Annotated in this window: 53 protein-coding genes and 1 tRNA gene (1 of these 54 running past the window's edge); 31 read left to right on the plus strand and 23 right to left on the minus strand. The window is 67.9% G+C overall.

Annotation, left to right across the window (positions count from 1 at the left end):
* The 5 genes from QQK43_RS01320 to QQK43_RS01340 all read left to right on the plus strand — a co-directional run.
* The coding region (locus QQK43_RS01320; RefSeq protein WP_284306321.1) for an aminotransferase class I/II-fold pyridoxal phosphate-dependent enzyme at positions 1–514 on the plus strand (514 nt) is incomplete at its 5' end.
* Entirely contained in the window at positions 511–2,073 is a 1,563-nt protein-coding gene (locus QQK43_RS01325) for a cobyric acid synthase (protein ID WP_284306323.1), read from the plus strand. The genes QQK43_RS01320 and QQK43_RS01325, both read left to right, overlap by 4 nt.
* A 4-nt stretch (positions 2,074–2,077) precedes the next feature.
* Positions 2,078–3,145: a nicotinate-nucleotide--dimethylbenzimidazole phosphoribosyltransferase gene (gene cobT / locus QQK43_RS01330; protein WP_284306324.1), complete on the plus strand. Its 1,068-nt coding sequence runs from the start codon at positions 2,078–2,080 to the stop codon at positions 3,143–3,145.
* 7 nt (positions 3,146–3,152) lie between these two features.
* Complete coding sequence (cobS, locus tag QQK43_RS01335; protein ID WP_284306325.1) at positions 3,153–3,974, plus strand: adenosylcobinamide-GDP ribazoletransferase; 822 nt, start codon at positions 3,153–3,155, stop codon at positions 3,972–3,974.
* Positions 3,971–4,534 carry a histidine phosphatase family protein gene (locus QQK43_RS01340; protein ID WP_234264788.1) on the plus strand — a complete coding sequence of 188 codons (564 nt, stop codon included), beginning with the start codon at positions 3,971–3,973 and terminating at the stop codon, positions 4,532–4,534. The genes cobS and QQK43_RS01340 overlap by 4 nt, the downstream gene beginning before the upstream one ends.
* A 6-nt stretch (positions 4,535–4,540) precedes the next feature.
* On the opposite strand, the gene nth is transcribed toward QQK43_RS01340, so the two are convergent.
* The 5 genes from nth to QQK43_RS01365 all read right to left on the minus strand — a co-directional run bounded on the left by nth (position 4,541) and on the right by QQK43_RS01365 (position 9,075).
* Positions 4,541–5,176, minus strand: coding sequence for an endonuclease III (gene nth, locus QQK43_RS01345; RefSeq protein WP_284306518.1), 636 nt, complete (start codon positions 5,174–5,176; stop codon positions 4,541–4,543).
* Between the two features lie 71 nt (positions 5,177–5,247).
* Positions 5,248–6,015: an HpcH/HpaI aldolase family protein gene (locus tag QQK43_RS01350; RefSeq protein WP_234264787.1), complete on the minus strand. Its 768-nt coding sequence runs from the start codon at positions 6,013–6,015 to the stop codon at positions 5,248–5,250.
* Between the two features lie 105 nt (positions 6,016–6,120).
* Positions 6,121–6,933, minus strand: coding sequence for a helix-turn-helix domain-containing protein (locus tag QQK43_RS01355; protein ID WP_284306327.1), 813 nt, complete (start codon positions 6,931–6,933; stop codon positions 6,121–6,123).
* A 116-nt stretch (positions 6,934–7,049) separates the two neighbouring features.
* Positions 7,050–8,018, minus strand: coding sequence for a D-2-hydroxyacid dehydrogenase (locus QQK43_RS01360; RefSeq protein WP_284306328.1), 969 nt, complete (start codon positions 8,016–8,018; stop codon positions 7,050–7,052).
* 43 nt (positions 8,019–8,061) lie between these two features.
* Entirely contained in the window at positions 8,062–9,075 is a 1,014-nt protein-coding gene (locus tag QQK43_RS01365) for a Bug family tripartite tricarboxylate transporter substrate binding protein (protein ID WP_284306329.1), read from the minus strand.
* Positions 9,076–9,322: 247 nt separating this feature from the next.
* Between QQK43_RS01365 and QQK43_RS01370 the strand changes: the two genes are divergently transcribed.
* The 7 genes from QQK43_RS01370 to QQK43_RS01400 all read left to right on the plus strand — a co-directional run bounded on the left by QQK43_RS01370 (position 9,323) and on the right by QQK43_RS01400 (position 15,442).
* Positions 9,323–10,189 (plus strand): cupin domain-containing protein, encoded by an 867-nt coding sequence (locus tag QQK43_RS01370; RefSeq protein WP_284306330.1) that lies wholly within the window; start codon positions 9,323–9,325, stop codon positions 10,187–10,189.
* Between the two features lie 4 nt (positions 10,190–10,193).
* Positions 10,194–11,063: an amidohydrolase family protein gene (locus QQK43_RS01375; RefSeq protein WP_284306331.1), complete on the plus strand. Its 870-nt coding sequence runs from the start codon at positions 10,194–10,196 to the stop codon at positions 11,061–11,063.
* Between the two features lie 14 nt (positions 11,064–11,077).
* Positions 11,078–12,076: a 2-hydroxyacid dehydrogenase gene (locus tag QQK43_RS01380; RefSeq protein ID WP_284306332.1), complete on the plus strand. Its 999-nt coding sequence runs from the start codon at positions 11,078–11,080 to the stop codon at positions 12,074–12,076.
* A 32-nt stretch (positions 12,077–12,108) separates the two neighbouring features.
* The gene (locus tag QQK43_RS01385; protein WP_234264780.1) at positions 12,109–12,732 is read left to right on the plus strand and encodes a flavin reductase family protein; all 624 of its coding nucleotides are present in this window, start codon (positions 12,109–12,111) and stop codon (positions 12,730–12,732) included.
* A gap of 17 nt (positions 12,733–12,749) precedes the next feature.
* A complete protein-coding gene (locus QQK43_RS01390; protein WP_284306333.1) occupies positions 12,750–13,451 on the plus strand; it encodes a 3-oxoacid CoA-transferase subunit A in 702 nt (233 codons plus the stop codon).
* Positions 13,448–14,110 (plus strand): 3-oxoacid CoA-transferase subunit B, encoded by a 663-nt coding sequence (locus QQK43_RS01395; protein WP_284306334.1) that lies wholly within the window; start codon positions 13,448–13,450, stop codon positions 14,108–14,110. The genes QQK43_RS01390 and QQK43_RS01395 overlap by 4 nt, the downstream gene beginning before the upstream one ends.
* 141 nt (positions 14,111–14,251) lie before the next feature.
* Positions 14,252–15,442 (plus strand): aminotransferase-like domain-containing protein, encoded by a 1,191-nt coding sequence (locus QQK43_RS01400; protein WP_284306520.1) that lies wholly within the window; start codon positions 14,252–14,254, stop codon positions 15,440–15,442.
* 81 nt (positions 15,443–15,523) lie between these two features.
* Here the strand turns inward: QQK43_RS01400 and QQK43_RS01405 are convergent, their stop codons facing one another.
* Entirely contained in the window at positions 15,524–16,522 is a 999-nt protein-coding gene (locus tag QQK43_RS01405) for a porin (RefSeq protein WP_284306335.1), read from the minus strand.
* A 230-nt stretch (positions 16,523–16,752) separates the two neighbouring features.
* Here QQK43_RS01405 and QQK43_RS01410 point away from each other — a divergent pair, with 230 nt between their 5' ends.
* Positions 16,753–17,067, plus strand: a complete 315-nt coding sequence (locus QQK43_RS01410) for a hypothetical protein (protein WP_234264776.1) — start codon at positions 16,753–16,755, stop codon at positions 17,065–17,067.
* Positions 17,068–17,074: 7 nt separating this feature from the next.
* On the opposite strand, the gene QQK43_RS01415 is transcribed toward QQK43_RS01410, so the two are convergent.
* On the minus strand, positions 17,075–18,118 hold the full coding sequence (locus QQK43_RS01415) for an AraC family transcriptional regulator (protein ID WP_284306336.1): 1,044 nt from the start codon (positions 18,116–18,118) through the stop codon (positions 17,075–17,077).
* 142 nt (positions 18,119–18,260) lie between these two features.
* On the opposite strand from QQK43_RS01415, the gene QQK43_RS01420 reads away from it, so the two are divergent.
* A complete protein-coding gene (locus QQK43_RS01420) occupies positions 18,261–19,631 on the plus strand; it encodes a TrpB-like pyridoxal phosphate-dependent enzyme (protein ID WP_234264774.1) in 1,371 nt (456 codons plus the stop codon).
* Positions 19,632–19,635: 4 nt separating this feature from the next.
* Here the strand turns inward: QQK43_RS01420 and QQK43_RS01425 are convergent, their stop codons facing one another.
* Both QQK43_RS01425 and serB read right to left on the minus strand, forming a co-directional pair.
* The gene (locus QQK43_RS01425) at positions 19,636–20,211 is read right to left on the minus strand and encodes a thioredoxin domain-containing protein (RefSeq protein ID WP_284306337.1); all 576 of its coding nucleotides are present in this window, start codon (positions 20,209–20,211) and stop codon (positions 19,636–19,638) included.
* Positions 20,208–20,939, minus strand: a complete 732-nt coding sequence (gene serB / locus QQK43_RS01430; RefSeq protein WP_284306339.1) for a phosphoserine phosphatase SerB — start codon at positions 20,937–20,939, stop codon at positions 20,208–20,210. The genes QQK43_RS01425 and serB overlap by 4 nt, the downstream gene beginning before the upstream one ends.
* Positions 20,940–21,042: 103 nt before the next feature.
* Here serB and QQK43_RS01435 point away from each other — a divergent pair, with 103 nt between their 5' ends.
* Positions 21,043–22,014: a Bug family tripartite tricarboxylate transporter substrate binding protein gene (locus QQK43_RS01435; protein WP_284306340.1), complete on the plus strand. Its 972-nt coding sequence runs from the start codon at positions 21,043–21,045 to the stop codon at positions 22,012–22,014.
* A 22-nt stretch (positions 22,015–22,036) separates the two neighbouring features.
* Here QQK43_RS01435 and QQK43_RS01440 read toward each other — a convergent pair whose 3' ends face one another.
* Positions 22,037–22,963, minus strand: coding sequence for a LysR substrate-binding domain-containing protein (locus tag QQK43_RS01440; protein WP_234264770.1), 927 nt, complete (start codon positions 22,961–22,963; stop codon positions 22,037–22,039).
* A 157-nt stretch (positions 22,964–23,120) separates the two neighbouring features.
* On the opposite strand from QQK43_RS01440, the gene QQK43_RS01445 reads away from it, so the two are divergent.
* The 3 genes from QQK43_RS01445 to QQK43_RS01455 all read left to right on the plus strand — a co-directional run bounded on the left by QQK43_RS01445 (position 23,121) and on the right by QQK43_RS01455 (position 24,859).
* On the plus strand, positions 23,121–23,615 hold the full coding sequence (locus QQK43_RS01445) for a hypothetical protein (protein WP_284306342.1): 495 nt from the start codon (positions 23,121–23,123) through the stop codon (positions 23,613–23,615).
* Positions 23,578–24,183, plus strand: coding sequence for a hypothetical protein (locus QQK43_RS01450; RefSeq protein WP_284306343.1), 606 nt, complete (start codon positions 23,578–23,580; stop codon positions 24,181–24,183). Before QQK43_RS01445 ends, QQK43_RS01450 begins: the two co-directional genes overlap by 38 nt.
* Positions 24,184–24,256: 73 nt before the next feature.
* Positions 24,257–24,859 (plus strand): NAD(P)H-dependent oxidoreductase, encoded by a 603-nt coding sequence (locus QQK43_RS01455; protein ID WP_284306344.1) that lies wholly within the window; start codon positions 24,257–24,259, stop codon positions 24,857–24,859.
* Positions 24,860–24,877: 18 nt separating this feature from the next.
* On the opposite strand, the gene QQK43_RS01460 is transcribed toward QQK43_RS01455, so the two are convergent.
* On the minus strand, positions 24,878–25,384 hold the full coding sequence (locus QQK43_RS01460) for a DUF4405 domain-containing protein (RefSeq protein WP_234264767.1): 507 nt from the start codon (positions 25,382–25,384) through the stop codon (positions 24,878–24,880).
* 162 nt (positions 25,385–25,546) lie between these two features.
* Positions 25,547–29,056, minus strand: a complete 3,510-nt coding sequence (gene mfd, locus QQK43_RS01465; RefSeq protein ID WP_284306345.1) for a transcription-repair coupling factor — start codon at positions 29,054–29,056, stop codon at positions 25,547–25,549.
* A 65-nt stretch (positions 29,057–29,121) separates the two neighbouring features.
* On the opposite strand from mfd, the gene ispD reads away from it, so the two are divergent.
* Both ispD and ispF read left to right on the plus strand, forming a co-directional pair.
* Positions 29,122–29,856 carry a 2-C-methyl-D-erythritol 4-phosphate cytidylyltransferase gene (ispD, locus tag QQK43_RS01470; RefSeq protein ID WP_284306346.1) on the plus strand — a complete coding sequence of 245 codons (735 nt, stop codon included), beginning with the start codon at positions 29,122–29,124 and terminating at the stop codon, positions 29,854–29,856.
* Entirely contained in the window at positions 29,853–30,332 is a 480-nt protein-coding gene (ispF, locus tag QQK43_RS01475) for a 2-C-methyl-D-erythritol 2,4-cyclodiphosphate synthase (protein WP_284306347.1), read from the plus strand. Before ispD ends, ispF begins: the two co-directional genes overlap by 4 nt.
* 48 nt (positions 30,333–30,380) lie before the next feature.
* On the opposite strand, the gene QQK43_RS01480 is transcribed toward ispF, so the two are convergent.
* Positions 30,381–31,781 carry a sensor histidine kinase family protein gene (locus QQK43_RS01480; protein ID WP_284306348.1) on the minus strand — a complete coding sequence of 467 codons (1,401 nt, stop codon included), beginning with the start codon at positions 31,779–31,781 and terminating at the stop codon, positions 30,381–30,383.
* Between the two features lie 15 nt (positions 31,782–31,796).
* Positions 31,797–32,528 (minus strand): osmolarity response regulator transcription factor OmpR, encoded by a 732-nt coding sequence (gene ompR, locus QQK43_RS01485; protein WP_234264762.1) that lies wholly within the window; start codon positions 32,526–32,528, stop codon positions 31,797–31,799.
* Between the two features lie 167 nt (positions 32,529–32,695).
* On the opposite strand from ompR, the gene QQK43_RS01490 reads away from it, so the two are divergent.
* Positions 32,696–32,986 (plus strand): hypothetical protein, encoded by a 291-nt coding sequence (locus QQK43_RS01490; RefSeq protein WP_234264761.1) that lies wholly within the window; start codon positions 32,696–32,698, stop codon positions 32,984–32,986.
* 74 nt (positions 32,987–33,060) lie between these two features.
* A complete protein-coding gene (locus tag QQK43_RS01495; RefSeq protein WP_234264760.1) occupies positions 33,061–33,765 on the plus strand; it encodes an SIMPL domain-containing protein in 705 nt (234 codons plus the stop codon).
* A 132-nt stretch (positions 33,766–33,897) separates the two neighbouring features.
* On the opposite strand, the gene ppk2 is transcribed toward QQK43_RS01495, so the two are convergent.
* On the minus strand, positions 33,898–35,139 hold the full coding sequence (gene ppk2 / locus QQK43_RS01500; RefSeq protein ID WP_284306350.1) for a polyphosphate kinase 2: 1,242 nt from the start codon (positions 35,137–35,139) through the stop codon (positions 33,898–33,900).
* A 94-nt stretch (positions 35,140–35,233) separates the two neighbouring features.
* Complete coding sequence (gene argA / locus QQK43_RS01505) at positions 35,234–36,574, minus strand: amino-acid N-acetyltransferase (RefSeq protein WP_284306351.1); 1,341 nt, start codon at positions 36,572–36,574, stop codon at positions 35,234–35,236.
* A gap of 74 nt (positions 36,575–36,648) precedes the next feature.
* Between argA and hrpA the strand changes: the two genes are divergently transcribed.
* Positions 36,649–40,704: an ATP-dependent RNA helicase HrpA gene (gene hrpA / locus QQK43_RS01510; RefSeq protein WP_284306352.1), complete on the plus strand. Its 4,056-nt coding sequence runs from the start codon at positions 36,649–36,651 to the stop codon at positions 40,702–40,704.
* 6 nt (positions 40,705–40,710) lie between these two features.
* Here the strand turns inward: hrpA and QQK43_RS01515 are convergent, their stop codons facing one another.
* The 6 genes from QQK43_RS01515 to lptF all read right to left on the minus strand — a co-directional run bounded on the left by QQK43_RS01515 (position 40,711) and on the right by lptF (position 46,625).
* A complete protein-coding gene (locus tag QQK43_RS01515; protein WP_284306353.1) occupies positions 40,711–41,673 on the minus strand; it encodes a FecR family protein in 963 nt (320 codons plus the stop codon).
* A 210-nt stretch (positions 41,674–41,883) separates the two neighbouring features.
* Positions 41,884–43,062, minus strand: coding sequence for a pyridoxal phosphate-dependent aminotransferase (locus QQK43_RS01520; RefSeq protein WP_234264755.1), 1,179 nt, complete (start codon positions 43,060–43,062; stop codon positions 41,884–41,886).
* 7 nt (positions 43,063–43,069) lie between these two features.
* On the minus strand, positions 43,070–44,014 hold the full coding sequence (locus QQK43_RS01525; RefSeq protein ID WP_234264754.1) for a CysB family HTH-type transcriptional regulator: 945 nt from the start codon (positions 44,012–44,014) through the stop codon (positions 43,070–43,072).
* Positions 44,011–44,376 carry a sirohydrochlorin chelatase gene (locus QQK43_RS01530; protein ID WP_234264753.1) on the minus strand — a complete coding sequence of 122 codons (366 nt, stop codon included), beginning with the start codon at positions 44,374–44,376 and terminating at the stop codon, positions 44,011–44,013. Before QQK43_RS01530 ends, QQK43_RS01525 begins: the two co-directional genes overlap by 4 nt.
* Positions 44,377–44,379: 3 nt before the next feature.
* Positions 44,380–45,498, minus strand: coding sequence for an LPS export ABC transporter permease LptG (gene lptG / locus QQK43_RS01535; RefSeq protein WP_234264752.1), 1,119 nt, complete (start codon positions 45,496–45,498; stop codon positions 44,380–44,382).
* On the minus strand, positions 45,495–46,625 hold the full coding sequence (gene lptF, locus QQK43_RS01540; protein WP_348533522.1) for an LPS export ABC transporter permease LptF: 1,131 nt from the start codon (positions 46,623–46,625) through the stop codon (positions 45,495–45,497). Before lptF ends, lptG begins: the two co-directional genes overlap by 4 nt.
* Position 46,626: 1 nt before the next feature.
* On the opposite strand from lptF, the gene QQK43_RS01545 reads away from it, so the two are divergent.
* The 3 genes from QQK43_RS01545 (at position 46,627) to QQK43_RS01555 (ending at position 50,017) form a co-directional block, all read left to right on the plus strand.
* On the plus strand, positions 46,627–48,138 hold the full coding sequence (locus tag QQK43_RS01545) for a leucyl aminopeptidase (RefSeq protein ID WP_284306354.1): 1,512 nt from the start codon (positions 46,627–46,629) through the stop codon (positions 48,136–48,138).
* 32 nt (positions 48,139–48,170) lie between these two features.
* Entirely contained in the window at positions 48,171–48,608 is a 438-nt protein-coding gene (locus QQK43_RS01550; RefSeq protein ID WP_234264749.1) for a DNA polymerase III subunit chi, read from the plus strand.
* A gap of 224 nt (positions 48,609–48,832) precedes the next feature.
* Positions 48,833–50,017 (plus strand): branched-chain amino acid ABC transporter substrate-binding protein, encoded by a 1,185-nt coding sequence (locus QQK43_RS01555; RefSeq protein WP_234264748.1) that lies wholly within the window; start codon positions 48,833–48,835, stop codon positions 50,015–50,017.
* 136 nt (positions 50,018–50,153) lie between these two features.
* Here the strand turns inward: QQK43_RS01555 and QQK43_RS01560 are convergent, their stop codons facing one another.
* Positions 50,154–50,924, minus strand: coding sequence for a 3-hydroxybutyrate dehydrogenase (locus QQK43_RS01560; RefSeq protein ID WP_284306355.1), 771 nt, complete (start codon positions 50,922–50,924; stop codon positions 50,154–50,156).
* A 70-nt stretch (positions 50,925–50,994) separates the two neighbouring features.
* Here QQK43_RS01560 and QQK43_RS01565 point away from each other — a divergent pair, with 70 nt between their 5' ends.
* The 5 genes from QQK43_RS01565 to rimO form a co-directional block, all read left to right on the plus strand.
* Entirely contained in the window at positions 50,995–51,921 is a 927-nt protein-coding gene (locus QQK43_RS01565) for an alpha/beta fold hydrolase (protein ID WP_284306356.1), read from the plus strand.
* Positions 51,922–51,941: 20 nt separating this feature from the next.
* On the plus strand, positions 51,942–54,263 hold the full coding sequence (locus tag QQK43_RS01570) for a RelA/SpoT family protein (RefSeq protein WP_284306358.1): 2,322 nt from the start codon (positions 51,942–51,944) through the stop codon (positions 54,261–54,263).
* A gap of 58 nt (positions 54,264–54,321) precedes the next feature.
* Positions 54,322–54,398 (plus strand) — tRNA-Val (locus QQK43_RS01575).
* 315 nt (positions 54,399–54,713) lie between these two features.
* Complete coding sequence (gene phaR, locus QQK43_RS01580) at positions 54,714–55,256, plus strand: polyhydroxyalkanoate synthesis repressor PhaR (protein ID WP_234264744.1); 543 nt, start codon at positions 54,714–54,716, stop codon at positions 55,254–55,256.
* Positions 55,257–55,296: 40 nt separating this feature from the next.
* Positions 55,297–55,385 carry the 5' end (the start) of a 30S ribosomal protein S12 methylthiotransferase RimO gene (gene rimO / locus QQK43_RS01585; RefSeq protein ID WP_284306360.1) on the plus strand. The gene runs 1,297 nt beyond the window's last position, so 89 of the gene's 1,386 nt are visible here — the first part of the coding sequence; its start codon is at positions 55,297–55,299; its stop codon lies off the right edge, out of view.

Raw genomic sequence — 55,385 nt, forward strand, 5'->3', positions numbered from 1 at the left:
CCTGCGGCTGCGGGGCGAGAGTGCTCTGAGCGCCGCGCAGCTCGACCGCGTCTGGCAACTCTGGTCGCCCAACAAGGCGCTGGGCCTGACGGGCGTGCGCGCGGCCTACGCCATCGCGCCGCTGGGTGCGCAGGCCGACGTCGCCGCGCTCGACGCACTGGCCGCGTCCTGGCCCATCGGGGCCCATGGCGAGGCCATGCTGTGGGCGTGGGCGCAGCCTGCGGTGCAGGCCTGGGTGGCCCGCAGCCGCGACACGCTGGCCACCTGGGCGCAGGCCCTGCGCGACACGCTGGCCCGCCACGGCTGGACCCTCGCGCCCAGCGACACCGCCTACGGTTGCGCCTGCCCCCCGCAGGCGCTGAACGCGGTGGCCCTGCGTGCGCAAGGCATCAAACTGCGCGACGCCACCTCGTTTGGCCTGCCGGGCTGGTGGCGGCTGAGCGCGCAGCGCCCCGAAGCCCTGGCGGCGCTGGACGCGGCCTTGAACGACCTCAAACTGGAGACATCGCCATGACCGCAGTTTGCGTGATGGTGCTCGGCACCACGAGCGGCGCCGGCAAGAGCTGGCTGACGACGGCGCTGTGCCGGCACTATGCCCGCCAGGGGTTGAAGGTGGCGCCGTTCAAGGCCCAGAACATGAGCAACAACGCCCGGGTGGTGGCTGGCAGACCGAACGAAGAGGATGCTGCGGAGGGCGACGGATTCGGCGCCGGGCCGCCCCAAGCCGAATCAGCCCTCTCGGGGGGCAGCGACCCGCGTCAGCGGCGGAGCGTGGGGGCCGAAATTGGTTCTGCGCAGTACTTCCAGGCCTTGGCCGCCCGAGCCGAGCCCGAGGTTCGCATGAACCCGCTGCTGCTCAAACCCGAGGCCGACACGCGCAGCCAGGTGGTGCTGATGGGCGAGGTGAGTCGCGAACTCAGCGACATGCCCTGGCGCGGTCGCAGCGAAAAAGTCTGGCCGCACATCGTGGCGGCGCTGGACGCGCTGCGCGCCGACAACGACGTGGTGGTGATCGAAGGCGCGGGCTCGCCGGCCGAAATCAACCTGCACGCCAGCGACATCGTGAACATGCGCGTGGCGAGGCATGCGCAGGCGCGCTGCCTGCTGGTCACCGACATTGACCGCGGCGGCGCGTTTGCCCACTTGTACGGCACCTGGGCGCTGCTGCCCGAAGACGAGCGCGCGCTCATTCAGGGCTTCGTGCTCAACAAATTCCGCGGCGACGCCAGCCTGCTCGCGCCCGCGCCGCAGATGTTGCGGGACCTGACCGGCGTGCCGGTGGTCGCCACGCTGCCGATGTGGTGGCAGCACGGCCTGCCGGAAGAAGATGGCGTATTCGACGACAAAACGCGGGCGTCCGGCGCGGTGAAGAAAACCATCGCCGTCATCGCCTGGCCGCGCATCAGCAACCTCGACGAATTCCAGCCGCTCAGGAACGTGCCGGGGGTGCGCCTGGTCTGGGCGCGCACACCGGCCGACTGCGCGGGCGCCGACTGGATCGTGCTGCCCGGCTCCAAGGCCACCGCGGCCGACCTGGCCTGGCTGCGCGCGCAGGGGCTGGACCAGGCGGTGGCCGCGCACGCGGCGCAGGGCGGGGCGGTGCTGGGCATCTGCGGCGGGCTGCAGGTGCTGGGCGAGGCCCTGATCGACACCCATGGCATCGACGGCAACGCCCCTGGCCTGGGCCTGCTGCCGCTGGTGACGGCCTTCGACGCCGACAAGACCGTGCGCCGCAGCCGCATCACCTTCGGCGACGCGGTGGGGGCCTGGGCCGCGCTCAAGGGCGCCAGCGCCGCCGGCTACGAAATCCACCACGGCCAGACCGCGCAGCACCCGGCGATGGCCGCCAAGGGCGACATCGCGCGCGAAATCGTGCCGGGCCTGGCCTGGCAGAACGCGGCCGGCAACGTGTTCGGCTGCTACCTGCACGGGCTGTTTGAAGACCCGGCCGTGCTGCGCGCCCTGTTCGGCGCCACCGTGCCGACCCTGGAGACCGTGTTCGACGGTCTCGCCGACTTTCTCGAACGGCACGCCGAACCCGGCGTGCTCGACCGACTCATCCACACCGACTGACACCATGCCATTCACCCTTCCCGTCATCGACGACATCGCCCAACCCGAACTGGCCGCGCGCCTGCAGCACCGGCTGGACAACAAGACCAAACCTGTCGGCTCCCTGGGCCAGATCGAGCGCCTGGCCCAGCGCATCGGCCTCATCCTCGGCAGCGAACAGCCGGTGCTGCACGACCCGCAGATGGTGGTGTTCGCCGGCGACCACGGCCTCGCGGCGCGGGGGGTCTCGGCCTACCCGAGCGACGTGACCTGGCAGATGGTGGAGAACTTCCTGGCCGGCGGCGCTGCCGTGAGCGTGCTGGCGCGCCAGCACGGCATCGGGCTGACGGTGGTCGACTGCGGGGTGCGGCACGACTTCGCGCCGCGCCCGGGCCTGCTGGTCCGCAAGATCGGTGCCGGCACCGCCGATGCGCTGGAAGGCCCGGCCATGAGCGCGGCGCAGCGCGACCAGGCCCTGGCCAACGGGGCGGCGCTGGTGCAGGGGCTGCCCGGCAACGCGCTGCTGCTGGGCGAAATGGGCATCGGCAACACCTCGGCCGCATCGCTGCTGCTGGCGCGCCTGGTCGGTCTGGACATCGCCGACGCCACCGGTGCCGGCACCGGGCTCGACGCCGAGGCCGTGCAACGCAAGATTGGCATCCTGCGCCAGGTGCTGGCGCGCCATGCCGACGCCACCGAGCCGCTGGCCGCGCTGGCGGCCCTGGGCGGTTTCGAAATCGCCACGCTGGTCGGTGCGGTGCTGCAGGCCGCGCACGAGCGCCGCGTGATCGTGGTCGACGGCTTCATCGCCACCTCGGCCGTGCTGGTGGCCAGCCAGCTCCGGCCCGCCGTGCTGCAGCGCTGCGTGTTCGCGCACCGCTCGGGCGAGCGCGGCCACGCGCTCATGCTCGCCCACCTGAAAGCCGAGCCCTTGCTCGACCTCGGCCTGCGCCTGGGCGAAGGTTCGGGGGCGGCGCTGGCCTGGCCGCTACTGCCAAGCGCCTGCGCCATCCTGCGCGAGATGGCCAGCTTCGAAGCGGCCGGCGTTTCGCGGCAAGACGGCGCCAGTGCCGCCGCGCCGGCCCAGGCTTGAGGTGGGCATGAGCGAGCGCGGCGGCGTGCGCCATTTCCTGCTGGCGTTGCAGTTCTTCACCCGCATTCCCGTGACCGGGCGGCTGGCCGCGTGGGTCGGCTACTCGCCCGCGATGCTGCGCGCCAGCGCGGCCCATTTCCCGGGCGTGGGCTGGGTGGTGGGCGCGCTCGTGGCGCTGGTCTGGCTGGGGGCGGTGCGTGCGCTGCCCGCGCAGCCGGCGGCGCTCTGGGTAGCGGCGGTCTTCAGCACGGCCTTCGGCCTCTGGCTGACCGGCGCCTTCCACGAAGACGGTCTGGCCGACACCGCCGACGGCCTGGGCGGCAGTGTCGACCGCGAGCGCGCCCTGGCCATCATGAAGGACTCGCGCATCGGCACATACGGCGCCGCGACCCTGGTGCTGGCGCTGCTGGCCAAGCTCGCGCTGCTGGTGCTGCTGGCGCAGGCCGGAGGGGCGCTGCGCGTGGCGGTGGCACTGCTGGCGGCGCACGTCACGTCGCGGCTGCTGCCGCTGTTCGTGATCCGCACGCTGGACCATGTGGGCGAGAGCGACGGCTCCAAATCCAAGCCGCTGGCCGACCGCATCGCCAACGGCGCGGTGGTGGTCGGTGTGCTCTGGTGGCTGCCGGTGGTGCCGCTGGCGCTGTCCCTGCTGCCGGACGGGGCCTGGGCGGTGGCGCTGCTGGGCGCCGCGCTGGGCGGGGGCCTGGTCTGGCGGCTGCTGCAGCGGCGTCTGCAAGGCTTTACCGGCGATGGCCTGGGTGCCACCCAGCAGGTGGCCGAAATCGGGTTTTACCTGGGGCTCGTCCTCGGCCTGGGGGCGGCGGCATGAGGCTCTGGCTGCTGCGCCACGGCCCCGTGGACCTGCCGCCTGGCCTGTGCTACGGCGCCAGCGACGTGCCGGCCCTGGCCGAACCCACGCAGGGCGCCGCCATCGCGTTCGCCAGCCTGCCGGCGCCCGGGGTGCCCGTGTGGGTGTCGGCGCTGGGCCGCGCGCGGCAACTGGCTCAGGCACTGCAGGCCCTGCGGCCCGACCTGGGCGATCCGCGGGTCGACGCCCGGCTGAACGAAATGCACTTTGGCGGCTGGGAGCTCCGCCCCTGGGACAGCCTGCCGCGCAGCGAGTTCGAGGACTGGATGGCCGGTTTTGCCCACCACCGTGTCGGTGGCGACCGGTCCGGCGAGAGCACCCAGCAGGTGCTGGACCGGGTGGCCGCCGCGCTCGATGCCGCGCGGGCCACGCAGCAGCCCGAGATGGTGTGGGTGACCCACGCCGGGGTCATCCGCGCGGTGCAGTACCTGATCCAGCCGGGGCGGCGCACCATTGCCGGCGCGCACGAATGGCCCCGGCAGGCGCCGCCGCCCGGTGGCTGGCTCGCGCTGACGGTGTGACGGCCTTCAGGCCGGGGTCTTGGCCGGAAAGCGGCAGCAGGCGGCCACCGCGCACTGCGCGCACAGCGGCTTGCGCGCCTGGCAGACGTAGCGCCCGTGCAGGATCAGCCAGTGGTGGGCATCGACGAGGTACTTCGCGGGAATCCGCTTGAGCAGCTGGTGCTCGACCGCCAGCGGCGTCTTGCCCGGCGCCAGGCCGGTGCGGTTGCCGACGCGGAAGATGTGCGTGTCCACCGCCATGGTCGGTTCGCCGAAGGCCACGTTGAGCACCACATTGGCAGTCTTGCGGCCCACGCCGGGCAGGGCTTCGAGTTCCTCGCGCGTGCGGGGCACCTCGCCACCATGGCGCTCGACCAGGATGCGGCAGGTCGCCATCAGGTGTTTCGCCTTGCTGCGGTACAGCCCGATGGTCTTGATGTGCGACTCGAGCCCTTCGAGCCCGAGTGCCAGGATCTTCTGCGGCGTGTTGGCCACCGGGAACAGCCTGCGCGTGGCCTTGTTGACGCCCACGTCGGTGGCCTGGGCCGACAGCAGCACCGCGGCCAGCAGTTCGAACACGCTGGTGTATTCCAGCTCGGTGACGGGTTGCGGGTTCGCGGCCTGCAGGATGGCAAAGAACTGCTCGATCTGCGCCGGCGTCATGGGCGGGCTCTGGGACATGGGCGTCGGGGATTCGTGGGGACGACCAAGTCTAGGGCCAATCGGGTGCGGCCTCAGTGTTCGGCCGGCGCCTCCCACTGGCTGGGGTGGGCCATCTGCTGCACCGCGCCGCGCAGCAGGGACTGGTCGGACGAGATCACGAAGCAGCGTACGCCGCGGCGCCGGAAGGCCTGCGCGTCTTGCGGATTGGGCACGAACATGGCCGGGGCGATACCGGCCTGGAGCGCGGCTTCGATGATGCGGTCGCAGGCATCGGAGACGATGGGCGCGCGGATGTCCTCCACCCCCAGCGACAGCGCCAGGTCGGCCCGCCCGATGAGCAGGCCGTCGACCCCCGGCGTCGCCGCGATGGCGGCCACCTGCGCCAGCCCTTCGGCGGTTTCGATCTGGCACATCACCAGCGTCCGGTCGGCGGCGTCGATGGCGGCCGTCATGCTCAGGGTGCCATAGCCTGCGAAGCGCGGCGAGATGGAGAAGCCCCGGCTGCCTCCATGGCGGAACTTGGCCTGGGCGACCACCTGGCGGGCCTGCCCGGCGTTGTCCACGCGCGGCACCACCAGACCCGCAGCGCCGAGGTCGAGCGCCGACTGGAAGGTGGCCGGGAGCTTGTCGGGCACGCGCACCCAGACGGGCATGCCGGTGGCGCGGCCGGCCATCATGTGGCGGTCCAGGCTCAGGCGGTCGAACGGGGCGTGTTCGGCGTCCACGACGATGAAGTCGAGGTCGGTGGTGCCCAGGATTTCCGTGATCTGGGCCGAGTCGGTCTTGACGAAGGAGCCGAGGGCCAGGGAGCCCTCGCGGATGTCGGCGCGTTGTTTCATGGCCTGGCAGATAGCGGGTTGAAGGGGAGAAACCACCGATCTTGGCAAGGCCTCGCTGGTGGCGCAACCCGCGCAGCGGCGCTTTCCGGCAGCCAGAAAGGCGGCTCAGGACTGGCCCGAACGCAACTGGCCCAGGCGCTCGGAATAGGCCTGTCCCAGGGCCTGCGCGGCGTCCTTGAGCACGGGCGCAAACTGGGCAATGGTGGCCCCGGTCATCAGCGAGCCGAAGGTGGTCATGCCCATCAGGCCAGCGACCTCGTCGCCGTGCAGCACGGGCACGGCCAGCGTGGCGGTGCGGCGCAGCGCGTTCGGCTGGCGCACGGCATGGCCCGCCGTGCGCACGTTGCGCAGCGTGTGGAGCAGCGCCTCCTCGTCCGTCAGGACGTGGGTGCCGCTCGAAGCGCCCTGCATGCGCAGCATGTCGAACAGGATCTCGCGCTCGACCTCGGGGCAGAACGCCAGATAGGCCTGGCCCATGGCGGTGGTGGTCAGGCCCAGCCGCTGGCCCAGTGTGGTGGCGTGGGCGGCGACGGGGCTGTAGGGCATGCCGCTGTAGCGCACCACGATCGCGTCGCCATCCAGCACGCCGATGGCCACCGGCCATTTGATGGTCTTGGTCAGCTTGAGCGCAGCAGCCGAGCCCATTTCCACCAGCAGCGACTTGTCGGTGTAGCCGCCGCTCATTTCCAGGATCTTGGCCGTCAGCCGGTAGACCCCGGCGCTGCCTTCGACGCTGACGTAGCCATCCTGCTGCAAGGTGTGCAGGATGCGGAAGATGGTGGACTTGGGCAGGCCGGTCTGCAGGTGCAGATCGTGCAGGCTCCATGTGGGCTGCCCGTTCATGACGCGCAGGATCAGCAGGGCGCGCGAGATGGCCCGTATCGATTCGGTCTTGGGGTTGTCGCGCGTCTGGCCCATGAAGCGTTTCCGCGCCCTCGTGGCGGCGGAACGGTCCGACGCAGCCGCGGAGGCGGGTGAGGAGTGGGGGGTCATCATACTGTGCGGGCGGTGTGCCGGGGCCGGGCGTCAGCGCCTCAGAACCAGTTGGCCTTGTCCACGACGTTGATCAGGGGCTGCCCCGCCAGGAAGCGGGCGCAGTTGCCCCTGAGCACGGCGTAGCGGCGTTCGTTGTAGTAAGGCCCCCACATGGCCACGTGGGGGGTGATCAGCACGCCCGGCAGGGTCCACAGCGGGTGCGAGGCGGGCAGGGGTTCCTGCTCGAAAACGTCCAGGCCGGCGCCGCCGACCTGTCCGCTCTCCAGCGCTTCGACCAGGTCGTCCAGCCGGGTGGTCATGCCGCGGCCGATGTTGATGAAGAACGCGCCGCGTTTCATGCGCTGGAACCGCTGGCGGTCGAACAGGCCTTCGGTGGCCGGCGTGTGCGGCACCGTGACGATGACGAAGTCGGCCTGCGGCAGCAGGGCATCGAGCTGTTCGGGCGGGTGGATGGCCGCCATGCCTTCGGGCGCTTCGGTGCGCAGCGCGTCGGTGCCGATCACCGTCACGCCGAACGCCGAGAGCAGCCGCGCGGTCTCGGCCCCGATGCCGCCCACGCCAACGATCAGCGCCGTGGCTTCGGGCAGGTAGACCGTGCCCTCGTAGCGCGGCGGCTGTTTCCATTCGCTGCGTTGCTGCTGGGGGATGTAGCGGTGCAGCGCGCGGGCAAAGGCCAGCACGAAGGACAGGATGTGCGCGCCGATGTGGTCGTTGAAGATGCCCCGCACATTGGTGACGGTGAGCGGGTGCGCCGTCAGCTCCGGGAAGAAGTAGCCCGCTGGCGGCGCCGCCAGGGGCGAGTGCAGCCAGCGCAGCCGGCCCGCCGCGGCCAGCAGGGCCGGGGTGAGCGTGCCCACGGCGGCATCGGCCTGACCGATGGCTGCAGCCGCTTCGGCGTCGCTTTCGGCGACCACCACTTCCAGCTCGGGGTAAGCGGTGCTCAGGCGCTGCGCCCAGTCGCGGGTGGCAGGCAGTTGCGGGGGCAGCAGCAGAAGTCGGGTGGGCATGCTCGTGGGCTCGGTCGGAAAGGTGGTCAGTGGCGGAGGCAGGTCATTGCAGCTTGATGCCGGCCTGCTTGATCACGCGGCCCCATTTTTCATATTCCTGGGTCAGGAACTGGGCGTAGGCCTCGGGCGTGCCGCCCACGGGGGTCACGCCGTTGGCGGCCATGCGCTCGCGCAGCTCTTTGCTCTGCAGGGCCTGGTTGAGCGCGGCGTTGAGCTTGTCGATGCGCTCGCGCGGCGTGCCCTTGGGCACGTGCAGGCCGACCTGGGTGGTGGCTTCGTAGCCCGGAAAACCCGATTCGGCGATGGTCGCGATGGCCGGGTAGTTCGGCAGGCGGTTGGGGCCGGTCAGGGCGAGCACGCGCATCTTGCCGGCCTTCACGTGCGGCTCGGCGAACGACACCGAGGCGATCATGAAGTCGATCTGGCCGCTGAGCAGGTCGACCAGTGCCGGCGCCTCGCCCTTGTAGTGCAGGGGCTCGATGTTCGTGCCCGAAGCCTGTTTGAACAGCTCGCCGGCCAGGTGGTTCGAGGTCCCGATGCCGGGTGTGCCGTAAAGCAGGCCGGTCGGCTTGGTCCGGGCCTGTTCGACCAGCGCGGCCAGCGAGGCCGCGCCCTTGTCGGCATTGACCACGATGGTTTGTTCGATGCGCAGCACGTGGGCCACGGGCAGCAGGTCTTGCGGGACCTTGTAGGGCAGTTTGTTGTCCATCAGCGGCAGGATCACGGTGCTGCCGGTGGCACAGAAGCAGAACGAATAGCCATCGGCGGCCGAGCGGGCCACGTTGTTGCTGCCGATCGAGCCCCCCGCGCCGGTGAGGTTTTCGATCACCACGCTGGTGCCCAGCGCCTTGGCCATTTCGCCCGCAACCAGGCGGCCGAAGGTGTCCATGGTGCCGCCGGCGGAGAAGGGCACGACCATGCGCACGGGCTTGTCAGGGAAAGTGTCCGCCAGTGCCGTGGCGTGCGCGGAGACCGCTACCGCGGTGGCCAGGAGCCATTGGCCGGCGTGCCGGAAAAGTGGTTGCGCAAGGGCGGTTGTGCGGGATTTCGAATGCATGGACATGTCTCCTGGATGGTGGGGTGTCGGCCTGTGGTGCCCGTCGGACAGCTGGCAGCGAACCCCGCGGATGATTTCTGAGCCGCTCTGGCACTGTCAACGAATAGGCGGCGCCTTTCCGGCAAGCGGAACAGAGCCGGGGTTGCCTTCCGGCTGGCAGAAAGCGCTCCGATGCGCATTGCGCCCGGTGAAACATTGCGGCCATGATGACCCCGAGTTGTTTTTTGGCCTTCCGGGCCTGACGTTCATGACCCCGTCCCTTCCCCGACCCGCTGCCGTGCGGCACCGCAGTTTTGCCGCCTTCGATGCCCACGAGCCCCTGCTGTCCGACGGCCATCGGCGCTGGTGCATGCGTGGCCAGAACTTCATCGTGGAACGGATCGTTTCGGGCGGTCAGCCGTTCACCGTGGAGAGCGCCTCGGAGGTGCTGGTGATCCTGCCGGACGCGCCAGCGACCCTTTCCCACGCGCCCTCGGGCACGGTGGTGGCCCGCGCCAACGGCCAGGGCAGTGTGTGCATTCTCGCCGCCGGGGTGCATGCCATCGCCCTGGCCGAGGGCGGCAGCTGTGCCGTGATCGCGTCGAACCGGGGCGACATCGGCGAGGGGGACATCCTCAACGCCGACGCCTACGCCGAGCCGGACCCGCGCATCGTGCCCACGGGGCGCCCGTACCTGCGCCGCCCCGATGCACCCGAAGCCCGGGTGTTCGAGATGGCGTCGGTGCCCGCGCCGCGAGACAACCCGCGCCTGAAAATGCTGCAGACCGAGACGCTGTCCATCAATTGGGTGGATTACCACGGCGAGCGCGACCGCACCGCGCTGAGCCCGCACAGCCACACCGATTTCGAACAGGGCTCGCTGGCGCTGGCGGGCAACTATGTGCACCACCTGCGGGTGCCATGGGGCAAGAACGCCAACCTCTGGCGGCCCGACGAACACCTGCCAGCCCCATCGCCGTCGCTGGCGGTCATTCCCGTGGACCTGGTGCACACCACCGAAGGCATTGGCGGCGGGCACCATCTGCTGATCGACATCTTCAGCCCGCCGCGGGCGGACTTCATTGCCAAGGGCTGGGTCCACAACGCCGGTGACTACGTGCCGGTGCGGGACTGAGGCCATGGCGTCTTGCCTGGACTGGCAGCGCGCCACCCGCCGGCCCGCCACCGCCTTGCCGCCGCGGTCGTGCGACACGGCGCTGCACGTGTTCGACCCGGCGCACGCACACCGGCTGCTGCCGGGGCGCCGCTACGAGCCGGCGTCGGCCACGCTGGCCGAGCTGCAGGCCATGCACCGGCAACTGGGCATCGAACGGGCCGTGCTGGTGCAGCCGTCGGTGTACGGGTTCGACCACACCGTGCTGATCGACGCGCTGCGTGCCGACCCTGATCGCTACCGCGGTGTGGCGCTGCTGGACGACAGCCTCGACGACCAGGCGCAGCGCACCTTGCACGACGCGGGCGTTCGCAGCGCGCGCTTCAACATCCTCTCGCGCTTCGGCCAGCCGTTCGACAAGGCCGCCTTCCGCCGCCAGACGGCGCGCGCCGTGCGCCTGGGCTGGAGCCTTTCCCTGCACGCCACCGCAGCGGAACTGGCGCAGCACGCGGCGCTGCTGCTGAGCCTGGATGCACCGGTGATCGTGGACCACGCCGCCTACCTCGATCCCGAGGGGTTGCACGGGCCTGGCGCCGACTTCCTGCGCGAAGCCCTGGCGCGCGGCCACTGGTGGCTCAAGCTCTCGCGGCTGGACCACCGCAGCCGGCCCCCTTATGACGACGTGGTGACCGTGATGCGGACGCTGGCCGGGCTCGACGCCACGCGCATGCTGTGGGCCACCGATTGGCCCCACCCCCTGTACGACGCCGCCAGCCACACCATGCCCAACGACGCCGATCTGGTCGAACTGCTGGTGCGGGCGCTGCCCGACGCCACGGTCCGCGAGCAGATCCTGGTGCACAACCCCGCCGGCCTGTTCGGTTTTCCTGCCTGATACCTTTTCGATCCATGAACACTGCTTCCTCTGTGCTGGCCCCGGTCCTGATCTGGGAACGCGTGCTGGCCGAAGACCCCAGCGTGCCCTGGCTGCGCGAGCAGGGCTTCGACGTGCGTCTGGGCCGCCCCAACCACGACCCGGCCTACCGCGACCACCGGCCGGCCGACTTCATCGAAGACGCCCAGGGTTGCGCCGCCGCGCTGGTCTCGGGTGGCCTGCGCATCACCGGCGCGGTGATGGACGCGCTGCCCGACCTGAAGGTGCTGAGCAAGATCGGTGTCGGGGTGGACACCATCGACGTCGCCGCCGCCACCGAACGCGGCATCCGCGTGTGCAACACGCCGGGTGGCAACGACTCGGTGTTTGTCGCCGAACACGCCATGGCGCTCATCCTGGCGCTGCGCAAGCAGTTGCATGTGTGGACCCGCGAGCACCTGCAGCAAGGCGGCTGGCGCCGGCCGCAGGTGTTTTCCGCACCCATGGACGGGCAGACGGTGGGCATCGTCGGCTTCGGGCGCATCGGCCGCGCGCTGGCGCAGCGTCTGGCGGGCTGGAACGTGAACGTGCTCGCCCACGACCCGTTCGCCAAAGACCTGCCCGATGGCGTGCGTTCGGTGACGCTGCCCGAGCTGCTGGCGGCCAGCGACGTGGTGTCGCTGCACTGCCCACCGCCTGCCGACGGCCGGCCGCTGCTGGATGCCGCGGCACTGGCCGGCATGCGCCGTGGCGCCGTGCTCGTGAACACCGCGCGGGCCACGCTGGTCGACCGCGACGCCCTGATCCGGTCGCTCGACAGCGGCGCCCTGGCCGCGGCCGCCTACGACGTGTTCGATCCCGAACCGCCGGCGCGCGACGACCCGTTGCTGGCCCATCCGCGCGTGCTGTGTACGCCGCACGTGGCGTCGTGGACGTGGCAGGGCTTCTTCGGCCGCCGCGAGCAGGCGGCGCGGAACATCGCCCTCGTGCTCCAGGGCCAGCCCGGCGCGTCCATCGTCAATCCCCAGGCCTGATCCTCCCCGGTTTCCGTCACCCGTTTCGACCCATGTACATCGATCTTGCCGCCACGCCCGACTTCAAGCGCTCGCTCTTCAACGCCATCGTGGCCCCGCGCCCGATCGGCTGGATCAGCACCGTGTCTGCCAGCGGGCGCGTGAACCTGGCCCCGTTCTCGCACTTCAACCTGGTCTCCACGGCGCCGCCGGTGGTCATGTTCGCCTGCAATGCACCCGACGACCGCCACGAAAAAGACACCATCGTCAACGTGCGCGAAACCGGCCAGTTCGTCACCAACCTGGTCACCTGGGATCTGCGCGAACCGATGAACACCTCGTCGTTCAACGCCCCCTACGGCGTGGACGAGTTCGAACTGGCCGGGCTGGAAAAAGCCGCCAGCGTCAAGGTCCGTCCGCCGCGGGTGGCCGCCTCGCCGGCCAGCATGGAGTGCGAGCTGCTGCAGATCATCGACATCGACCCCGTGGGCCCCGGCGACACGTTCAGCAACGTCGTGCTCGGGCGCGTGGTGGCGCTGCACATGGACGACCGTTTCGTCGATGCCGGCGGCCGCTTCGACGTGGTGCGCACCCGCCCGCTGACCCGCCTGGGTGGCAACCAGTACGCCTCCACCGGCGAGCTGGTGGAGCTGGGCCGTCCCAACCCGCCGCGCTGAGGGGCCGGGCTTTCGTCATGATCGACAAAATCGCTCCCTCCATCGCCGAAGCCCTGGCGGGTGTCCAGGACGGCGCCACCGTGCTGATCGGCGGCTTCGGCACCGCCGGCATCCCCAATGAACTGATCGACGGCCTGATCGCGCAGGGTGCGCGCGGGCTGACCGTGGTTAACAACAACGCCGGCAACGGCGACACCGGCCTGGCCGCGCTGCTGGCGACCGGGCGCGTGCGCAAGATCATCTGCAGCTTCCCGCGCCAGGTCGACTCGCACGTGTTCGACGCGCTCTACCGCAGCGGCCGCATCGAGCTGGAACTGGTGCCCCAGGGCAACCTGGCCGAACGCCTGCGCGCGGCCGGCGCCGGCATCGGCGCCTTCTTCTGCCCCACCGGCTACGGCACCGAACTCGCGGGCGACCGCGAGACGCGGGTCATCGACGGCCGGCCCTACGTGCTCGAATACCCCATCCACGGCGACCTGGCCCTGATCAAGGCCGAGCGCGGCGACCGCTGGGGCAACCTCACCTACCGCAAGGCGGCCCGCAACTTCGGCCCCGTGATGGCCATGGCCGCGAAGAAGACCGTGGCCACGGTGCACGAGATCGCCGAACTGGGTGCGCTGGACCCGGAGGCCATCGTCACCCCGGGTATTTTCGTCAGCCAGATCGTGAAGATCGACCGCGTGGCCACCCAGGCCGGCGGCTTCAGGAAAACCGCATGAACCCTCAGCGCCGAAGCAAGACGGAGCTGGCTGCGCGCGTGGCGCGGGACATCTTCGACGGGGCCGTCGTCAACCTGGGCATCGGCCAGCCGACGCTGGTGGCCAACCACCTGCCGCCGGGCCGCGAGATCATCCTGCACAGCGAGAACGGCATCCTGGGCATGGGCCCCGCGCCGGCCGCAGGCGAGGAGGACTACGACCTCATCAACGCCGGCAAACAGCCGGTGACGCTGCGGCCCGGAGGCGCCTTCTTCCACCACGCCGACAGCTTCGCCATGATGCGTGGCGGGCACCTGGATATCTGCGTGCTGGGTGCCTTTCAGGTGTCGGCCACGGGCGACCTGGCCAACTGGAGCACGGGCGAGGCCGGCAGCATCCCGGCTGTGGGCGGCGCCATGGACCTGGCCATCGGGGCCAAGCAGACCTGGGTCATGATGGATCTGCTGACCCGCGAAGGTCGGAGCAAGGTGGTCGAGCGCTGCAGCTACCCGCTGACCGGTATCGGCTGCGTCAAACGCATCTACACCGATCTGGCCACGCTCGAATGCACGCCGCAGGGTGTACGGCTGGTCGAGACGGTCGACGGGCTGTCCCTCGAAGGGCTCGAACGCCTGCTGCGCCTGCCGGTGTTGCCCGTCTTGCCGGTCACGGGCGCCTGAGCCGGCACGGCCGCGGCGCCACAAGGGTGGGGTGAAGACGCTGTGACCCTGGGGCAAGGGGGCGGGTGGGCTCCTTGGCACAATGGGCAGCCTGGCCCCTGTGTTTTGTCCGACCCTTCCTGCACCACCATGTCTTTTGCCATTCCTTTCGCCGACCGGCTGAACAACGTCGAAACCTCTGCCATCCGGGAGCTGTTCAAGCTGCTGGGCAAGCCCGGCATCATCAGCTTCGCGGGGGGCTTCCCCGACAGCGCCATGTTCGACGTGGAAGGCATCCGCGAAGCCGCGAACGCGGCGCTGAACGAAGAGCCCGGTGCGGCGCTGCAGTACGGCGCCACCGAAGGCTATCTGCCGCTGCGCGAGCAACTGGCGGCCTTCATGGCCAGCAAGGGAGCCGCCGAAGTGGCGCCCGAACAGCTCATCGTGACCACTGGCAGCCAGCAGGCGCTCGACCTGCTGGGCAAGACCCTGATCTCCCCGGGCGACAAGGTCATCGTCGAAGGCCCCACCTTCCTGGCCACCATCCAGTGCTTCAAGCTCTACGGGGCCGAACTGATCAGCGCCCCGGTGGATGGCAACGGTGTGCGCACCGGCGAACTGGAACGTCTGATCGAGCAGCACAAGCCCAAGTTCGTCTACCTCATTCCCACCTTCGGCAACCCCAGCGGCGCCATGCTCAGCCTGGAGCGGCGCCAGAAGGTGCTGGAGATGGCCGTCCGCCACGACACGCTGATCGTCGAAGACGATCCGTACGGCGACCTCTATTTCGGCGATGCGCCGCCGCCCAGCCTGCTGGCGCTGTCGGCCACCGTGCCGGGCAGCCGCGACCGCCTGGTGCACTGCGGCTCGCTGTCCAAGGTGCTGTCGCCCGGGCTGCGCGTGGGCTGGATGGTCGGCCCGGCCGACCTGCTGGCCAAGGCCACCATGTGCAAGCAGTTCAGCGACGCGCACACCAGCACCTTTGCCCAGGCCACCGCGGCGCAGTACCTGAAGGCCGGGCGCATGCCCGCCACGCTGGCGCGGGTGCGCCAGGTTTACGCGGCGCGCGCCGAGGCCATGGTGCAGGCGCTGCGCAGCGAACTGGGCGACGCCATCGATTTCGTGCCGCCCCAGGGCGGGCTGTTCGTGTGGGCGCGCCTGACCGGCGCCGATGGCCGCGTGGCCGATGGCGCCGAACTCGCCCGGCGGGCCATTGACCGCGGCGTGGCCTTTGTGCCGGGTGCGCCGTTTTTTGCCGCCGATCCGGACCACGCGACCCTGCGCCTGTCGTTCGCCACGGCCGACGAAGACCGCATCCGCGAAGGCATCGCCCGGCTCGCCCAGGCCCTCTGAAGGCGCCAAAAAGCCGCCTGTGGCCGCCTGCCCGGTGGGGCGTGGCGGCCACAGGCGGCCCGAAGCTGCCGCAGCAGACGATCAGAACTTGTGGCGGATGCCCAGCGAGTAGCTCTTGCCGGTGCCCAGGTTGTCGATCTTGTCGCTCATGGCCACGGCGTACAGCTCGGTGCGCTTGGACAGGGTGTGCAGGTAGCCCACCGACAGGGTGTTGCGGTCCGAACCGACGTCCGGAGCGATGCGGCTCCACTGCGCGATCGCGGCGCCAGCGCCCAGCGGCACGCGCACGCCCAGACCGGCGATGTCGTAGCCGACGTCCTTGGTCTTGTTGTCGATCGAGCCCAGCTGGGCAAAGGCCTTGGCGGCGCCGAAGTCGTACGACGCGCCCAGTTGCACGGTGCGCGTGTCGTCCAGGGCGGCGACGGCGGAGTCCTTCTTCACGTCCTGGAACACCAGCGAGGCGGCGATCGGGCCGTTGCCGTAGCTGAAGTTCAGGCCCCAGTTCTTGCCGTCGGTGGCGGCATCGCCGGTCTTGAAGGCCGCGATGGCGCCGAAGCGGAAGCCGCTGAAGGTCGGGCTGGCGTACATCACCGACTGGTTCCAGCCCGTGTCACCGGTGACGGTGCCGCTGCTGAAATAGTGGCGGATGCTGGGCGAATAACCGAAGGAATCGCCGAAAGCGTTGAACAGCAGGGTGGAGACGAACAGCGGCGTGCTGTTGCGGCCGAAGGTCACGGTACCCAGGCTGGCGCTGGACAGGCCCACGGAAGAGGTGCGCGAGAACGCGGTGTCACCGTCGAAACGGCCCATGGCGCCGGTATTCATGCGCACGAACTGCTCGAACTTGAACACGGCCGACAGGCCGCCGCCCAGGTCTTCCTTGCCGCCGATGCCCCAGTAGCTGGTGCTCATCTTGCCGCTGTCGACCGAGTTGGTGGACTGGCCACCCGGGGCCTGGGTGCGGCCGACGCTCAAGTCGGCCAGGCCGTACAGGGACACGTTGCTCTGGGCGTGGGCGCCCATGCCCGCCAGGGCCAGCAACGACGCCAGGCCCAGTTGCGAGAGACGGTTCTTCTTCATCTGTGAACTCCAAGGAGATTGAAAATTGATAGCAGAACAACAAGGTCGTTCAAGCTGATTTAGCAACCCATGTGCCACCCCTGGGGCCCGATACCGCGCCGTATTGGTGTCTCGCTGGTACCATGCCGCACCGATTCCGGACGGCCGTTTCACCGGCGTTCCTGACCAGGTGGTCAAATGAACCAGAACGGCGCACGGCCCCTTTTCTGCGATACGTCCCCCGACTCCGCATGACTTACCAACTCAAGCTCTATGTGCCCGAAGGCGCTTCGCCCGCCGACACCGCGCAGGCCGAGGCACGCTTTCGCGCCGCGCTGGAAAGCGTGCTGGGCGATGCGGCGATGGTCTGGCCCGTCTACGCCGCGGTGCAGCGCATCCGCATGACGCATGGCGACCCGCCCGACAGCGAGGCCCTGAGCGTGGACGAGCGCACGGTGGTGGAGCTGTGGGCGCAGGCCGAGACGGCGGCGCTCGAAGCGGTCTGGGGGCCGCACCGCCATCTGGACGAAGGCGGCTACGACATCGCGCCGGCCAGCGGCGCCTGAATCCGCCTCAGCCGCGCTGCTGCCCGCGCGCCAGCGTGGCGCGGGGCGGCTCGCCAAACGCCTGCCGGTATGCGGCGGCAAAACGGCTCGGGTGATCGAAACCCCAGCGCGCAGCGGTCTGCAGCACCTGGGTGTCGGGCCCGGGGTGCATCAGGTCGTGGCGCACACGCTCCAGACGCTGGCGCCGGATGTAGGCGCCGGGCGTGGTGCCGTGCTCGCGCGCGAACACCTGTTGCACCAGCCGCACGCTGGAGCCGGCCGCGCGGGCCAGGTCGGCCACCGTCAGCGGCTGGTCCAGATGGGCCTGGATGTGGTCCTCCAGCAGGCGCAACCGCGGGGTGGCCGGCGGGCGGGGCGGTCCGCCCGCGATGGCGGGTGACCAGGCCGCCCGCAGCAGCATGGCCAGCACGTGGTCTTCCAGCATGGCGGCGTGCAGGCCCGCAGGCAACTGGCCCGACGCCGGGTCCATCAACTGCGCCAGGTAGTGCATGAGCTGCCACCAGTGCGCCCCGGCGCCCTGGCGCAGGTCGATCAGGGGCTGCAGCCGGGGCAGGGTCACCAGATCGCGCCCCGAGAGCGCGGCCGCCACGTGCCGCAGCCGCTGGTGGTCGATGCGCAGCATGAACTGGTCGCACGGGGCCGACCAGGCCATGCGCACGGCCTCCGACGGCGAAATCACCGAGGCCTGGCCCGGCTGGCAGACATGGCGGGTGTCCTGGTGCCAGACCAGGGCTTCCCCGGCCAGCGGCATCTGCACGAGGAAAAAGTCGTCCAGCCGGCCAGGGTCGATGCGCACCGCCGCACCGTGCGCCAGGCGGTTGAGCGACACCGCCGGACCCAGCGCCCGGTGGTGCATGCGCGCGTGCACGCGCTGGCGGGCGCCGACCACGGCCAGCTCGTGCGGTTTGTAGATGCGGGCGATCTGCTCGCGGGTCTGGTCAAGGTCGTGCGAGTCGAGCACGCTCAGCGGCCGCCAGCCGGGGCCGGCGGGCGCGGCCGGGTCCAGCCAGCCCGGCAGGGCGGTGGGAGAGGGGGCTGGGCTCGGGGGCATGGCCGCATATTAGTGATAACCCGGGGTTTTGCGCCTATCGGATACCCGGGTTCGCAAAGCGGCTGCACGCGGGTGCGGGGCGCTTCCAGAATGCGGCCGTTGTTTGTCCGGCCGTCCCTCTTTTCTTTCAGGAGTACCCCGCATGACCCTGCAGACCAAGTACCTGCTCGACGAAAGCCAGATGCCCAAGTTCTGGTACAACATCCAGGCCGACCTGCCCAAGGCGCTGCCGGCCGTGCTGCACCCCGGCACGCTGCAGCCCATCGGCCCCGACGACCTGGCGCCGCTGTTCCCGATGGAACTGATCATGCAGGAGGTCAGCACCGAGCGCGAGATCGAGATTCCCGAACCGGTGCGCGACATCTACAAGCTCTGGCGCCCGGCGCCGCTGTACCGCGCCCACCGGCTGGAGAAAGTGCTCGGCACGCCCGCCAAAATCTTCTACAAGTACGAAGGCGTCAGCCCCGCCGGCAGCCACAAGCCCAACACCGCCATCCCGCAGGCCTTCTACAACCAGCAGGCCGGCGTGAAGCGCCTGACCACCGAGACCGGCGCCGGCCAGTGGGGCACTTCGCTGTCGTTCGCGGGCTCGCTGTTCGATCTGGAGGTGCTGGTGTTCCAGGTGCGCGTGTCCTACGACCAGAAACCCTACCGCCGCGCCGTGATGGAAACCTACGGCGCGCGCTGCCTGCCGTCGCCGTCGAACGAAACGCAGTACGGCCGCAGCGTGCTGGCCCAGCGGCCTGACCACCCGGGCAGCCTGGGCATCGCGATTTCGGAGGCGGTCGAACTCGCGGTGCAGCGCGATGACACCAAGTACGCCCTGGGCTCGGTGCTCAACCACGTGCTGATGCACCAGACCGTCATCGGCCTGGAAGCCATGGAACAGATGCAGATGGCCGACGCCTGGCCCGACGTGGTGATCGGCTGCACCGGTGGCGGCTCCAACTTCGCGGGCATCGCGTTTCCCTTCATCGGCCACGCGCTGCGAGGCGGCAAGCGCTCGCGCATCCTGGCGGCCGAGCCGGCGTCGTGCCCGTCGCTCACGCGCGGCAAGTACGCCTACGACTTCGGCGACACCGGCCACATGACGCCGCTGACCAAGATGCACACCCTGGGCAGCACCTTCACCCCACCCGCGACCCACGCCGGCGGCCTGCGCTACCACGGCATGGCGCCGCTGGTGTCGCACTGCAAGGACCTGGGCCTGATCGAGGCGGCCGCCTTCTCGCAGAAGTCGTGCTTCGAGGCGGGCGTGACCTTCGCGCGCGCCGAAGGCATCGTGCCGGCGCCCGAGGCCAACCACGCGGTCAAGGCCGCCATTGAAGAGGCGTTGCGCTGCAAGCGCGAGGGCAAGAGCGAGACCATCCTGTTCTCGTTGTCGGGCCACGGCCACTTCGACATGGCGGCCTACCAGAAGTACTTCAGCGGCGACCTGGCGGACGACGCCTACGACGAGAAGGAGCTGGCGATGGCGCTGTCGGGCCTGCCCAGCGTGCCGGAACCGGCCTGAGCGGTCAGCCCGCGAACAGCAGACGCAGGCGCAGGCCCCAGCCGCTGGTCAGGCCCACGGTCGGCCAGCGCAGCTCGCCCTGCGGCGTGATCACGGCAAAGGCCGGCACGGCGCCGAAGCCCAGCGCGCCCGGAATGGCCGAACGCGGGTCGACCAGGGTGTGCCAGGCCAGCCCGCGCCCGGCCAGGTAGCCGGCCACTTTCTCGGGCGGGCCGGACTGCATGGCCACGGTGATCACCGGGTGGTCCTGAGTCAGGCCGTTGACCGTGCCCTGGAGGGTGTGGCAGATCGGGCACCAGTCGGCCCACACGTACAGACCGATGTTCCGGCCCGGGTGGGCTTGCTGCACGCGCGCGATCTCCTGCCGCAGCGTGCTGTCGCGGCGTGCGCCGTCCGGCCCGATCACGGGCACGGCCGCGTCGAGCGCCGCAGCCGGCAGCGCACCGCCGGCCACGCTGCGCGTCTGCCAGAGCTGCACCGCCAGCAGCACGCCCGCGAAGAGGGCCAGGGTGCCCAGGTGGCGTTTCCCGTCGCGCCGCAGGCCGCCCGCCCACGTGCGCAGGCGGCTGGCCGCGCTCATGCCGCCTGGAACAGTTCGAGCAGGCGGTCCAGACCGCCCATGTCGATGGCCACCTTGGCCTGGGCCCGCACCTTGGGCTTGGCGCGGTAGGCCACCGACAGGCCGGCCACGCCCATCATCTCCAGGTCGTTGGCACCATCGCCCATGGCGATCGCCTGCGAAGGGGCGCAGCCGATCAGGCTGCAGGTGCGCAGCAGGGTTTCCTTCTTCATGGCGCCGTCGCAGATGTCGCCCCAGCTCTGGTCGAGCAGGCGACCCGTCAGCCGGCCGTCGATGATCTCCAACTGGTTGCTGCGTGCGAAGTCCAGCGCCAGCCGGTCGCGCAGGCGGTCGGCGAAATAGGTGAAGCCGCCGCTGACCAGCAGAACTTTCAGCCCCGCCGCCTTGCAGGCCAGCACCAGTTCGGCGGCGCCCGGGTTCAGGCGCAGGCGTGCGCGGTAGACATGCGCCAGATCGTCTTCGGTCACCCCTTCAAGCAAGGCCACGCGGCGGCGCAGGCTTTCCTTGAAGTCGGCAATCTCGCCGCGCATCGACGCTTCGGTGATGGCCGCCACCTCGGTCTTGCGGCCCACCGCGTCGGCAATCTCGTCCACGCATTCGATGTTGATCAGCGTGGAATCCATGTCGAACGCGATCAGCTTGAAGTCGCGCAGGTTCAGGGGCGGCGTGATGCCCTGGACGATGAGGCCAGGGGCGAATTCGATGGGTGCTGCGGTGGCGGGCGTCATGGGGGAGGATTATCGATGCAGGGCGATGGTGGCCGTCTGGACAGCCCCTGGCCGCTGGGGTAATGTCTCAGCCCTGTTTTTGGCCGGATGGCGGCGCCCGATGATGAACCGACAGCAATTTCTCGCGACCCTGATGGCGCTGCCGTTCGCAGGCCACCAGACGGCCGCCGCCCGTGCTCCGGGCCCGATGCGTCTGGTCGTTGGCTACGTCGCTGGCGCCACCATTGATACGCTGGCGCGCCAGTTGGCCCAGCGATTGGCGCCGGAGTTGGGGCGCAGCGTGATCGTCGAAAACCGGCATGGTGCGGGCGGGCGCATCGCCAACCTGGCCGTCAAGGCCGCGCCGGCCGACGGATCGACACTGCTGCTCACACCGAGCGCGACCATGGCCATTTTTCCGCACAGCCACGCGGGCACGCTGGGCTACGACCCCTTGCGGGATCTCGTGCCCATCGCCCACCTGTGCAGTTTCCAGACCGGCCTGGCGGTTGGCTCTGCGGTGCCGGTGGCGACGCTGGCCGAATACTGCGACTGGGTTCGCACGGACCCGGGCCGGCGCGGTTTCTATGCGTCGGCCGCGACCGGCAGCACTTCGCATTTCGTCGGCATGATGCTCGGGCGCGCCGAGGGACTGGCACTCACGCACGTGCCTTACCCGGGTACAGCGGCCGCGATGCGGGCACTGGTGGCCGGTGAGATATCCGCGCTGGCGACCGGCATGGGCGATCTGCGCACTCTGGCTCGGCAAGGCCAGGCGCGGGTGCTGGCGATCAATGGCCGCGAGCGCGACCCGGTGCTCGACGGTGTACCGACTTTTCAGGAACTGGGCTACGACCTCGATTCCACCTCCTGGTATGCACTGTTCGCGCCCGCCGGCCTGGCCGTCTCCCTGGTCGGGCAACTGGGCAGAGCAGCCGTGTCGGCGATAACCGATCCGGCCTGGCGTCGCGACTTGATTGAGCGCGGTCTTCAGCCTACCGGTCTGGGGCCCGATGCGATGGCGGCGCTTCTGGCCAGTGATCACCAGCGCTGGGGCCAGGTGATTCGCGCCACGGGGTTCACGGCCAGCGGTTGAGGTCGCGGGCGCAAGCGCCGGATCAGGTTAGCCAAGCTGGTGCGTCCACCGGTGCCTGAAGACGCTCGAACGCGTCGGTCAGCCATTCGGCCACGGTCGCCATGCGTGCCGGCGCCCGGCAGTCGGCACGCACCATTAGCCACAGGGATTCCGCCGTCGGCCGTACCGGCCCCACGGCAACGGTGAAACGGCCGCGCCGTACCAGACCATTCATCAGCGGCATCATCCCGCTCATCACGCCCATGCCGGCTTCGACGGCGCGTGCAGCCTCCAGCAGGGTCTCGAACGTGACCACTTGGCGCGGGTAAGCGCCTGTGGCCGGGTGGCGGAAGGTCTCCAGCGTTTCCGCGCGGCGCGAACGGGGGCAATACAGCGTGTGTCGGTGCAGGTCGTCCCAGTCGCGAAGCTGTGGTAGGAGGGCCGGCGCGCACAGCGGAGCCGCCGTGAGGCGGCCGATGAGGTGTGATTCGAATTGCGGCCAGGCGCCGTTGCCGATGCGGATGCCACCATCGATGCCGGCGTCCGAAGCGTCTTCGGCGAAAAAGGTCTTCATGCTGGTGCGCGAACGCACGCAGATATCGAGGTCCGGGTCCCAGCGCTGCAGCAGTGGCAGGTGCGGGATCACCAGTTCGTGCGAGACGATGCTGTTCATGGCGAGGGTGAGCGTGGTCGGTGCGCGCTGCATGGCGCGACTCGACACGCTGGCCAGAGCAGCCAGTGCCTGCCGCACCTCGTGCTGGTAGGTGATGCCGGCGGTGGTCAGGCCAATGCGGCGGTTGCCGCGTTCGAACAAGGGCATCTCCAGCATCTGCTCCAGGCGCACGATGCGTTGACTCAGCGCCGACGGCGTGACCGAGATCTCTTCCGCAGCGCGTTTGAAGCTCATCAACCGCGCTGCTGACTCGAACGCCACGAGCAGGTGCAGAGCGGGGAGCTGGGGGCGTTTCATGGTCGCGATGGGCGAATTCGGTTAAGAAAAACTGGTTCGAAGGCGAATATTAGCCGTTTGTCACCATTGCCTACCCAGGCCAACATGCACACCGGTTCACCACGAAGACAAGGAGACAACGATGGAAAAAACCGCATTGACCACCCGACGGCCATTCATGGCCCGCGCTCTGGGCGCCATCGCGGCCCTGCCGCTGGTGCAGGCCTGCACAACCGCTGCGCCGCGCCAGGCCGCTGCGACGCCCGGCGGCCGATTCGAGTTCGGGGTCGTCGGCGACATTCCCTACACCCGGGCACAGGAGGCCGAATACGTGCGGGTGATGGACGATATCAACGCGCGCGACCTGGCCTTCGTCACCCACATCGGCGACTGCATGTTCGACCCGCGCCCCTACGAGCGCGACCCGTCGCTGGCGCGTATGCCGATGACCGACGACAACTACGCCTACGTGCTGGGCACGTTCCAGGCGTGCCGCCACCCACTGGTACTGACGCCGGGCGACAATGACTGGTCCGACGCGGTGCAATTCAAGAAGATCAAGGTCTCGCCGCTGGAGCGGTTGCAGAAGCTGCGCGCCACCTTCTATCCACGCGAGGGCACTGGGCCAGCGCAGCATGCCTGTGGCCAGCCAGGCTCGGGAGGCCGGCTATGAAGCCTACGTCGAGAACCTGACCTGGCGCATCCAGGGGCTGCGCTTTGCGACGTTGCACATCGTGGGCAGCGACGACAACGCCAAAGAGGACATGGCCGAGCACCAGGCGCGGCAGGCCGCCGCCATCGCCTGGATGCGCAAGGCTTTTGCCACGGCCAAGGCCGAGGACAGCCCGGGGCTGGTGCTGATTTCTCACGCCAATCCGGATTTCGAGAACCGGTGGACACGGTCCTATGCACAACGCTATGCACGCAGCGTGCGGGGTGCGGACGCGCCCAAGACCCCGGAGCCGACACCCTACGACCCTTTCCTGGACGCACTGATCGAGCAGATGCAGGCGTATTCGCGTCCGGTGCTGTACGTGCATGGCGATACCCACATCTTCCGCATCGGCAAACCCCTGCTGAACCCGAAGACGCAACGCTTCTTCGAAAACCTTACGCGGCTGGAAACCTACGGCTGGCCAGACTCGGGCTGGGTGCGTGTGGCGGTCAACCCTGCCAACCCGCACCTGTTCGAAATTCACCCGGAGATGCTGCCCTCGAACTCGGCGAACCACCGAGGTTGAGAGGCTTTCGGGTACCAGCGATCGCGCAACAGCCCCTGTACCATGTCCGTATGGACGGACAAGGAGCGCATGCATGGCCGACGTGCTGGTGATCGACGGACACCCCAACCACACCTCCCTGTGCGCCGCCTTGGCGCAGAGCCACGCCGAAGGCCTGCGGGCAGGCGGCGCCAGTGTCGAGGTGCTGGCGCTGCGGGATCTGGCTTTCGACCCAGTCCTGCACGTGGACTACCACGCGCAGCAGGCGCTGGAACCCGACTTGCAGCGCGCCCAGGCCGCCATCAAGGCGGCGCGCCGGGTGGTGGTGCTCACGCCCTTGTGGTGGGGGTCGATCCCGGCGCTGCTCAAGGGCTTTTTCGACCGCACGCTGGAGCGCGGCTGGGCCTACCGCTACCTGCCCAACGGCATGCCCGAAGGCCTGCTGGCCGGCCGCAGCGCCCGCGTCATCCTGACCACCGACTCGCCGGGTTACTACCTGCGCTTCATCCAGGGCGACCCGACCATCAAGGCGCTGGTGCGCAGCACGCTCAAGTTCTGTGGCTTGCGCCCGGTGGACGTGACCCGCATCGGCCCCGTGCACAAGGCCGACGCACCCCAGCGCGAACGCTGGCTGGCCGAAGTCAAGTCCACCGGCCAGGCCGACGCCGGGCGCTTGCCCGCAGCGTCGCAGGACTGAGACGGCACGGCTTCCGGATCAGCGAGCGGTACCGCTCGGCAGCACCTGGCTGATGGTGCCGATCTGCTTGCGCAGATCGCCGCCCACCAGTTCGGCCACCGTCTGCTGATCGCTGGTCACGGTCAGACCCTGGGCCTGGAGCTTGGCCTTGACGTCGTCGGTGCTGGTGCCGGCGACCTGCGCCAGCACGCTGATGGGAGCCTGCGCCAGCGCGCGCACCGGAGGGGCAAAGCCGGGTTCGCTGCTTTCACCGCCGACGGGGATGAAGCTCAGCGCCAGGATGACGGCAAACACGCCCATGACGACCCGGGCCGTGGTCTGGGTGAAGTAGCGCTTGAACGCCGGCAGGTTCAACAGCAGGTGCAGGCCGACGCCGATCACCATGGCCCAGCTCAGCCATTCGTGGGCGGTCTTGTTCAGGCCGCTGTCGAGGTGGAAGAACATCAGCATGCCGGTGACGGCCGAGAGGCCGAAGGCGCCGATGACGAGCGGGGTGATCCAGGGGCGGTGGGGATTGAGTTTCACGGTTTTTCTCCTTCGATCGTGAGGCATTCCATGGTGGAACGCACCGATGAAGTTTCGTGGCGCCCGTGTGAACGGCGAGTGAACGCTGAGCGCGACCGCTCCTGTTTTTGATGCAGGTCAAACCCTCCCCGGTATGCGCCGTGGAGGCCGTGAGCGGGCCGCTCAGGAGGCGCTCACCGGCTCGGGGGTCTTGATGGGCTGGCCCAGGGCCTTGAGCACGTCGCGCACCATCTGCACCCGGTCTTTCACCTCGGGCAGCGGCTTTTCGATGCGCAGCTTTTCGTTGCCGGCGAGCTTGATGTGCCGGTTCTTCTGGATCAGCTCGATGATGCGCATCGGCTCGATCGGCGGGTTGGGCCGGAAGGTGATGTTCACCACGCCCGGTGCCGCGTCGACCTTGATCACACCGTAAGGCTGTGACAGCACGCGCAGGCGGTGCACGTCGATCAGCGTCTGCGCGGGCGGCGGCAGCTTGCCGAAGCGGTCGACGATTTCCTCCAGCAACGCATCGACTTGGTCGGCGGTCTTGGCGGTGGCCAGCTTCTTGTAGAACGACAGGCGCAGGTGCACGTCGCCGCAGTAGTCGTTGGGCAGCAGGGCGGGGGCGTGCAGGTTGATGTCGGTGGTGACCGACAGCGGCGCCAGCAGGTCGGGTTCGCGCCCGGCCTTGAGCGACTTGACGGCCTCGCTCAGCATCTCGTTGTAGAGCTGGAAGCCCACTTCCAGCATGTTGCCGCTCTGGTTTTCGCCCAGCACTTCGCCCGCGCCGCGGATTTCCAGGTCGTGCATGGCGAGGTAGAAGCCGCTGCCGAGTTCTTCCATCTGCTGGATCGCATCGAGCCGCTGGGCGGCCTGCTTGGTCAGGCCCTCGATCTCGGGCACCAGCAGGTAGGCGTAGGCCTGGTGGTGGCTGCGGCCGACGCGCCCGCGCAACTGGTGCAGCTGCGCCAGGCCGAACTTGTCGGCGCGCGCCATGACGATGGTGTTGGCCGTGGGCACGTCGATGCCGGTTTCGATGATGGTCGAGCACAGCAGCAGGTTGAAGCGCTGGGCCACGAAGTCGCGCATCACGCGCTCCAGTTCGCGCTCGGGCATCTGACCGTGGGCGATGGCGATGCGTGCTTCGGGCAGCAGTTTTTCCAGGGCCTGCTTGCGGTTCTCGATGGTCTCGACCTCGTTGTGCAGGAAGTAGACCTGGCCGCCGCGCTTGAGTTCGCGCAGCACGGCTTCGCGGATCACGCCGTTGCCTTCGTTGCGCACAAAGGTCTTGATCGCCAGCCGGCGCTGCGGCGCGGTAGCGATGACCGACAGATCGCGCAGGCCTTCGAGCGCCATGCCCAGCGTGCGCGGGATCGGCGTGGCGGTGAGCGTCAGCACGTCGACCTCGGCGCGCAGCTGCTTCATCGCTTCCTTGTGGCGCACGCCGAAGCGGTGTTCCTCGTCAATGATGAGCAGGCCCAGGTTCTTGAACTGGGTCTTCTCCGACAGCAGCTTGTGGGTGCCGACCACGATGTCGACGCTGCCGTCGCTGATGCCCTTCATCGCGGCGGTGATCTCCTTGGCCGAGCGGAAGCGGCTCATCTCGGCCACCTTCACCGGCCACTTGGCGAAGCGGTCCACCAGGGTCTGGTAATGCTGCTCGGCCAGCAGCGTGGTGGGCGCCAGAAAAGCCACCTGCTTGCCGCCGGTGACGGCGACGAAGGCCGCACGCAGCGCGACCTCGGTCTTGCCGAAGCCCACGTCGCCGCAGACCAGGCGGTCCATGGGCTGCGGGCTGATCATGTCCTGGATCACGGCGTGGATCGCGGCCTTCTGGTCGGCGGTTTCGTCAAAGCCGAAGTCGTTGGCGAAGGTTTCGTAGTCCTGCGGGCTGTAGCGGAAGGCGTGGCCCTGGCGCGCGGCGCGGCGCGCGTAGATGTTGAGCAGCTCGGCGGCGGCATCGCGCACCTGTTCGGCGGCCTTGCGTTTGGCCTTGTCCCACTGGCCGCTGCCCAGCTTGTGCAGCGGGGCCTCGTCGGCGCTGACGCCGGTGTAGCGCCCGATCAGGCCGAGCTGGCTCACCGGCACATAGAGCACGGCCTTGTCGGCGTATTCCAGGTGCAGGAATTCCTGCAGCGCGGGCGTGCCGTCGGCGTTTTTCTCGCCCATGTCGAGGTTGACCAGACCGCGGTAGCGGCCGATGCCGTGCTGCGTGTGCACCACCGGGTCGCCCACGTTGAGCTCGCTCAGGTCTTTGATCAGCGCGTCGACGTCGCTGACCTGCTCCTGCTTGCGGCGCCGCCGTGCGGTGGGGCCGGCGGCGAAGAGTTCGGTTTCGGTGACGAAGTCGAGCGCGGCTTCCTGCCACGCGAAGCCGGCGGTGAGGGCGGCGGTGGCGATGCCGATCTTTTCCGCGCTGCCCTCGAATTCGGCCAGCGAATCGAACGCCGGCGGGTTGACGCCGCTGGCACGGATGAAGTCGAGCAGGCTTTCGCGCCGACCGTCGCTTTCGGCCAGCAGCAGCACGCGGTGCGGCGTGGCGCGCAGGTGGGCCTGCAGGCGCGCCAGCGGGTCTTCGGCGCCACGCACAGCGGTCAGGTCGGGCAGCTTTTGCGCGAAGGCGTTGTCGGCAATGTCTTCCACCGCCGGGCGCAGGGCCAGTTGCGCGTGGCGGTTGGCCAAGCCGTAGAACTGTTCGGCGCTGAGGAACAGGCTTTCGGGCGGCAGGGCGGGGCGGTCGGGATCGCCCTGTACCAGGCGGTAGCGGTCGCTGGTGTCCTGCCAGAACCGCTGGAAGGCCGGCTCCAGGTCGCCGTGCAGCACCACCGTGGCCTGTTCACCCAGGTAGTCGAACACGGTGGCAGTTTCTTCGAAGAACAGCGGCAGGTAGTACTCGATGCCGGCGGTGGCGACGCCGTTGCCCATGTCCTTGTAGATGCGGCTCTTGGTCGGGTCGCCTTCGAGCAGTTCGCGCCAGCGGCTGCGAAAGCGCGTGCGCGCCGCGTCGTCCATGGGGAATTCGCGCCCGGGCAGCAGGCGCACTTCGGGCACCGGGTACAGGCTGCGCTGGCTGTCGGGGTCGAAAGTGCGGATGGAGTCGATTTCGTCGTCGAACAGGTCGACCCGGTAGGGCACGGGCGAGCCCATGGGGAACAGGTCGATCAGGCCACCGCGCACCGCGTATTCGCCGGGGCTCACCACCTGGGTGACGTGGTTGTAGCCGGCCAGGGTGAGCTGGCTCTTGAGCTTGGCCTCGTCAAGCTTTTGCTTGACCTTGAAGTGGAAGGTGTAGGCGGCCAGGAAGGATGGCGGCGCCAGCCGGTACAGGGCGGTGGTGGCGGGCACCAGCACCACGTCGGCACCCTGGTCCTGCTCGCCCGCGCGCGCCTGTCCGCGGTGGTGGATGCGCCAGAGCGTGGCCAGGCGCTCGGAGATCAGGTCCTGGTGCGGCGAGAAGCTGTCGTACGGCAGGGTTTCCCAGTCGGGGAACAGGGCGCAACGCAGGTCCGGGACGAAGAAGGCCATTTCGTCCATCAGACGCTGCGCGTCGCTGGCGTCGGCGGTCACGATGGCGGTGGGGCGGCCCTGGGCCTGCTCGCGTTGCGCGAGCTGGGCCAGCAGCAGGGCGTCGGCCGCGCCGACAGGTCGGGGCAAGGCGAAGCGCTTGCCGGGGGTGAGCTTGGGCAGATCCATGGGAGCCTTCAATGACGAACACCCCCCGACCGGTCAGGGTGGGGGGTGAAGCCGAGGATTTTAGAATGCCCCCGACCATGTCTGCCGAGCTTTCCGATAACCCTTCTTCTTCCGAGCGGCTGTTCGCGCTGCTGCCCTGCGCCGGCACCGGTTCGCGCGCGGGTACCGCCGGCCCCAAACAGTACGAGCCGCTGCTGGGCGTGCCGCTGGTGCTGCACACCCTGGGCGCTTTCCAGGCGGTGCCGCGCATCGAGCGCTGCCTGGTGGTGCTGGCCCCGGGCGACCGTTTTCTGACGGTGGATGACCCGAGCATCGAGCTGGTGCACTGTGGCGGCACCAGCCGTGCCGAGAGCGTGGCCAACGGGCTGGCCGCGCTGCGGGCCGGGGGCGCCGGGCCGAACGACTGGGTGCTGGTGCACGATGCGGCGCGCTGCCTGGTGACGCCGGCGCAGATCGATGCGCTGATCGATGCCTGTCTGGGCGATACGGTGGGCGGCCTGCTCGCGCTCAAGCTGCCCGACACGCTCAAGGCAGAGACCGGCGGCCGGGTGGCGGCCACGGTGGACCGCGGCGACAAATGGCTGGCCCAGACGCCGCAGATGTTCCGCATCGGGGCGCTGCAGGCCGCGCTCGCTGCACGCGCCGCCAGTGGCTACGACGGCATCACCGACGAAGCCAGCGCCATGGAGCTGGCCGGCGCCGCGCCGCGCCTGGTGCCCGGCAGCGCGCAAAATGTCAAGGTGACCTATCCCGAGGACTTCGCGCTGGCCGAAGCCGTTCTGAAGAGCAGACAACCATGAACATCCGCATTGGCGAAGGCTGGGACGTGCACGCGCTCGTGCCCGGTCGGCCCCTGATCATCGGCGGCGTGACCATTCCGCACACCCTGGGCCTGCTGGGCCACTCCGACGCCGACGTCCTGCTGCACGCCATCACCGACGCGGTGCTGGGGGCGGCCGGTCTGGGCGACATCGGCCGCCATTTCCCCGATACCGATCCGCGTTTCAAGGGTGCCGACTCTTCCGTGTTGCTGGCCGAGGCCGCACGGCGCGTGCGTGCCGCCGGCTATGAAATCGGCAATGTCGACAGCACGGTGGTGGCCCAGGCCCCCAAGCTGGCGCCGCACATTTCCGCCATGGTGGTGGCGGTGGCGCGGGCGCTCGGTGTCGAGGTCGGCCAGGTGAACGTGAAGGCCAAGACGGCCGAAAAACTCGGGCCCGTGGGGCAGGGCCTGTCAATCGAAGCGCGTGCCGCCGTGCTGATCCACCGCCGCTGAAGCACGGTGCCGGCGCGCTGTGTGCTGCGCCGCACCAACACGCCCGACTCAGTTGATGGCGCGCGGCAGCTTGATGTGCGCGGCCAGCCCGCCGGTGCTGCTGTTGGCCAGCGCAAACCGGCCTCCCATGCGGGTGATGGCGCGGTCCACGATGGACAGGCCCAGGCCGGTGCCCGTGGCCGCCGTGCGCGAGGAGTCGCCCCGGAAGAAGGGTTGGGTCAGTTGTTCCAGCAGTTCGGGCAGCACGCCCTTGCCGTGGTCGCGCAGCTTGATGAGTACCCAGCGCTCTCTGGGCTTGGCCGCGATGTCGATCTGCACGTCGCCGGTTTTGGGATCGCGCCCGTAGCGGCGCGCGTTTTCCAGCAGGTTGGAGAACACGCGCTGCAACTCCACCGCGTCGCCCAGCACGTCGATTTCGTGCGGAACGGCGATGTTGATCTGCACCGAAGCGTCGCTGCCGAGCGCGAACACCGCCGCTTCCACCACCAGGTGGAGGTTGACCCGCTGAAGGTCGGTGTGGTCGGGCCGGGCGTAGTCGAGGAATTTGTCGATGATGGCGTTGACCTGCTCGATGTCGGCCGTCATGTGCTCGCGCGCCTGGGGGTCGGCCACGCTCATCTCGGTTTCCAGCCGCAGGCGGGCCAGTGGCGTGCGCAGGTCGTGCGAAATCCCGGCCAGCATGAGCGTGCGGTCCTGCTCGATCTTGGACAGGCGCTGCGCCATGCGGTTGAAGCCGATGTTCACCTCGCGGATTTCGCTCGTGGCCACCGATTCGCTCAGTTGCGTCGCGTCGAAGTCACCCTCGCGCACGCGGCTGGCCGCGAACTGGAGCTTCTTCAGCGGGTGATTGATCAGGCGGGCGATGAGCGCCGCCCCGGTGAGGGAAAGGATGGCTGCCGTGGCCAGCCAGATCAGCCAGGTGGCACCCGTCACCGGCCCGATGCGGGAGGGGTCGGTCTGCAGCCAGTACAGGTCGCCATCGATCGAGAAGCCGATCCACAGGCCAGGCGTGCCGTTGACGGCGCGGGCCACCACGGTGTCGCGCCCCAGCCGTTGCTGAAGGGCGTCGGTGACGCCCCGGTTCAGGGTGTCGGTGTCGTAGGGCAGGTAGACGTCGTCCGGTTCGCGCAGGGCGATGCGCACCTTTTCTTCGTCGGCCAGGGTCTTGACCAGCGACACGCGAGCGATGGAGTCCGAGTGCACCAGCGCCGCGCGGGTGAGGTTCACCAGAGACGCCAGTTGCTGCGCACTCTGGATGGCCCGGGGTTCGAATTCCAGGGCGCGGAAGGTCTGCAGCCAGGCAATGATGCAGCCGATCAGCAGCAGCGACAGAAAGAAAAACGTTCGCCAGAACAGGCTCACGCCGCGCTTGGGCCGGGACCCCAGCGGAGCGGGGGCCGTTTCCAGGGCGGCGGGCTGGGTCTCGAACGGGGCGCGCGATTCGCTCATCCAGAGGCCGGTGCGTCAGTTGTTGCCGTCCGGCACGAACACGTAGCCCACACCCCAGACGGTCTGCAGGTAACGGGGAGAGGCGGCGTCGTCTTCGATCAGCTTGCGCAGACGGGAGACCTGCACGTCCAGGCTGCGGTCGAAGGGTTCGAACTCGCGGCCGCGGGCCAACTGGGCGAGTTTTTCCCGCGTCAGGGGTTGCCGCGGGTGGCGCACCAGGGCCTTGAGCATGGCGAATTCCCCGGTGGTCAGGGGCAGGTCGACCCCTTCCTTGCGCAGCGTGCGCAGGCTCAGGTCGAATTCGAACGGACCGAAGGTGACGACTTCCGCCTCCTGCGAAGGTGCGCCGGGCACTTCGGTCGGTGGGCGGCGGCGCAACACCGCGTGGATGCGGGCCAGCAGCTCGCGCGGGTTGAAGGGTTTGCCGAGGTAGTCGTCGGCACCGACCTCGAGACCCACGATGCGGTCGACGTCCTCGCTCTTGGCGGTGAGCATGATGATGGGGGTGCGGTCGCCGTTGGCGCGCAGGCGGCGGCAGATCGACAGGCCGTCCTCGCCGGGCATCATCAGGTCGAGCACGATCAGGTCCACCGATTCGCGCTGCAGCACGCGGCTGAGGGCTTTGCCGTCTTCGGCGAGCATGACCTCGAAGCCTTCCTGCATGAGGTAACGGCGCAGCAAATCGCGGATGCGAACGTCGTCGTCGACGACCAGGATCTTGTTGGGACGGGAGTTGGTCTGTGGCATCTTGGCAACCCGGAAAATGTAACAGGCCCCATTGTTACAGCGGTAAGTGCTTGTCCGCACTGGTTTTTTGGTAGTCTGACACGGTGTTACAAATGTTGCCGACCCCGCGTGACCCGTTCACCGGGCGGACATCCGAGAATGCGTCGGCTGAGACAGACTTTGCTTCCATGAACGCTTGCAGACTGGCCTTCAAGGCCCTTTTGTCCGTTTCCTTCCTGACCGCTTCGGCCTGGGCCAGCGAGCCAGGCCGCGCCGTGCAGCCCAAAGCCGCGGAAGCGGCAGCCCGCATGACCGGATCGGAGACGCCGGCCGACCACTCCCTGCGCGACTCGATCCGGCAGCAGGCTGGCGGACGCTCCGAGGAATGGAAACCCTATCGCCTGACCGAAGAACAGCGCCAGCAGTTGCGCACCCAGTTGCGGGGCGAAGACAGCGAGCTGTCGGCCCGGCCGCGCTGAGCGACGCCTTCCTTTCGCCGGCCTCCGCGGTCGGCCTATCCCCGTTTTCCCGCTTTTTTATGAGAGGAGTCGCCATGCGATCCACGGCTTTGGCCTTGCTTGTTCTGGTCGGTACCAGCACCGCGTCTTTTGCCCAGGCTGCCCCTGAGGTGCCGGCCAATGTGGTGAACCTGTCTGCCAGCGGCTTCATGGAAGTGCCGCAGGACCAGATGATGGTCACGCTCAACACCACCCGGGAAGGCGCTGACGCCGGCACGGTGCAGGCCCAGCTCAAGACCGCGCTGGAGCAAGCCCTGGCGGTGGCGCGAGTTGCTGCCCAGCCGCAGGCCATGGACGTGCGCACCGGTCAGTTCTCGCTCCAGCCGCGTTACGGCAGCAATGGCCGCATCAACGGCTGGCAGGGCACGGTGGAGCTGATGCTGGAAGGCACCGACTTCGGGCGCATCAGCACCACGGCGGGCAAGATCCAGAGCCTGACCATCGCCGATGTGGGCTACGCGGTCTCGCGCGAGGCGCGTCAGCGCCTGGAAAACGAGGTCCAGGCCCTGGCCATCGAGCGCTTCCGCGCCCGGGCCCAGGAGGTGGCGAAGAACTTCGGTTTTGCCGGCTACAGCCTGCGCGAGGTGCACATCAGCTCGACCGACCAGGGCGGTGGTCAGCCCCGCATGGTGATGATGCGGGCCGAAGCCAAGGCCGCTATGGCCGATGCCCCCATGCCCATGGAGGCCGGCAAGACCACCGTGTCTGTCAACGTGTCGGGCGCCGTGCAATTGCGCTGATGCCCGACTGAGCAACGCGGCTGGCGCATGATGCGCGCCGCTGGCGCCGTGGAACCCTACCGGTGCCGTCCCCTCGTTGCGCCAAGGCGCGCCACGAGGGAGAGCCGCATCAGCGGCGGCGCAAGGGGGTGATCACAAGATCGCGCTGCCGGGCCGTTCGCCGCGTTCGTAGACCACGTGGGCGCGGCCCACGATCAGCGAGTCGAGCGTCCCGATGTTGCCGGTGTCCTTGTTGCTGTAGGGCAGCTTTTGCAGCACGTAGCGCATGGCGTTCAGGCGCGCGCGCTTCTTGCAATCGCTCTTGATCACGGTCCAGGGGGCATCGGCCGTGTCGGTTTCAAAGAACATCGCTTCCTTGGCCTGGGTGTAGTCGTCCCACTTGTCGAGGCTGGCCATGTCGATCGGGCTGAGCTTCCACTGCTTGAGCGGATGGCTCTTGCGCTCCTTGAAGCGGCGGCGCTGCTCTTCGCGGCTGACCGAGAACCAGAACTTGATCAGGTGCACGCCACTGCGCACGAGCTGGCGCTCGAACTGCGGCGCCTGCCGCATGAATTCCTGGTATTCGCCGTCCGAGCAGAAGCCCATGACCTTTTCCACGCCGGCGCGGTTGTACCAGCTGCGGTCGAACATCACGATCTCGCCCGCAGTGGGCAGATGCTGGACATAACGCTGGAAGTACCACTGGCCGCGTTCGACCTCATTGGGTTTTTCCAGGGCCACCACGCGGGCGCCGCGGGGGTTGAGGTGTTCCATGAAGCGCTTGATGGTGCCGCCCTTGCCGGCGGCGTCACGCCCTTCAAACAGGATCACCACGCGCTGCTTCGTTTCCTTGACCCAAGCCTGCAGCTTGAGCAGCTCGACCTGCAGTTTGTATTTCTGCTGCTCGTAGGCCTTGCGCGACATCAGGTTCTTGTACGGATAACCGCCGCTGCGCCAGTCGGCCGCCAGCACCTCATCCGGATGGGTGATGGCGATGGCCTGATCGCGCCGTTGCAGGGTTTCTTCCTTGAGCAGGCGCCGGATGGCCTTGGCGTCGTCCGGTGAGGCGCCTTCCAGGATCGCGCGCAAGGACTCGGCCTTTTCCTTCTTGCTGGTGCCGGTCCGCGAGAGGATGTCGCGCACTGCGGCGAACTGGGCTTCCTGGTGTTTCTGGACCTTGGTCTGGGTGGTGACTTTGGCGATGCGTCGCGGGCGCGAACTGCCGGTCACGTCACCCAGGCTGGCGCGCCGCGTGGGCGCAGCGGCGGCTGGTGCGGGTTTGGTCCGGGTCTTGACCGGTTTTTTCGTGGGGCTCGGGCGGCTTTTGCCGGCGGCGGGAGCGCGGAGCGGGCCGGTGGCGGCGGTGGCATTCGAAGGGGCGCTGCGTTCGGTCATGGGCTTTTCACGAAAAATTCATCAATGGCCCAGTATGGACCGTCCCACGCCAATCTGCCTGACATTTGTCAGGCACGCGCCGCACCGCGCCGGCTCACGTGAGCTTTTTCACCAGCACCTGGCTGCGGCGGTCCCAGTTGTATTTGCGCTTGCGGGCCTCGGGCAGCCATTCGGGGCTGACCTGCACGAAGCCGCGCTTGATGAACCAGTGCATGGTGCGCGTGGTGAGCACGAAGATGCTCTGCAGACCCTGCGCCCGCGCCCGCGACTCGATGCGCTTGAGCAGGCGTTCGCCGTCGCCCTGGCTCTGGCTCTGCGGCGACACGGTGAGCGCGGCCATCTCGGCGGTGCGCTCTTCGGGGTAGGGGTGCAGGGCAGCGCAGCCGAAGATCACTCCGTCGTGTTCGATGATGGTGTAGCTGCTGGCATCGCGCTCGATCTCGGTGCGGTCGCGCTTGACCAGGGTGCCGTCCTTTTCGAATGGCTCGATCAGCGCCAGGATGCCGCCCACGTCGTCCAGGGTGGCTTCGCGCACGCTTTCCAGCTTTTCATCGACCACCATGGTGCCGATGCCGTCGTGCACGTAGATTTCGAGCAGCAGCGAGCCGTCGAGGGCGAACGGGATGATGTGGCTGCGCTCCACCCCACCTTCGCAGGCCCGGATGCAGTGCTGCAGGTAGAACCCGGTGTCGGTGGGCTGGGTGGCCAGCGGCAGGCTGGCCACCAGGCGCTTGGCATCGTCCAGCGGCAGTTCGGTGTCGATGTCGCTTTCGGGGTCGTTGGTGTCGACGCGGATGCCGGGCACCTCGGTCAGGAAGATCAGCTTGTCGCTCTGCAGCGCCACCGCCACCGAGGTGGCCACGTCTTCCATGCTCAGGTTGAAGGCCTCGCCGGTGGGCGAGAAGCCGAACGGGGAAATGAGTGCCAGCGCACCCATGTCCAGCGTGCGCTGGATGCCTTCGGTGTCCACCTTGCGCACCAGGCCGGAGTGCTGAAAGTCCACGCCGTCGATCAGGCCCACCGGGCGGGCCGTGATGAAGTTGCCGGAAATGACCCGGACGCGGGCGCCGGCCATGGGCGTGTTGGGCAGCCCCTGGCTGAAAGCGGCCTCGATCTCATAGCGCAACTGCCCGGCAGCTTCCTGGGCACAGTCCAGCGCCACCGGGTCGGTGATGCGCATGCCGTGCGAATACCGGGCTTCCTGCCCTTTGAGGCGCAGTTGTTCGTTGACCTGCGGCCGGAAACCGTGCACCAGCACGATCTTCACCCCCATGGCCTGGATCATGGCGATGTCCTGGGCGATGGAGGCCAGCTTGCCTGCCGCGATGCCTTCGCCGGTCAGTCCGATCACGAAGGTCTGATGGCGGAATTTGTGGATGTACGGTGCCACCGAACGGAACCAGGGCACGAAGGTGAAATTGAAGACGGTGGACATGTGTGGCGGGTGGGGCAGAACGGCAGGGTGCGCGGGATAATCGCCGGCTGCCTGATTTTGACTGAAGTTCGCCCTTGTCTTCCGCGCCGCTGACCATCGAGTTCCCCGAATCCCTGCCTGTTTCCGCCCGCCGGCAGGAAATCGAGGCCGCCATTCGCGACCACCAGGTGGTGATCGTCTGCGGCGAGACCGGTTCGGGCAAGACCACCCAGTTGCCCAAGATCGCCCTGGCCATGGGGCGGGGCCGGCTCCATGCGAAGCCGGGTCAGCGCGGTCAACTGATCGGCCACACCCAGCCACGGCGGATCGCCGCCAGTTCGGTCGCCAAGCGCATCGCCGAGGAACTGAAGACCCCGCTGGGCGAGGTGGTCGGCTACAAGGTGCGCTTCCAGGACCGGCTGAGCCGGGACGCGTCGGTCAAGCTGATGACCGATGGCATTTTGCTGGCCGAGACGCAGACCGATCCGGACCTCAAGGCCTACGACACGCTGATCATCGACGAGGCGCACGAACGCAGCCTCAACATCGACTTCCTGCTGGGTTACCTGCGCCAGCTGCTGCCGCGCCGTCCCGACCTGAAGGTCATCGTCACCTCGGCCACCATCGACGCGGACCGCTTTGCCGACTACTTTTCGTCGGCCAAGGGCAAGGCGCCGGTTCTCATGGTCTCGGGCCGCACCTTCCCGGTCGAAGTGCGCTACCGGCCGTTCGAGGAAAGCCGCGAATACGACCTGAACAACGCCATCGCCGACGGCGTGGACGAGTTGTGGCGTGGTGGGGCAGGTTCGGGTGGGGACATCCTGGTGTTCCTGCCGGGCGAGCGCGAGATCCGCGAGGCCGCCGACCACCTGCGCAAGCACCTGGCGCACCAGCCCGCGCTGCGCAACGCCGAGGTGCTGCCCCTGTTTGCGCGCCTGTCGCAGGCCGAGCAGGACCGCATCTTCCAGCCACACGGCCAGCGCCGCATCGTGCTCTCGACCAACGTGGCCGAAACCTCGCTGACGGTACCGGGCATCCGTTTCGTGATCGACGCGGGCACGGCGCGCGTCAAGCGGTACAGCTTCCGTCAGAAGGTCGAGCAGTTGCTGATCGAACCGATCAGCCAGGCGGCGGCCAACCAGCGTGCCGGGCGCTGTGGCCGGGTGGCCGATGGGATCTGCATCAGGCTCTACGACGAAGCGGATTTCAACGGCCGTCCGCGCTTCACCGACCCCGAAATCCTGCGCAGTTCGCTGGCTGGGGTGATCCTGCGCATGAAGGCGCTGCATCTGGGTGCCGTCGAGGACTTCGCCTTTCTGGAGGCGCCGCAGCGCCGTGCCATCACCGACGGCTACCAGTTGCTCGCCGAGCTGGGGGCGGTGAATGAGGGCAACGAACTCACGCCGGTGGGGCGCACGCTGTCGAAGCTGCCGCTGGACCCGCGCGTGGGCCGCATCCTGCTTGAAGCGCGCGAGCGCGGTGCGCTGGACGAGGTGCTGGTGATCGCCTCGGCGCTGAGCCTGCAGGACGTGCGCGACCGTCCGCTGGACAAGCAGACCCAGGCCGACCAGGCACACAAGAAGTTCGACGACGAGAAAAGCGAGTTCACCGGCACGCTCAAGCTCTGGAAATGGCTGACGGACAGCAAGGGTGGCGACGGCCATGAGCACAAGCTCAGCCACCGCCAGTACGAAAACCTGCTGCGCGAGAACTACCTCAACGTGCGGCGGGTGCGCGAATGGCGCGACATCCATTCGCAGCTGCATACCGTGGTGGCCGAGCAGGGGTGGAAGCTCCACACGCCACCGGCTCGCCCGGCGCCGGGCCGCCCCAAGCCGGGCGACGCCCCCTCGGGGGGCAGCGCCCCGCGCAGCGGCGGAGCGTGGGGGCAGACACCCGCCAGCTACGAGCAACTGCACCTGTCCATGCTCGCCGGTCTGCTCGGCAACATCGGCTGCAAGAACGACACCGAGGACTGGTACCTGGGTGCGCGCGGCATCAAGTTCCACCGTCACCCCGGCGCCAACCTGAGCAAGAAGCCCGGCCGCTGGATCGTCTGCGCCGAACTGGTGGAAACCGCGCGGCTGTTTGGCCGCGGTATTGCGAACATCGAGCCGCAGTGGCTGGAACAGGTGGGCGGCCACCTGCTCAAGAAGCAGGTGCTGGACCCGCACTGGGAGAAAAAGGCCGGCCGCGTCAGTGCCTACGAGCGCGCCACGCTGTACGGGCTGGTGGTTTACCAGCAGCGGCGCGTCGACTACAGCAAGGTGGACCCGGCGGGTGCGCGCGAGCTGTTCATCCGCGAGGCCCTGGTCGGTCACCTGCACGACGACACCTGGGACAGCAAGCTGCCGTTTCTGGCGGCCAACCGCCGCACGGTGCGCGAGGTGCAGGAGCTGGAACACAAGGCGCGGCGGCAGGATGTGCTGGTCGACGACGAGCTGATCTACGCCTTCTACGAGGCGCAGGTGCCGGCTGACATTGCCAACGGCGCGGCTTTCGAGCGTTGGTGGCGGGACCACAGCCGAGAGAACCCCAAGCTGTTGTTCCTGACCCGCGAAGAGCTGATGCGCCACGAGGCCGCAGGCATCACCACCCAGGCTTATCCCAGGACCCTCCGCCTGGGCGGGGTGGACTGCGCGGCGGCCTACCTGCACCAGCCGGGCGACCCGCGCGACGGCGTCAGCGTCACGGTGCCGATCTTTGCACTGAACCAGGTCAGTGAAGACCGCTGCGACTGGCTGGTGCCCGGCATGCTCAAGGACAAGGTGCAGGCCCTGCTCAAGACCCTGCACCAACGCCCGCGCTCGCGCCTGGTGCCGTTGCCGGCCACGGCCGAGAAGATGACCGAGGCGCTGTGTCAGCCCGAGGTGTTCGGACACGGCAGCCTGATGGATGCGCTGCTCAAGCTGGTGCGCGAGGCCACGCAACTGCCGGTGCAGCGCAACGACATCAAGGTCGACATGCTGCCGGCCCACCATTTCATGCACCTGCGCGTGGTGGACGAACACGGTCGACAACTGGGCCAGGGCCGCAACTTGGGCGCGCTCAAGGCCGAGCTGGGTTCCCAGGCGCGCGGGGCCTTCCAGGCGCTGGCACAACTCAAGCTGCAGGACATGGCCGCGACCGCCGCCGCACCGGTTTCACCCGAGCCGCCACCGGCCCAGGCCGAAGGCCGCCGCCGGGTGCCTGCGAGCGACGCGACCAAGGGCGGCAACAAGGCACCGGTCTCAGCTTCACCGTCCGGCCCGGCCACGGTGGCCGAGCAACGCCACACCGCCTGGGATTTCGGTGAGCTGCCCGAGCTGATGGAAATCCGCAAGGGCGGCCAGACGCTGATCGGCTTTCCGGCCCTGATCGACGACGGCGACGCGGTGCGCATCGAGGTCTTCGACGAACCCGAGGTGGCCCAGGCGCGGCACCGTGCCGGCCTGCGCCGTCTGTTCGCGCTGCAGATCAAGGATGCGCTCAAATACCTGGAAAAGAACCTGCCGGGATTGCAGGCCATGGGCGTGGCCTACATGAACGTCGGCAAGACCGACAGTGGCGGCGCAAAAGGTGGCGACGGGGGCACGCTGGACGAGCTGAAGCACCAGATTCTCGACCTCGCCCTGGACCGCGCGTTCCTGACCGATCCGCTGCCGGCCGATGCTGCCGCGTTCAAGGCGCGTATCGACGAAGGAAGAGGGCGCCTGACCCTGATCGCCAACGAGATTGCACGCCAGACAGGCACCATCCTGGCCGAGTTCGCCGCCGCCCAGCGCAAGCTCAAGGACAGCAAGCCGCCGGCCGATGTGGCGGCTGACGTGCAGCAGCAGTTGCAGCGCCTGGTGCCCAAGACCTTCCTGAGCGCCACGCCCTACGCGCAGTTGCAGCACTTCCCGCGCTACCTCAAGGCGGTGCAATTGCGGCTGGACAAGCTTCGCGGTGACCCCGCCCGGGATGCCGCCAAATTCGCCGAACTGCGCCCGCAGGACCAGCGCTTCTGGCGCCTGGTGGCCGAGCGCAAGGGTGTGCAGGACGCGCGTCTTCAGGAAGTGCGCTGGCTGCTGGAAGAGTTGCGCGTGAGCTTCTTTGCGCAAGAACTGCGCACGCCGCAGCCGGTGAGCATCAAACGCCTGGAAAAGGCGTGGGGTCAGCTCACCAACTGAGCGCTTTCAGCCCGCCGCCAGGGCCACACGGGCACCCTGGACGCCCAGTTCCGTCTGCTGGCTCAGCCGGTCGACCACGCTGCGGGCATCCTGCTCGGTGGCGAACTGGTTGATACGAACTTCGAAGCGGCCGTCCTTGCCCATGACCTCGGCGGGATAACCGGCTTCGACCAGGCGGTCGCGCAGGGCCCCGGCCTGGCCTGCCGTGGGCAGCAGGCCGAGCACCGCACGCCAGCGCCCGCCTTGCACCAGCACCCCGCTGCCTGGCGCGAGTTCGGCCTGCGCGATGAACTTGGCCAGTTGGTCCGGTGTGGCCTGACCGGCGGGGGTCTCCGGCTGACCCGTGAACACCACCCAGAAGGCGCCCGGCTTTTCCAGGGCGATGTCCGGGCCGCTGTCCCGCTGCACGGCGACCTTGCCCTCGAAGACGCAGACCGCGTCGTGGTCGGCGTCGGTCATGCTCCAGAAGTCCGTGCCGCGGATCCCCACCGTGGCGGTGGCGAGCTTCAGATTGAGCTGGCGCTGATGTCCGGCCAGTTTGCTGGAGATGTCGGTGGCGTAGCGGAACACGCCGGTGACCAGCCGCAGCGCGCTCTGGATTTCCTGCGGTTGCGCCACCCCGTGGCGTTTCACGCTCATCGCTTCGATGACCAGTTCGGTGGCCTCACCGAGCTTGACCTGGCTGCGGTCGGGCAGGCGCAGCAGCATGCGCGCCTGCCGGGCGGTCTGGGCCTTGTCGCCATCGCGCAGGCTGATGCCGGGCTGGGCCGCACGGCGGTCGCCATGGCGTTCCACCCAGGCGGGCAACTGGACGGCCTCCACCAGGGTGGGGGCGGCCTGGGCATGCGCCAGACGCGGACCGATGCCGATCGCGCAGGCAGCGAGCGCGACGCCCGAGAGCGTCAGTCGCAACCAGGCGCGGCGCCGAGGGACGGTCAGGACAGGGAAACGGGTGGGGGGCAACGACATCCGGGATCTCCGTGGTTTTTGGGGGGCGAAATCAGACAGGGAGCGGCGGCAAACCGCGCCGCTCCAGACTGGTACGCAGCGGTTTCCGTTTTGGATGCAAGATCGGTCCTGCGGGGTTTTTCTGAAGCGAAAAGCACTGCAGCCGGGTGCCTCAGAGGCGGTGGCTGGCTCCGGGCAGGGGAATCCGGTGGCTTCAGGTTGCGGCGGCGGTCAGAGCCGCGCCAGTCGGCTCAGCGCCTCGCGCAGGGTCTCGTCCTTTTTGGCGAAGCAGAAACGCACCACCTTCTGGTCAAAGCCGTTGCCGTAAAAGGCCGACAACGGGATGGCGGCCACCCCGATTTCGCGTGTGAGCCATTGGCAGAACTCGGCCTCGGGCAGATCGCGCTCAGCCACCGCCAGGCTCTCGATCCCCACGCACTGGAAATACGTGCCCTGGCCGGGCAGCAGCCGGAAACGGGTTTGTGCCAGGCCTTCGCGGAACAGGTCGCGCTTGCGCTGGTAGAAGCCGCTCAGTTGCCGATAGGGCGCGGGGTCGGCCATGTGGGCGGCCAGCGCGTGCTGCATGGGCGTGTTGACGGTGAACACATTGAACTGGTGCACCTTGCGGAATTCGGCGGTCAGTGGCGCGGGCGCCACCACGGTGCCGACCTTCCAGCCGGTCACGTGGTAGGTTTTGCCGAAGCTGCTGACGATGAAGGCGCGTGCGGCCAGGCCTGGAAAGCGCGCGGCGCTCTGGTGCTCCTGGTCGTCGAACACCATGTGTTCGTAGACCTCGTCGCTGATCAGCAGCACATTGGTCGGGGCGAGCAGCGCTTGCAGTTTGCGCATGTCCTCGGCGCTCCAGACCTGACCGCTGGGGTTGTGCGGACTGTTGATCATGAGCGCGCGGGTGCGCGGCGTGATGGCGGCGGCGATGGCATCGAAATCGGGGCGGAACGTACCCGGTACCAGCGGCACGCGCACGACCTTGCCGCCAGCCAGCTCGATGTTGGGCACGTAGCTGTCGTAGCAGGGTTCCAGCACGATGACTTCGTCGCCCGGGTGCACGATCGCCAGGATGGCGGTCAGGATGGCCTGGGTCGCGCCGGCGGTGACGGTGATTTCGGTGGCCGGGTCGCAGCGCAGGCCATAGAGCGCCTGCATCTTGGCGGCCATGGCCTGGCGCAATGCCGGAACCCCGGGCATGGGTGGGTACTGGTTGTGGCCGGCCTTCATGGCGGCGGTGACGGCGTCGACCAGGGCCGGGTCGCAGTCGAAGTCGGGGAAGCCCTGGCCCAGATTGACAGCACCGGTTTCGGTCGCCAGGGCCGACATCACGGTGAAGATGGTGGTGCCGACTGCGGGCAGGCGCGAGTCGAGCAACGGGGTGTGCGGGGCGGCAGCGGTCATGGCGGTGTCAGATTTCGTATTCGTCGTGCGAGCCGGACATGGCCCGCAGGATCAGGTCGCGGGAAAGCCGGTCGCTCAGCAGCTCGGCAAAACGCAGCACGAAGTGCCGCAGGTAGGTGCCGCGCTTGAACGCCACGCGCGCGAGGTTGTGTCCGAACAGGGCGCCCGCGGGCCGGGCGACCAGATCGGGTGACTGGTTGTCGCCCTGGACGGCCATTTCGGCCACGATGCCCACGCCCATGCCGAGCTTGACGTAGGTCTTGATCACGTCGGAGTCGATGGCTTCGAGCACGATGTTGGGCTGCAGATGGCGCAGCGCGAAAGCCTGGTCGATCCGGGTGCGGCCGGTGAAGCTGGGGTGGTAGGTGATCAGCGGCACCTGGGCCAGGTCTTCCAGGCCGATGCGCTCACGCTGGACCAGCGGGTGGTCGAAGGGCAACACCAGCACGTGTTGCCACTCGTAGGCCGGCAGGGTGACGAGGTCAGGGTAGTTGGCCAGCGACTCGGTGGCCATGCCGATCTCGGCCACCTCGTCCATCAGCATGCGCGCCACCTGGTCGGGCGAACCCTGGTGCAGGCTCACCGCGACCTTGGGGTAGGTCTGGCGCAGCTTGGCGACAGGCCCGGGCAGCACATAACGCGCCTGGGTGTGGGTGGTGGCAATCGACAGCGTGCCGCTGTCCTGGGCCGAATACTGCTCGCCGATGCGCTTGAGGTTGTTGACCTCGCGCAGGATGATGTCGATGCTCTTGAGCACCTGCTGCCCGGGCTCGGTCACGCGCTTGATGCGCTTGCCGTGGCGGGCGAAGATTTCCACGCCGAGTTCGTCCTCCAGCTCGATGATGGCTTTGGAGACGCCCGGCTGCGACGTGTGCAGGGCTTTCGCTGCTTCGGTCAGGTTGAGGTTGCGGCGCACCGCTTCTTGCACAAAGCGGAACTGGTGCAGGTTCATGGGTTCTCTTCCAGGGCAATGCGGGCCAGGAGTTCGGTCAGGCGCGGGTGTTCGCCAGCCGCGGGCAGGCATTCGACCGGCACGCCAGGGTGCGCCTGCACCAGGGCCTGCACCAGCCGGGGCAGGTCTTCGCGGGCGTGTTTGCCCATGCCGAAAAACAGGGGCAGCACGCGCACCCGGGTCGCGCCCTCAGCCACCAGCGCGTGGGTGGCGGTGGGGAGGTCGGGCTCGGACAGTTCCAGGTACGCGCAGACCACCCGGGACGCCGGGCTGGCCTGGGCAATGCGGCTGGCCACGGCCTCCACCGGTTGGCGCCACAGCGGATCGCGCGACCCGTGGGCCAGGACAATGACGCCCAGCATGCGCTACCTCCTGAGCACCAGCCAGCCAAAGGCCGCCAGCGAGACCACTGAATAGATCATTGCGGGAGCGGCCGCGGCCACCCAGGGCTCCCACTGATTGAGGTTGCCGACGTAGCCGAACACGTTGTTCAGCAGGAAGAAGCTGATGCCGATCATCACGCCGCCGAACACATAGCCCGTGATGCCGCTGGTGCGGAAGTGCAGGTAGGCAAAGGGCAGGGCGAGCACCACCATCACCAGGCAACTGAGCGGGTAGAACACCTTGCGCCAGAACTCGATCTCGTAGCGCAAGGCAGTCTGGTCGTTGGCCTCCAGATGGCGGATGTAGGCGAACAGGTCGGTGGTGCGCATGCGCTCGGGCTTGAGCAGCGCCACCGACACCATCTCCGTGGTGATGCTGCTGGGCCAGCGGTAGCTTTCGGTGTCTGTCCGGATCACGCGGCGCGACTGGGTGTCGGCACCCTCGAACTTGCGAACCTGCACCTGGTTGAGCAGCCAGGTTTCGTCGGCACCGATATGGCCGGACACCGCTTCGAGCGACGAACGGATGCGGCCTTTTTCATCGAACTCGAAAATGCGGACGTCCGACAGACCGCCTTCCGGGGACAGCGAGCCCACATTGACGGAGAAATTGCTGCTGCCCTGTCGCTCCTTGAGCCAGGCGCCGGTCTGGCCGACGCTGATGCGGCCGTGAAAGCTGGCCTTGAGCAACTGGGCGGTCTTGTCGGTCACGGGCGCCAGGTAGTCGCCGACCGCGAATGTGAGCACCGCAAAGGTCAGCCCAACGCCGAGCAGGGTGTGCAGGGCGCGCCACGGTCCCAGGCCGCTGGTTCGCAGGATGGTGTATTCCGAGCTCTGCGCCAGTCGCGCCATGACCGCCACCGTGCCGATCAGCACGCAGATGGGCAGCAGCTCGTAGATGCGGCTGGGCAGCAGCAGGGCCACATACAGAAACGCGTGGCGCAGTTCGTAGGTGGCGTTCGGGTCGATGCGGGACGGGCGGCCCAGCGAGGTCAACTCTTCGAGGAAGTCGAAGAAGAAGAACAGCGAAAGGAACGACAGCAGGACAAAGCCGGTGGTGACGGCGACTTCGCCGTAGATCAGGCGCCGGATGGTTTTCATGGTTGCGGCAGGCGCTTGGGAATGAACAGGTCGCGCAGGCTCAGGGCTTGGTGCCGCTTGGCCAGCCAGAGCAGGCACAGGACCAGCACCCCGCCGTGCAAGGCCACCAGGGTGGGCAGCAGCGGTGTCTGGCCGGTCGCGATCGAGCGCTGCGTGATGTTCAGGAGGTTGAAATACACCGTGAACGCGAACAGCGTGAACAACAGGTTGCCGCTCTTGCCCGCGCGCGGGTTGCTCACGGTGGCCGCGAGTCCCAGGATGATCAGGTTGATGGCGCTGAACACGACGCCGACGCGCCAGGCAAGTTCACCCTGGCTGGCGGCATCCCAGCTGTCGATCAGCGACCAGGTGCTGCGGGCCTTGAGCGACTGGCCTTCCATGAGCTGCTGGGCCGAGTCGCCGATCAGCACGCCATAACTCATGAAGTCGCTGATCTTGAGCTGACCTGTCTGGGCGTCGCGTTCCATGCGCTGGCCCTGTTCCAGCACCAGGTAGGGTCGGTCGTTGATGGTCTCGACGCGCCCGGCGCTGGCCGTGGTCACGGTTTCGCGACCATCGTCCTCGATGCTGGAGATGAACACGTTGCGGCCTTCGATGCCGTCGCTGGTGTCCTTGTCGATGAAGAACACGCGGCGACCGCTGGACGACTCCTGGAACTGACCGGGCGCGATGCGCTGCAGGTCCGAGCGGCTTTCAAAGCGCTCGCGCAGATTGGCCGTCTGCTGGTTGGCCCAGGGCCAGACCAGGAACACCATCAGGCCGATCACCGCCAGAATCGGCCAGGCAAAGCGCAGAACCGGGGCCAGAAAGGCCGTGATCGAGCGGCCGCTGGCAAACCAGATGATCATCTCGCTGTCGCGGTACATGCGAGAGAGCACGGACACCACGGCGATGAACAGTGCCAGCGCCAGAATCGTCTGGGTGTAGCCCAGGACCGTGTAACCCAGCACGAGCATGATCTCTTCGGGGTTGACGCTGCCACGGGATGCGGCACCCAGTGTGCGGATCAGTACCATGGTCAGCACGATGGTGAACAGAATCACCAGCGTGGCACCGAAGCTGCGAGCGAGCTCTTTCCGGAGAGACGATTGGAATAACATCGAGCGAGTAACGACAATTTTCGACATTATGGACTTCGAACTCAAAGCCTTGACGGCCGCTCAGGCCGATTCCCTGGCGGCCGATGCGCTGCTCGTTCTGGTGCCCGACGAGGGCGTGCCGGCTTCCGATTCGGCGCTGGCCGGGCTGGCCACCGATGCGGTGCAGCGCGGCGACCTGGAAGCCGGTGTGGGCAAAACCTTGGCCTGTTACCGACCGGCCGGCGTCAAGGCCACGCACGTGGTGCTGGTGCGCGCCGGCAATGGCTCTGCCGCCGCGCTGCGCAAGGCGGTGGCTGCGGGCATGACCCTGTTGCGGCAGCCGTCGCTGCGCAAGCTGGGGCTGGTGCTGTCCTGGCTGCCCGAATCGGCGCAGGGGGCTGCTGCCCGTGCGGCGGTGCCGGCGGTGGCCGAGCAGAGTTACGTCTTCACGACCACCAAGCCCACGGCCAAGCCGCGGCCGCTCAAGCAGGTGACCGTGGGAGTGACGCGCGTGGCCGCTGTTCGCGCGGATTTCGACGTGGGGCGCGCCCAGTTCGTGGGGATGGAGACGGCCAAAGAATGGGCCAACCGGCCGGCCAACCACGCCACGCCGTCGATGCTCGCCGATGCCGCGCGCAAGCTGGGCCGCAAGCCGGGCCTTCAGGTGGAGGTGCTGGGGCCGAAGGAGGTGGCGGCGCTGGGCATGGGGGCGTTCCTGGCCGTGGCGCAAGGCTCGGCCGAGCCGCTGCGCTTCATCGTGTTGCGCTACAACGGTGGCGCGCGGGGGGCGGCGCCCGTGGTGCTGGTGGGCAAGGGCATCACCTTCGATACGGGGGGCATCTCGCTCAAACCTGCGGCCGAAATGGACGAAATGAAGTTCGACATGGGGGGCGCTGCCAGCGTGCTGGGCACGTTCGCCGCGCTGGCCGAAGCCCGGCCGGCGTTGAACGTGGTCGGTCTGATCCCGACCTGCGAGAACATGCCCGATGGCCGCGCGGTCAAACCGGGTGATGTGGTCACCAGCATGAGTGGTCAGACCATCGAAATCCTGAACACCGACGCCGAAGGCCGCCTCATCCTGTGTGACGCGCTGACCTATGCGGCCCGTTTCCAGCCGCGTGCACTGATCGACATTGCCACCCTCACCGGGGCTTGCGTCATCGCTCTCGGGGCTGTGCGTTCGGGGCTGTTCTCGGCCCGGGACGACCTCGCTGCCGCGCTGCAGCAGGCCGGAGAGCAGGCCCTCGATCCTTGCTGGCGCATGCCGCTGGACGATGAGTATGGGGACGGCCTGAAGTCGCACTTTGCCGACATGGGCAACGTGGCGGGTCGCGCCGCCGGGGCCGTGACGGCCGCGAAGTTTCTCCAGAAGTTTGTGGCCGAACAGCCTTGGGCACATCTGGACATCGCGGGCACGGCCTGGAAGAGCGGGGCCGCCAAAGGGGCCACAGGCCGTCCTGTGCCCTTGCTGCTGCAGTTCCTGCTCGACGAATCGGCCCGCATCGCTGCGTCGCCAGCGGCACCGCAAAAACCGGCCCGTCGCCGTTCGGCCAAGGCCTGAATGACCGCAGACCGGGTGATCGGCGTTTTGCCATGAGCGAGGTGGCCTTCCATTTCAATGCGCCCGAGCGTGTGGCTTACGCCTGCCGCCTTCTGCGCAAGGCTTACCTGAAGGGCGCGCGCGTTCTGGTCTGGATCCACGAGGCAGAACTGCCCACGCTGGACACCGCGCTCTGGACCTTCGCGCAGGGGGAATTCGTGGCGCACGCGCGGGCTCGCGACCCCGAACCTGTGCGCCGGCACGCGCCGATTCTGTTGACCGACGACCCGGATGGGGTCCCGTTTGAAGCCGATGTGCTGGTCAATCTGGCGGGCAGCTGGACGGATGGCTTCACGCGGTTCGGGCGGGTCATTGAAGTGGTCACCCAGGACCCTCAGGACCGAGCCGGTGCGCGCGAGCGCTGGATGCGGTACCGGCAGCAGGGTTTTGAACCCCTTCGGCACGACCTCGCCCTCGCACCCGGTACCTGATTGAGCCTCTGTGTGAGCGAGTCCGCTACCTCCTGAAAGGGGTATTCACATCGGGTTTGCTTATGGGGCATTTCTTGCATTCATAAGACTCGCCGCCCGATGCGTTCCGGCCCAAGGGCTTTGTGCGGGTTTGAACGATGTGCTTTTTTTGGAGTATCTTTACGGACGTGGAGAAAAAAAGTTCCCTCCGCAGATCAACATCTCATTCCTTTCCGAGGATATTTATGCAACTGAACACCAAACTGGCCGTCATTGCAGCGGCTGTCGCCCTGGCCGCCTGTGGCAAGAAGGAGGAGGCAGCGCCCGAGGCTGCTGCGCCGGCAGCGGCTCCTGCAAGTGAACTGGTTGTGAAGATCGGTCACGTTGGCCCGACCAGTGGCGCGATTGCCCACCTCGGCAAGGACAATGAAAACGGCGCCAAGATGGCCATCGAGGAACTGAACGCTGCGGGCGTCATGATCGGTAGCCAAAAGGCCAAGTTCGAACTGCTGGCCGAAGACGATGCTGCCGATCCGAAGCAAGGCACCGCCGCTGCCCAGAAGCTGGTCGACGCCAAGGTCAACGGTGTGATCGGTCACCTGAACTCGGGCACGACCATTCCCGCTTCGCAGATCTACAACGACGCCGGTATTCCGCAGATTTCTCCCTCGGCGACCAACCCCAAGTACACCCGCCAGGGCTACGCCGGTGCTTTCCGTGTCGTGGCTGACGACACCGCACTGGGCGGCACCCTGGGCAAGTACGCGGTCGAGACGCTCAAGAGCAAGAACATCGCCGTGATCGATGACCGCACGGCCTATGGTCAGGGCGTGGCCGACGAGTTCGAAAAGGCCGCCCAGGCCGCTGGCGGCACCATCGTGGGACGCGAGTTCACCAACGACAAAGCCACCGACTTCAACGCCATCCTGACTTCCCTGAAGGCCAAGAAGCCCGACGTGGTGTTCTTCGGCGGTATGGACGCCGTGGCTGGCCCGATGCTCAAGCAGATGAAGCAACTGGGCATCAACGCCAAGTTCATGGGTGGCGACGGCATCTGCTCGAGCGCGCTGCCGCAACTGGCTGGCGATGGCCTGTCGGATGACCAGGTCTACTGTGCCGAAGCCGGTGGTGTGGAAGGTGAACAAAAGGCTGGCATGGAGAAGTTCCGCGCGGACTTCAAGGCCAAGTTCGGTGCCGAAGTGCAGGTGTATGCCCCGTACGTGTACGACGCCGTCAAGGTCATGGCCGACGCCATGGTCAAGGCCGGCTCGTCCGATCCGGCCCAGTACCTGCCGGCGCTGAAGGCCACCGACTACAAGGGTGTGACCGGCCAGATCGCCTTCGACGAAAAGGGCGACATCAAGAACGGTGCCCTGACGCTGTACACCTACAAGGGCGGTGCCCGTTCCGAACTGGCTGTGATCCGCTGATCCGCCGGGATGCGCGGGCACCGGTGCCTATCACCGGCCGCCCGCGGCCCCATCAAAAAAGCCTCCCGCACGGGAGGCTTTTTTTCTCGCCGGTGCCCTTTCAGCAGACTGGGCCCGGAGGGGCGCGGAGCCCGCCTTACTGGGCCGCCCAGCCACCGTCCATGTTCCAGGCCACGCCGCGCACGTTCGCCCCGGCCGGAGAGCACAGAAACACGGCAAGTTCGCCCAGTTCGTCGGGTGTGGTGAACTGCATGGACGGCTCTTTTTCACCCAGCAGCAGCTTGGTGGCTTCCTCGTTCGATAGGCCGAGCGCTGCAGCCTTGGCATCCACCTGCTTTTGCACCAAGGGTGTGAGCACCCAGCCGGGGCAGATGGCATTGCAGGTCACGCCAGTGGTGGCGTTTTCCAGGGCGGTCACTTTGGTCAGGCCCACCACACCATGTTTGGCGGCCACATAGGCCGACTTTTCCGCCGAGCCCACCAGGCCGTGCACCGAGGCCACGTTGATGATGCGTCCCCAGTTCGCGGCCTTCATGGCTGGCAGCGCCAGGCGGGTGGCGTGAAAGGCGCTGGACAGATTGATGGCGATGATGGCGTCCCAGCGCTCGACCGGGAAGTCTTCCACCTTCGCCACATGCTGGATCCCGGCGTTGTTGACCAGGATGTCGACCCTGCCGAAGCGCTCGGCGGCGGAGGCCATCATGGCTTCAATCTCGGACGGCTTGCTCATGTCGGCGCCGTGGTAGGCCACCTGGACGCCCAGGGCCGCGATCTCGGCCTGTGGGCCTTCGGCGTCCCCGAAGCCGTTGAGCACGATGTTGGCGCCCTGCCGGGCGAGCGCCTTGGCGATCCCCAGTCCGATCCCACTGGTGGAGCCGGTGACGAGGGCAGTCTTGTTCTTGAGCATCGGTAATCTCCAGTTCCATTACGATAGGTTGAACAGCAATCGCAGGCATTATCGACGGAGACCCGAGGGGATGGACCGCATCGCACAGGCACCCACACTGCAGCACATCGACGTCTCAGGCCCCGCCGCCCAGGCCGGGGACGTGCGGCGCATGGCGTGGTGGTTCTGGCCGAGCCGAGAGCCGGCCAGGTCCGTCGTGGTGTGTGTACATGGCCTGACGCGCCAGGGGCGGGACTTTGATGTTCTGGCCGGTGCGCTCTCCCATCAGGCGCACGTGGTGGCGGTCGATGTGGCTGGGCGCGGGCACAGCGACTGGCTGGCCGACCCCATGGGCTACCAGGTGCCGACCTATGCCGCCGATCTCGGCCAACTGCTGCATCACCTGCGCCAGCGCTTTCCCGGGTTGCCCGTGGACTGGGTGGGCACCAGCATGGGCGGGCTCATTGGCATGACACTGGCGGCGCAGCCGGCGCTGGCGCCCAGGCGGCTGGTGCTCAATGACGTCGGCCCAGTCATCGAGTGGGAGGCCCTGCGGCGCATTGCCGACTATCTGGGCCGTTCGCCCACGTTCAGCTCCGAAGCCGAGGGCGTGCGCTATCTGGTGCAGATTGCTGCCGGATTCGGTCTGCACAGCGATGCGGAGTGGCATGCGCTGTCGGCCCCCATGCTGCGGCTTCGCGAGGGTATCTGGGGCCTGCATTACGACCCCACCATCGCCGTGCCCGTCCAGGCCCTGATGGCGCTCGACGAAACCAGTTCCCGACAGGCCGTTCTGGCCGGGGAGGCGGCGCTCTGGGCACTGTATGACCGCATTGAGGCTCCGACGCTGTTGCTGCGCGGCGCCGATTCCGATCTGCTGACCCGCGAAACGGCGGACGCCATGTCCCGGCGTGGACCGAAGGCCCGCTGCGTGGAGTTTGCCTGTGTCGGCCATGCGCCGTCGCTGGTGCCGGCCGACCAGGTGGCCGCTGTCTGCGCCTTTCTTGACGCGGCCTGACAATGACGGCGGACAACGACATGAAAAGAACTTTTTCTTCCGCCATGGAGGCGCCTGCTGCCGACGGCAGTGCAGCACCCGCCGCGGCCAGGCCATCGGCCATCGTGGCGGCTACCGCAGCCAGCCTGCCGGCGGACAGCCAAGCGCTGGCCCGCGCCCGCGCATTCGCCGAACCGCTGCTGGCGTTCGAACAACTGGACACGGGCGAAAACATCCTGGCGCATGCCGATGCGGTGGCGGGCATTCTGCGGGACATCGGTGGTTCCGAGGCGATGCAGGCGGCGTCCTATCTGGTTTATGCCTGCCGCTATCTCAACCGGCCGCAGGAAGTGATCACCAAGGCTTTCGGCGAAAACTACGCTGCGCTAGCCATGGAGACCACCAAGCTGGTGCAGTTGCAGCACCAGGCGCGCGAGAAGGCGGCCGAGGTGCAGGCGCGCAAGGCCGAGGAGCGCCAGGTGGCCCAGGAACAGGCACTGCCCGGGAGCTCGTCGGCCAAGATGCCGGTGTCCGAGCTGGCGGCAAACCAGACCGAAAACGTGCGCAAGATGCTGCTGGCGTTTTCGCGCGACCTGCGGGTGGTCATGCTGCGACTGGCATCCCGGCTGCAGACGCTGCGCTACTTCGCCGCGACCAAAGGCGATCCGGGGGCCGCGCTGGCCAGCGAGTCGCTCAGTGTGTTCGCCCCGCTGGCCAACCGCCTGGGCATCTGGCAGATCAAGTGGGAGATGGAGGATCTGGCCTTCCGTTTCCTGGAGCCGCAGACCTACAAGGAGGTCGCGCGGCTGCTGGAGGACAAGCGCATCGAGCGCGAGCAGCATGTCGAGCAGGTGCGCAGCGAACTGGAAGCGTCGCTGCAGGCGCAAGGCATCCAGGCCAGCGTGCAGGGCCGGCCCAAGCACATCTACAGCATCGTCAAAAAGATGCGTGGCAAGTCGCTGGATTTCAGCCAGGTGTTCGACATCCGCGCCTTGCGGGTCGTGGTGCCGGCGGTGGACGACTGCTACGCGGTGCTGGCCTTGGTGCATGCCCGCTTCACGCCAGTCGCCGAGGAGTTCGACGACTACATCGCCAAGCCCAAGCCGAACGGCTACCAGTCTCTGCACACCGTGGTGCGCGATGCCCAGGGGCGCGCTTTCGAGATCCAGATCCGGACCCAGGCCATGCACGATCACGCCGAACATGGCGTGGCCGCCCACTGGGCCTACAAGGAGGCGGGCTCGAAAGGCTACGCAGGCGTGTCGGCCAGTTCGGAGTACGACGCCAAGATCGCGGTGCTGCGGCAACTGCTGGCTTGGGAACGGGACCTCAGCGGCGGCGGTCGCCACGATCTGTTCGACGACCGCATCTACGTGCTCACGCCCGATGCGGCGATTGTCGAGCTGCCACGCGGCGCCACGCCGGTGGACTTCGCCTACAGCGTGCACACCAGCCTGGGCCACCGCTGCCGAGGGGCCCGCGTCGACAACGCCATGGTGACGCTGAACACGCCGCTGCAGAACGGCCAGACGGTCGAGATCATCGCGGCGAAGGAGGGCGGACCGTCCCGCGACTGGCTCAACCCCGATCTGGGTTATCTGGTCGGGCACCGTGCCAAGAGCAAGGTGCGCGCCTGGTTCAATGCGCAGGCGCTGGAAGTCACCGTCGCCCGTGGCCGTGAAGTCGTGGAGAAACTGCTCCAGCGCGAAGGCAAGACGGCCGTCCGACACGATGACCTGGCGGCTGCATTGGGCTTGTCCTCGGCCCAGGAGCTGTTCGAGCAGGTGGGCAAGGACGAGCTCTCGCTCAAGGCCATTGAAGCGCAGCTGCGGCCCGCCGAGCCGGTCGAGGCGCCCGAGGTGCCGCTGCTGCGCAAGCCCCGGCGCCCCACCGATGCGGCGCCCGGCAGCGTGCTGGTGGTCGGGGTCGGGGCACTCATGACGCAACTGGCACGCTGCTGCCGGCCGGCGCCACCTGACGACATCTGCGGCTTTGTCACCCGTGGCAAGGGCGTGAGTGTCCACCGCTCGGACTGCACCGATTTCCGGCACCTGCAGCGCAAGCATCCGGACCGTGTGATCGAGGTGCAATGGGGCGATGCCGGGCAGGGCGCGCGCGATGGCAAGGGGCCGGTCTATCCGGTCGACGTGGCGGTGGAAGCCCAGGATCGCCAGGGCCTGTTGCGCGACATTTCCGATGTGTTCGCGCGCGAAAAGATCAATGTGATCGGGGTGCAGACCCAGTCGGTCAAAGGCGTGGCCTGGATGACGTTCACGATCGAGATCACCGACGCACGCCAGGTCGCGCGGGCCATGTCCGTGGTGGGCGATGTCTCGGGCGTGCGCATGGTGCGCCGCAAGTGAAGCTGGCCAGTCGAAAGCCCAAAAAGCCGTGCTATAATGCGAGCTTCGACACGATCGAAGGCGCGTAGCTCAGTTGGTTAGAGCACCACCTTGACATGGTGGGGGTCGTTGGTTCGAATCCAATCGCGCCTACCAAATGCCCAAAGCCCGGTTCTCCTGTGAGACCGGGCTTTTTTGTGTCCGTTTGGGCTTGTTGTTGAGTGGTTTGGGCTGTCGTTGGGGAATTGCGTCCATGACAGGGTTGCTGTCGCCTGGTGGCGGCTCTCGCGACGTCGGTAGGAGTTGGTGGGGCCGCCCCGCCGGCTGCAGAGCTTGCCGGTAGCGATGTGACGGGACGGTGATCCACAGGGTAAACCCATGCTGCGCCGCGGCGGGGCCTTCCTAGAATGTGGCGTATGCTCGGTTCATTCGGCATGGGCTGTGGCTCCCCTATCTGAGAAGGTTCCGTCAGTGCAAAAAAGCAAGGCTCCTGACAGTGGTGCGAAGACCGCATCCATTCGGGTGATCAAGAAGTACCCCAACCGGCGTCTCTACGACACCGACACCTCGTCGTACATCACCCTCACCGAGGTCAAGGCCCTGGTGATGGACAACGAGCTTTTCGTGGTGCGCGACGCCAAGAGCAACGAAGATCTCACGCGCAGCATCCTGCTGCAAATCATCCTGGAAGAAGAAACGGCCGGTGTGCCCATCTTCACCGAGCCGGTGCTGGCGAACATCATTCGCTTCTACGGGCATTCCATGCAGGACTTCATGGGGGCCTACCTGGAAAAGAACGTCCAGATCTTCATGGACCTGCAGTCCAAGATGTCCGAGCAGTCGAAGGGCCTCAATCCCGAGGTCTGGCAGCAGTTCATGAACGTGCAGTCGCCCATGATGCAGGGCATGATGGGGGCTTACTTGGAGCAGTCTCGCCACGCGTTCACGCAGATGCAGGACCAGATGCAGAAGAACAGCGAGCAGATGCTGGCAGCGCTCGGACTCAAGCGCTGAGTGCACTTCCGGGGCGGGTCTGAGACAATCCCGTCCCATCATGACAGAACCCCACATTTCATCGGGCGCTGCAGCGCCCAAGGTTGGCTTCGTTTCGCTTGGGTGCCCGAAGGCGCTCACAGACTCCGA

Origin of the sequence: Hydrogenophaga electricum, from assembly GCF_030160815.1 — a bacterium.
GTDB classification, from domain to species: Bacteria; Pseudomonadota; Gammaproteobacteria; order Burkholderiales; family Burkholderiaceae_C; genus Hydrogenophaga; species Hydrogenophaga electricum.

Bases quoted from the DNA above. Each gene is read 5' to 3' on its own strand.
- QQK43_RS01325 (WP_284306323.1), top strand. From the start codon at position 511: ATGACCGCAGTTTGCGTGATGGTGCTCGGCACCACGAGCGGCGCCGGC.
- cobT (WP_284306324.1), top strand. From the start codon at position 2,078: ATGCCATTCACCCTTCCCGTCATCGACGACATCGCCCAACCCGAACTG.
- cobS (WP_284306325.1), top strand. From the start codon at position 3,153: ATGAGCGAGCGCGGCGGCGTGCGCCATTTCCTGCTGGCGTTGCAGTTC.
- QQK43_RS01340 (WP_234264788.1), top strand. From the start codon at position 3,971: ATGAGGCTCTGGCTGCTGCGCCACGGCCCCGTGGACCTGCCGCCTGGC.
- nth (WP_284306518.1), bottom strand. From the start codon at position 5,176: ATGACGCCGGCGCAGATCGAGCAGTTCTTTGCCATCCTGCAGGCCGCG.
- QQK43_RS01350 (WP_234264787.1), bottom strand. From the start codon at position 6,015: ATGAAACAACGCGCCGACATCCGCGAGGGCTCCCTGGCCCTCGGCTCC.
- QQK43_RS01355 (WP_284306327.1), bottom strand. From the start codon at position 6,933: ATGGGCCAGACGCGCGACAACCCCAAGACCGAATCGATACGGGCCATC.
- QQK43_RS01360 (WP_284306328.1), bottom strand. From the start codon at position 8,018: ATGCCCACCCGACTTCTGCTGCTGCCCCCGCAACTGCCTGCCACCCGC.
- QQK43_RS01365 (WP_284306329.1), bottom strand. From the start codon at position 9,075: ATGCATTCGAAATCCCGCACAACCGCCCTTGCGCAACCACTTTTCCGG.
- QQK43_RS01370 (WP_284306330.1), top strand. From the start codon at position 9,323: ATGACCCCGTCCCTTCCCCGACCCGCTGCCGTGCGGCACCGCAGTTTT.
- QQK43_RS01375 (WP_284306331.1), top strand. From the start codon at position 10,194: ATGGCGTCTTGCCTGGACTGGCAGCGCGCCACCCGCCGGCCCGCCACC.
- QQK43_RS01380 (WP_284306332.1), top strand. From the start codon at position 11,078: ATGAACACTGCTTCCTCTGTGCTGGCCCCGGTCCTGATCTGGGAACGC.
- QQK43_RS01385 (WP_234264780.1), top strand. From the start codon at position 12,109: ATGTACATCGATCTTGCCGCCACGCCCGACTTCAAGCGCTCGCTCTTC.
- QQK43_RS01390 (WP_284306333.1), top strand. From the start codon at position 12,750: ATGATCGACAAAATCGCTCCCTCCATCGCCGAAGCCCTGGCGGGTGTC.
- QQK43_RS01395 (WP_284306334.1), top strand. From the start codon at position 13,448: ATGAACCCTCAGCGCCGAAGCAAGACGGAGCTGGCTGCGCGCGTGGCG.
- QQK43_RS01405 (WP_284306335.1), bottom strand. From the start codon at position 16,522: ATGAAGAAGAACCGTCTCTCGCAACTGGGCCTGGCGTCGTTGCTGGCC.
- QQK43_RS01410 (WP_234264776.1), top strand. From the start codon at position 16,753: ATGACTTACCAACTCAAGCTCTATGTGCCCGAAGGCGCTTCGCCCGCC.
- QQK43_RS01415 (WP_284306336.1), bottom strand. From the start codon at position 18,118: ATGCCCCCGAGCCCAGCCCCCTCTCCCACCGCCCTGCCGGGCTGGCTG.
- QQK43_RS01420 (WP_234264774.1), top strand. From the start codon at position 18,261: ATGACCCTGCAGACCAAGTACCTGCTCGACGAAAGCCAGATGCCCAAG.
- QQK43_RS01425 (WP_284306337.1), bottom strand. From the start codon at position 20,211: ATGAGCGCGGCCAGCCGCCTGCGCACGTGGGCGGGCGGCCTGCGGCGC.
- serB (WP_284306339.1), bottom strand. From the start codon at position 20,939: ATGACGCCCGCCACCGCAGCACCCATCGAATTCGCCCCTGGCCTCATC.
- QQK43_RS01435 (WP_284306340.1), top strand. From the start codon at position 21,043: ATGAACCGACAGCAATTTCTCGCGACCCTGATGGCGCTGCCGTTCGCA.
- QQK43_RS01440 (WP_234264770.1), bottom strand. From the start codon at position 22,963: ATGAAACGCCCCCAGCTCCCCGCTCTGCACCTGCTCGTGGCGTTCGAG.
- QQK43_RS01445 (WP_284306342.1), top strand. From the start codon at position 23,121: ATGGCCCGCGCTCTGGGCGCCATCGCGGCCCTGCCGCTGGTGCAGGCC.
- QQK43_RS01450 (WP_284306343.1), top strand. From the start codon at position 23,578: ATGCCTGTGGCCAGCCAGGCTCGGGAGGCCGGCTATGAAGCCTACGTC.
- QQK43_RS01455 (WP_284306344.1), top strand. From the start codon at position 24,257: ATGGCCGACGTGCTGGTGATCGACGGACACCCCAACCACACCTCCCTG.
- mfd (WP_284306345.1), bottom strand. From the start codon at position 29,056: ATGGATCTGCCCAAGCTCACCCCCGGCAAGCGCTTCGCCTTGCCCCGA.
- ispD (WP_284306346.1), top strand. From the start codon at position 29,122: ATGCCCCCGACCATGTCTGCCGAGCTTTCCGATAACCCTTCTTCTTCC.
- ispF (WP_284306347.1), top strand. From the start codon at position 29,853: ATGAACATCCGCATTGGCGAAGGCTGGGACGTGCACGCGCTCGTGCCC.
- QQK43_RS01480 (WP_284306348.1), bottom strand. From the start codon at position 31,781: ATGAGCGAATCGCGCGCCCCGTTCGAGACCCAGCCCGCCGCCCTGGAA.
- ompR (WP_234264762.1), bottom strand. From the start codon at position 32,528: ATGCCACAGACCAACTCCCGTCCCAACAAGATCCTGGTCGTCGACGAC.
- QQK43_RS01490 (WP_234264761.1), top strand. From the start codon at position 32,696: ATGAACGCTTGCAGACTGGCCTTCAAGGCCCTTTTGTCCGTTTCCTTC.
- QQK43_RS01495 (WP_234264760.1), top strand. From the start codon at position 33,061: ATGCGATCCACGGCTTTGGCCTTGCTTGTTCTGGTCGGTACCAGCACC.
- ppk2 (WP_284306350.1), bottom strand. From the start codon at position 35,139: ATGACCGAACGCAGCGCCCCTTCGAATGCCACCGCCGCCACCGGCCCG.
- argA (WP_284306351.1), bottom strand. From the start codon at position 36,574: ATGTCCACCGTCTTCAATTTCACCTTCGTGCCCTGGTTCCGTTCGGTG.
- QQK43_RS01515 (WP_284306353.1), bottom strand. From the start codon at position 41,673: ATGTCGTTGCCCCCCACCCGTTTCCCTGTCCTGACCGTCCCTCGGCGC.
- QQK43_RS01520 (WP_234264755.1), bottom strand. From the start codon at position 43,062: ATGACCGCTGCCGCCCCGCACACCCCGTTGCTCGACTCGCGCCTGCCC.
- QQK43_RS01525 (WP_234264754.1), bottom strand. From the start codon at position 44,014: ATGAACCTGCACCAGTTCCGCTTTGTGCAAGAAGCGGTGCGCCGCAAC.
- QQK43_RS01530 (WP_234264753.1), bottom strand. From the start codon at position 44,376: ATGCTGGGCGTCATTGTCCTGGCCCACGGGTCGCGCGATCCGCTGTGG.
- lptG (WP_234264752.1), bottom strand. From the start codon at position 45,498: ATGAAAACCATCCGGCGCCTGATCTACGGCGAAGTCGCCGTCACCACC.
- lptF (WP_348533522.1), bottom strand. From the start codon at position 46,625: ATGTCGAAAATTGTCGTTACTCGCTCGATGTTATTCCAATCGTCTCTC.
- QQK43_RS01545 (WP_284306354.1), top strand. From the start codon at position 46,627: ATGGACTTCGAACTCAAAGCCTTGACGGCCGCTCAGGCCGATTCCCTG.
- QQK43_RS01550 (WP_234264749.1), top strand. From the start codon at position 48,171: ATGAGCGAGGTGGCCTTCCATTTCAATGCGCCCGAGCGTGTGGCTTAC.
- QQK43_RS01555 (WP_234264748.1), top strand. From the start codon at position 48,833: ATGCAACTGAACACCAAACTGGCCGTCATTGCAGCGGCTGTCGCCCTG.
- QQK43_RS01560 (WP_284306355.1), bottom strand. From the start codon at position 50,924: ATGCTCAAGAACAAGACTGCCCTCGTCACCGGCTCCACCAGTGGGATC.
- QQK43_RS01565 (WP_284306356.1), top strand. From the start codon at position 50,995: ATGGACCGCATCGCACAGGCACCCACACTGCAGCACATCGACGTCTCA.
- QQK43_RS01570 (WP_284306358.1), top strand. From the start codon at position 51,942: ATGAAAAGAACTTTTTCTTCCGCCATGGAGGCGCCTGCTGCCGACGGC.